The following is a 57,671-nucleotide window of genomic DNA, read 5'->3' on the forward strand; positions in this document are numbered from 1 at the left end:
CCGCGCCCGCCGTGACGCCCGTCTGCGTGCCCGCGCCCGCCGTGACGCCCGTCTGCGTGCCCGCCGTCTCGCTGCCCGCCGCGCTTCCCGCCCGCGTGCCTGCGGTCTTGGCGCCCGCCGCGGGAGCCCCACCGAGCGTACTCTCCACCGCCTGCGGCCCCTGGGTGTAGATGGCCGTAGCCTGACGACTCAGCCGCGACTGCACAGCCGGCCGAGTCTTGCTGGTGGGCCGCAGGATGTACAGATCGGCGGCAGACCCGATGGCCTCAGCCCCGAAGTACCGATTGAAGTCCGGATAAATCGCCTCATAGGCAAGATTGAGCTCGGACAACTCCTGCTGCACCTTGAACGCCAGCAACGGCGTACGCTCACTGGCCCCGTACGCCAGCAGAACCCGCCCCCCATCCTTGAGCCCCTCAAGAGCGCGCGCCACGAACAGCCCCGTGCCCTCAGGCGTGTAGGGCGGGTCGGTGAGGGCGAGGTCGTGGTCGCGGGCCGAGGCGGGCAGGCCGAGGCGCAGGTCGGCCCACCGGGTGCGGACGCCGAGCCGCTGCTCGTCGAGGTAGGCCAGGATGCGCTCGTCCACGTCGACGACGGTCACGTCGGTCGCGGGATGGACGAGTTTGACCGCCAGCGACGTCAGGTCGTGGTCGCCCACGCACAGCAGGCGCGATTCGGGCAGCCAGAAGCGGGCTCCCAGCAGCAGCGCCCTGCGCAGCACCGTCTCGGGCGTGGCCGAGACGTGGTCGAGGACGTGGCGGGCGCGCGGCGCCTTGGCGATGAGCGTGGTGAGCCGGTCGAGGGCGGGGCCGGAGTGGGGCAGGAGGTGGGCGACCGGGTCCTCAGGGGGCGGGGCGACGGCGATGAGGTCCTGGTAGGCGGGGGTGTTGACGAGGGGGACACGGAAGCGGTCGCCGTCGCGTTCCAGCGGCAGCTCGCGCAGCAGGGCCTCGATGGTGCGCCGGGACGTGGCCGTATCCCTGACCAGTTCCGGCAACGTCCACCACTGGCCGTCGCACAGCAGGCTCAGGGCGTGCCTCAGCCGCCTGCTGTCGGCCCCCGCCTCGGTGAGCAGGCGCTCGACCCCGTCACGCTCCATGGCCCAAACCCTATCGGCTCGCGGGGACTCGCTCCCTCTGGCGGAAATCACTGCGCGGGCCGGGAATTTCGGCGGCCACGCCCAGGGTTTGGGATAGGGAGTTCGGATGTCGAGATGGGCGCAAAAGTTCGTAATGCGGACGCGGCGGGCACCATTCCGGCAGGGTGAGGTAACCTCTACCCACGATATGCAGCAGGGCCAACGTCGTCCCCGCCTGTAGAGCAGTTCTAGACAGACGAAGACGACGGGAGGGATTCAATGCCTGCTGCCCACCTCGGGTTCCCCGAGCCCCAGGGCCTGTACCACCCCGCCAACGAGCACGATGCCTGCGGTGTCGCCATGGTTGCCGACGTCGCCGGGCGCCGTGGTCACGGCATCGTGGTCAAGGCGCTGACGGCGCTGTGCAATCTTGATCATCGGGGGGCCAAGGGTAGCGAGCCGGACACCGGCGACGGAGCCGGGATCCTGACGCAGATCCCCGATGGGTTCTACCGGGCGGTCGTGCCGTTCACGCTGCCCGAGGCCGGCGCGTACGCCGCCGGCATCGCCTTCCTGCCGTTCGACGCCGAGGCCAGGAGCGTCGCGACGCGCCTGATCGAGGAGATCGCGGCCGAGGAGGGCCTGACCGTGCTCGGCTGGCGCGAGACGCCGGTCGACCGGGAGCTGCCGGGGCCGAGCGCCCGGGCGGTCATGCCGCACTTCGCCCAGCTCTTCGTGTCCGACCCGGAGGGCCGCACGGGGCTGGAGCTGGACCGGCTCGCGTTCTGCCTGCGCAAGCGGGCCGAGCACGAGGCCGACGTGTACTTCCCCTCGCTGTCGTCCAGGACGATCGTCTACAAGGGCATGCTCACGCCCGACCAGGTCGAGCCGTTCTTCCCCGACCTGAGCGACGAGCGTTACGAGACCGCGATCGCGCTGGTGCACTCGCGCTTCTCCACCAACACGTTCCCGAGCTGGCCGCTGGCTCACCCGTACCGTTACATCGCGCACAACGGCGAGATCAACACGGTCAAGGGCAACCGCAACTGGATGCGGGCCCGCGAGGCGATGCTGGCCTCCGCCCACATTCCGGGCGATATTTCGCGACTTTTCCCCATCTGCGACCCGGATGGCAGCGACACCGCCAGCTTCGACGAGGCCCTGGAGCTGCTGCACATCGGTGGCCGGAGCCTGCCGCACGCCGTCCTCATGATGATCCCCGAGGCGTGGGAGAACCACACCGAGATGGACCCGGCGCGCCGGGCCTTCTACGAGTTCCACTCCACGGTGATGGAGGCCTGGGACGGCCCCGCCTCGATCACCTTCACCGACGGCACCCTGGCCGGCGCCGTGCTCGACCGCAACGGCCTGCGCCCGGGACGCTTCTGGGTGACCGCCGACGGCCTCGTCGTGCTCGCCTCCGAGGCCGGCGTGCTGGACATCAAGCCCGAGGACGTGGTCCGCAAGGGCCGCCTGCAGCCGGGCCGCATGTTCCTCATCGACACCGCCCGCGGCAAGATCATCGAGGACGACGAGATCAAGGCCGAGCTCGCCGCCGAGCTCCCGTACAACGACTGGCTGCACGCCGGTCTCGTCCGCTTCGAGGAGCTGCCGACCCGCCGGCGCGAGATCCCCACCCACGAGGCGCTCGTCAAGCGGCAGCAGACCTTCGGCTACACCGAGGAAGAGCTGCGCATCATCCTGTCGCCGATGGCCAAGGCCGGCCAGGAGCCGATCGGCTCGATGGGCACCGACACGCCCGTGGCCGTGCTGAGCGAGAAGCCGCGGCTGCTGTTCGACTACTTCACGCAGCTGTTCGCGCAGGTCACCAACCCGCCGCTGGACGCCATCCGCGAGGAGCTGGTCACCTCCCTGGCCAGCACCATCGGCCCCGAGGGCAACCTGCTGGACCCGGGGCCCAGCTCCTGTCGCCAGCTCGTGCTGCCGTACCCGGTGATCGACAACGACGAGCTCGCCAAGATCATCCACATCAACGACGAGCACGACCTGCCGGGCTTCCACCCGTACGTCATCAGCGGCCTGTTCGAGGTCGCCGGCGGCGGCGAGGCGCTGCTGCGCCGCCTGGAGGAGATCAGGACCGAGGCGTCCAAGGCGATCGCCGACGGCGCGCGCATCCTCGTGCTGTCCGACCGCGGCTCCTCCGACGCGCTCGCGCCGATCCCGTCGCTGCTGCTCACCGGCGCGGTGCACCACCACCTGATCCAGGAGAAGACCCGCACCAAGATCGGCCTGGTCATCGAGACCGCCGAGGCCCGCGAGTGCCACCACATGGCGCTGCTGATCGGCTACGGCGCCGGCGCGATCAACCCGTACCTGGCGATCGAGACGATCGAGGACCTGGTCGACACCGGCGTCCTCCAGCTCGACAAGCGCAAGGCCGTCCGCAACCTGATCAAGGCGTACGGCAAGGGCGTCATCAAGGTCATGTCCAAGATGGGCGTGTCCACCGTGGCCTCCTACACCGGCTCGCAGATCTTCGAGGCGCTGGGCCTGAGCCAGGAGGTCATCGACTCCTGCTTCATCGGCACCACCTCCCGCCTCGGCGGCGTCGGCTTCGACGTGCTGGCCGAGGAGGTCGCGCAGCGGCACCGCCACGCCTACCCGCGCGCGGAGAACGCCCACCGCAAGCTCCAGGTCGGCGGCGAGTACCAGTGGCGGCGCGAGGGCGAGCCGCACCTGTTCAACCCCGAGACCGTCTTCAAGCTGCAGCACGCCACCAGGACCCGCCGCTACGAGATCTTCAAGGAGTACACGAACCTCGTGGACTCCCAGTCGGAGCGGCTGATGACCCTGCGCGGCCTGTTCAAGCTGCGCAAGGGCAGCCCGATCCCGATCGACGAGGTCGAGCCCGTCGAGAGCATCGTCAAGCGGTTCTCCACCGGCGCGATGTCGTACGGCTCCATCTCGATGGAGGCGCACGAGACGCTCGCCATCGCGATGAACCGGCTCGGCGGCAAGTCCAACACCGGCGAGGGCGGCGAGGACCCCGAGCGCCTGTACGACCCGGCCCGCCGCTCGGCGATCAAGCAGGTGGCCTCCGGCCGGTTCGGCGTCACCTCCGAGTACCTGGTCAACGCCGACGACCTGCAGATCAAGATGGCCCAGGGCGCCAAGCCCGGCGAGGGCGGCCAGCTTCCCGGCCACAAGGTCTACCCGTGGGTCGCCAAGACCCGGCACTCCACGCCCGGCGTCGGCCTCATCTCGCCGCCGCCGCACCACGACATCTACTCGATCGAGGACCTGGCCCAGCTCATCCACGACCTGAAGAACTCCAACCCGGAGTCCAGGGTCCACGTGAAGCTGGTCGCCGAGGTCGGTGTCGGCACGGTCGCGGCGGGTGTGTCCAAGGCGCACGCCGACGTGGTGCTCATCTCCGGGCACGACGGCGGCACCGGCGCCTCCCCGCTCACGTCGCTCAAGCACGCCGGCGCCCCGTGGGAGCTCGGCCTCGCCGAGACCCAGCAGACGCTGCTGCTGAACGACCTGCGCGACCGCATCGTCGTGCAGGTGGACGGCCAGCTCAAGACCGGCCGCGACGTCGTCATCGCCGCGCTGCTCGGCGCCGAGGAGTACGGCTTCGCCACCGCTCCGCTGGTCGTCTCCGGCTGCGTGATGATGCGCGTCTGCCACCTCGACACCTGCCCGGTGGGCGTCGCCACGCAGAACCCCGAGCTGCGCAAGCGCTTCACCGGCAAGCCCGAGTTCGTGGTCAACTTCTTCGAGTTCATCGCGGAGGAGATCCGCGAGTACCTCGCCGAGCTGGGCTTCCGCTCGCTCGACGAGGCCATCGGGCACGTCGAGATGCTCGACATGACGGCGGCCGAGAACCACTGGAAGGCCGGCGGCCTCGACCTGTCGCCGATCCTGCACCAGCCGGAGCTGCCCGCGGGCACCCCGCTGCGCCGCACGGTCGAGCAGGACCACGGGCTCCAGCACGCGCTGGACAACACGCTCATCCAGCTCGCCGAGGGCGCCATCAACGGCGGCACCCCGGTCACGCTGGAGCTGCCCATCCGCAACGTGAACCGCACGGTCGGCACCATGCTCGGCTACCAGGTCACCAAGCGGCACGGTGGCAAGGGCCTGCCCGACAACACGATCGACATCTCGTTCACCGGCTCGGCGGGCAACTCGTTCGGCGCGTTCGTGCCGCGCGGGATCACGCTGCGGCTGAGCGGCGACGCCAACGACTACCTCGGCAAGGGCCTGTCCGGCGGGCGGATCACCGTCCGGCCGCACGACGAGGCCCCGCTCGACGGCCACATCATCGCCGGCAACGTCGCCCTGTACGGCGCCACGTCCGGCGAGGTGTTCGTCAGGGGCGTCGTGGGCGAGCGGTTCTGCGTGCGCAACTCCGGCGCCACCGCGGTCGTCGAGGGCGTGGGCGACCACGGCTGCGAGTACATGACCGGCGGCAAGGTCGTGGTGCTCGGCCAGACCGGGCGCAACTTCGCGGCCGGCATGTCGGGCGGCATCGCGTACCTGCTGGACCTCAGGCCCGAGCGGGTCAACCGCGAGATGGTCGCCATCGAGGCGCTCACCGAGCAGGACGCCGAGTTCCTCAAGGAGACCGTCGAGAAGCACTTCGCGGAGACCGGCTCGCCGGTCGCCAAGGCGCTGCTCGCCGACTGGGACGCGGCGCTCGGCCGGTTCGGCAAGATCATGCCGACCGACTACAAGAGGGTGCTGGAGGCCGCGGAGGCCGCTCGCATCGAAGGCAGGGACATCGACGAGGCGGTCATGGCCGCCGCGGTCAAGGGCTGAGGAGGCGTACCGAATGGCTGACCCGAAGGGTTTTCTCACGCACGACCGGGAGCTGCCGGCGCGCCGCCCCGTGGACGTCCGCATCAGCGACTGGCGCGAGGTCTACCAGGACTTCGGCCAGGAGAAGCTGACCAAGCAGGCGGCCCGGTGCATGGACTGCGGCATCCCGTTCTGCCACAACGGCTGCCCGCTCGGGAACCTCATCCCCGAGTGGAACGACCTGGTCTTCCGCACCGACTGGCGCGAGGCGATCGAGCGGCTGCACGCCACCAACAACTTCCCGGAGTTCACCGGCAGGCTCTGCCCGGCTCCGTGTGAGGCGGCGTGCGTGCTCGGCATCAACTCCGACCCGGTGGCGATCAAGCGGGTCGAGGTCGAGATCATCGACCGCGCGTTCGAAGAGGGCTGGGTCACCCCGCAGCCGCCGGCCGTCAAGACCGGCAAGAGGGTCGCGGTCGTCGGCTCGGGCCCCGCGGGGCTCGCGGCCGCCCAGCAGCTCACCCGCGCCGGGCACGACGTGGTCGTGTTCGAGCGGGCCGACCGCGTCGGCGGGCTGCTGCGCTACGGCATCCCCGAGTTCAAGATGGAGAAGCGGCACATCGAGCGCCGCCTGGAGCAGATGCGGGCGGAGGGCACCGAGTTCCGCACCGGCGTGAACGTCGGCGTCGACATCACGGCCGCCGAGCTGCGCGAGCAGTTCGACGCCGTGGTGCTGTCCGGCGGCGCCACCCAGTGGCGCGACCTGCCGGTGACCGGGCGCGAGCTCAAGGGCGTCTACCAGGCGATGGAGTACCTGCCGCTGTCCAACAAGGTCCAGGAGGGCGACTACGCGGTCTCGCCCGTCTCGGCCGAGGGCAAGCACGTGGTCGTGATCGGCGGCGGCGACACCGGCGCCGACTGCATCGGCACCGCGATCCGGCAGGGCGCCGCGTCCGTCACCCAGCTCGAGATCATGCCGCAGCCGCCCAGGGCCAGGCCCGGCAGCCAGCCGTGGCCGACGTTCCCCATCCTGTTCAAGATGGAGAGCGCCCACGAGGAGCTCGCCGACGGTGGCGGGCAGCGCGTGTACGCGGTGTCCACCACCGAGTTCGTCGGCGACGCCGACGGCAACGTGCGGGCGCTGCGGCTGGTCGAGGTCGAGGGGCCGCAGAACGGGTTCAAGCCGATCCCGGGCACCGAGCGGGAGATCCCGGCCGACCTGGTCACGCTGTCCATGGGCTTCGTCGGGCCGGAGAAGGGCTCGCTGCTGCAGGACCTGGCGGAGGCGGCCGGCGACGGCTTCTACGACGCCAGGGGGAACGTGGCGCGCGACAAGACGTACATGTCCAAGGTGGACGGCGTCTTCGTGGCGGGCGACATGGGGCGCGGGCAGTCGCTCATCGTGTGGGCGATCGCCGAGGGCCGCGCCGCCGCCAGCGGCGTGGACCGCTTCCTGACCGGGGAGACGGCTCTGCCCTACCCGATCCTTCCCACGGCTCGTCCGCTCGTCTGATGTGCTGAACGGCCCGGTCCTGGTGACCGGGCCGTTCGCTTTCCCACCTGTTACGGCACAGCCGACGTCACCGCCACCCGCCGCACGTGGCTGAGGGCCTCCAGGAAGACGCCCGCTGACCCTGCACGTGGCGGGCCGCCGCTACGCGCGCCCTCTTGACCGTCCGCGTGGTCAGGCCGCACAGGAACGCGCGATGGCGTCCAGCACCTCGTACTCCAGGGTGAGTGGCCCCTCGGCGGCGTGCCCAGCCGCTTGGGCGTTGACCCGCACGTCCCGCATGGCCCACAGCCGGGCGAACTCCTCGCTCCCGGAGGTCAGCTCCTCGACCAGGTCCGCCAGGCCCTTGTCGTCGGGATGAGCGGCCCAGGAGGCCACGCAGGTCGGTGGGCTGCGGGTCTCGCCGCTGGCGCTGGGCACGATGACGTTCGGGACCGACTGGGGCTGGGGCTCCGACCGGGACGAGTCGCGCCGCGTCTTCGAGGCGTACGTCGAGCGCGGCGGCAACTTCGTCGACACCGCCAACCAGTACACCGACGGCACGTCCGAGTCGCTGGTCGGCGAGTTCGCGGCGGGGCGGCGCGACCAGCTCGTGCTGGCCACCAAGTACAGCGCGACCAGGCGCCCCCGCGACCCGAACGCCGGCGGCAACCACCGCAAGAGCATGGTGCAGTCGGTGGAGGCCAGCCTGCGCCGCCTGCGCACCGACCACCTCGACCTGCTCTACCTGCACGCCTGGGACTTCACCACCCCCGTGGAGGAGATCCTGTGCGGCCTGGACGACCTCGTCAGGGCCGGCAAGGTGCTCTACGTGGGCATCTCCGACACGCCCGCCTGGCAGGTCTCCCGTATGCAGGCCATCGCCGACCTGCGGGGATGGTCGCCGCTGATCGCCCTGCAGATCGAGTACAGCCTGATCGAGCGGACCGGGAAGCGCGACCTGATCCCCATGGCGCGCGAGATGGGGCTCGGCGTCATCCCGTGGTCGCCGCTGGGCAGCGGCGTGCTCACCGGCAAGTACACCAGGGCCGACCTGGCGCAGGAGGTCTCCGCCGCCCCTTCGGGCACGCGCAAGAACGTGGCGGCGGCCAACGGCTCGCTCACCGAGCGCACGCTCGGCGTCGCCGACGCGGTCAAGCGGGTCGCGGGGGAGCTGGGCGCGACGCCGTCGCAGGTGGCGCTGGCCTGGGCGCTGCTGGAGCAGGGCGTTACGGCGCCCATCGTGGGGGCGCGGACGCTCGCGCAGCTCCAGGACAACCTGGGGGCGCTGGACGTGCGGTTCACCGGCGAGCAGCGCGCCACGCTCGACGAGGTCAGCCGGGTGGACCTGGGGTTCCCGCACGAGTTCCTGCGGCGGCCGATGCCGCGCAGCGTGATCATGGGCGAGGTCACGCTCGAACACACCCGCTGATCATCCCGGCCTGGGACGCGAAGCCGGCCTTGGGGGTCCGCTTCGTCGTCAATCGACCGAAATTTCATCACTAAGTTGCATCAGGGGATTCCTGTCGGGAAGATTCAGGTTCTGCGGCATGTCGGCGGATGGGGGAACAATGCGGCGGGTCGCCTCGGGCTTGACGGCGCTGGCCGCCGTGGTCGCGCTCGGCGCCTGCACGCCGTCCGCGACCCGCGAGCCCGCCACGCCACGGGCCGAGTTCCTGGTCTTCTACGACCACGGCAAGCAGCGGCAGGCCGAGGCCGCCGTGGAGCGCGCCGGCGGCACCGCGGTCTCCGCCGACACCAAGCTCGGTTACCTCATGGCCGCCGGGCCGGGCAGCGGGTTCGAGGAGGCCGTGGGCGCGGACCCGGCCGTCGTGGGAGTCTCCCCGGACCGCCGCATCGGCTACGCCACCTCCCGCCCGGCCACCTCCGCCCGTACGGGCGGGTTCCCCGACGAGAAGTCCTTCACCAAGACCAGGGGCGAGCCGCTGGCGGGCCGCCAGTGGGACATGCGCATGATCGGCGCCGACCGCGCCAACGCCAAGGCCCCCGGCACCAAGCAGGTCCTCGTCGGCGTCATCGACACCGGCGTGGACGGCAAGCACCCCGACATAGCCCCCAACTTCAACCGCGACCTCAGCCGCAACTTCGTCACCGACAAGCCCAAGGACGAGTACGGCGAGACGCTCGACGGCCCCTGCGAGGCGTCCGGCTGCAAGGACGCCGTGGACGTGGACGACGACGGCCACGGCACCCACGTGGCCAGCACCATCGCCTCCCCGGTGAACGGCCTGGGCATCGCCGGCGTCGCGCCGGGCGTGCAGATCGTGAACCTCAGGGCGGGCCAGGACTCCGGCTTCTTCTTCCTCAAGCCCAGCCTCGACGCCCTCACCTACGCCGGCGACATCGGCGTGGACGTGGTCAACATGAGCTACTTCGTCGACCCCTGGCTGTTCAACTGCGCGAACAACAAGTCCGACACCAGGAAGCAGCAGCTCGAACAGCAGGCCATCATCACCGGCATGCAGCGCGCCATCGACTACGCCCGCCAGAAGGGCGTCACGCTGATCTCCGCACTCGGCAACGGCTCCACCGACCTCGGCGACCCCAAGGTGGACAAGCAGAGCCCCGGCTACCCGAAGGGCGACGAGAAGGAGCGCCAGGTCGACAACTCCTGCCTCAACGTGCCCGCCGAGTCCAACGGCGTCATCTCCGTCTCCGCCCTCGGCCCGTCCGGCCGCAAGGCCGTCTACAGCGACTACGGCGACGAGCAGACCGACGTGTCCGCGCCCGGCGGCGACGTGCTCGACGGGCAGGGCACCCAGGCCACCCGGTCGATCCTGGCCGCCGCGCCCGAGCACGTGCTGCGCGCCTCCGGCCGCATCGACGCCAAGGGCGAGCCCAAGGGCGCCGACGTCGTCAAGGACTGCACCGGCGGCACCTGCGCCTACTACCAGTACCTCGAAGGCACCTCGATGGCCTCGCCGCACGCCGCCGGCGTCGCCGCGATCCTCGTCAGCCGCTTCGGCAAGCCCGGCAAGGGCGGGCTCGAACTCGCCCCGGCCACGACGGAGCAGCTCCTGTACAAGACGGCCACGCAGAAGGCGTGCCCCACGCCGCGCCAGTACGTGTACAAGGTTTTCGGGCAGACCGAGACGCACGACTGCGAAGGCGGCACATCGGACAACGGATTCTACGGCCACGGGATCGTGGACGCCTGGAAGGCGGCTACCGTCGAACCATGACGTACCGCCTCCTCGCCGACGCGGCGATGCTGGTGCACTTCGTCTTTCTGCTCTACATGGCCGTGGGCGGGTTCCTCGCGTGGCGCTGGAGGCGTACGATCTGGGCGCACCTCGCCGTCGCCGCCTGGGGCCTGCTCTCGGTCGCGTTCGGCGTCGAGTGCCCCCTCACCCTCGCCGAGGACTGGGCGCGCCGTGGCGCGGGCCAGGAGGGGCTACCCGCAAGCGGCTTCATCGACCACTACATCGAAGGCGTGATCTACCCGGAGGAGTACACGAACTTGGCGCGACTTGGGGTCGCCGTTCTCGTTCTGTTCTCCTACGTCGGGTACGTTCTCCGTCGTCAGTGACTGCCAAGTGGTCTGTACCAATTAAGGTAGGACTCGTGACTCGTCGCGCGAAAATCGTCTGCACTCTAGGCCCCGCCACTTCTTCCAAGGAACGACTCCGCGAGCTGATCGCCGCGGGCATGGACGTGGCACGGTTCAACCTCAGCCATGGCAATCATGACCTGCACAGAGAGGTTTACGACCGGGTCAAGGAGGTGGCGGCCGACCTCGGCCGCGGTGTAGGCGTGCTCGCCGACCTGCAGGGCCCCAAGATCCGTGTCGGCACGTTCGAGGAAGGCCCCGTCAGGCTGGGCTTCGGTGACGTCTTCACCATCACCACCGAAGACGTGCCGGGCGACCGCGAGCAGGTCTCCACCACCTACAAGGGTCTGCCCAAGGACGTCCGTCCCGGTGACACGATCCTCGTCGACGACGGCCGCCTCGTCCTGGAGGCCACCCGCGTCGACGGAGAGCGGATCACCACCCGGGTCGTCATCGGCGGCATGATCTCCGACAACAAGGGCCTCAACCTGCCGGGCGTCAACGTCAGCGCCCCCGCGCTCACCGACAAGGACGAGGCCGACCTGCGCTGGGCGCTGCGCACCGGCTTCGACATGATCGCCCTGTCCTTCGTCCGCCGCCCGTCCGACGCCGACGTGGTGCGCAACATCATGGAGCAGGAGGCCGTCCGCCTCCCGCTGCTCGCCAAGATCGAGAAGCCGCAGGCCGTCGACCGCCTGCCCGACATCGTCGAGGCCTTCGACGGCATCATGGTCGCCCGCGGCGACCTCGGCGTCGAGCTGCCCCTGGAGCAGGTCCCGATCGTGCAGCGGCGGATCATCGAGCTGTGCCGCGAGAAGGCCCGCCCGGTCATCGTCGCCACCCAGATGCTCGACTCCATGATGAACGCCCCGCGCCCCACCCGCGCCGAGGCCTCCGACGTGGCCTACGCGGTCATGGACGGCGCCGACGCGGTCATGCTCTCCGGCGAGACCTCGGTCGGCAACTACCCGATCGAAGCCGTCTCCACGATGGACCGCATCGCCTGCGCCGCGGAGAAGTCCTCCCTGCACGCCACCCACACCCTGGAGCGCATGCCGGAGACCACCGGCGGCGCCATCGCCCGCGCCGCCGCCGAAGTGGGCGCCATCGTGGGCGCCAAGGCACTGGTGGCCTTCACCATGTCGGGCGAGACGGCGCGGCGGCTGGCCCGCTACCGCTCGCCGATCCCGCTGCTCGCCTTCACCTCCGCGCCGCACGTGCGGGGGCAGCTCTCCCTGACGTGGGGGGTGGAGACGTTCCACGTGCCGTTCGTGCACCACACCGATGACATGGTGCGGCAGGTGGAGGCGTCGCTGCTGTCCTTGGGGCGGCTGGAGAAGGGTGACAAGGTGGTCATCGTGGCCGGCTCCCCTCCCGGCACCCCGGGCTCCACCAACGCCCTGCGCGTGCACACGATCGGGTCCGCTGTCTCTCACGCGCACTGATCCTTTTCGTTACGCGCTGCCGTTTTTTTGTTACGCGCTGCCGTGGTCTGCCACCCGCCGCACTCCGGCGGGTGGCCCTCCATGTCACGGCCGCTGACCCATCACCGGCCGGCCGCCGTTACGCGAGCCCAAGTGGGCCGTCAGCGTGCTCGAACACCGGCCGCCGCCCCTTCGCCGCCCTTCGCGCGCGGCCGTGGCCCCGGCCCCCTCACCACCCCTCGCACGCGGCCGTACCTTGGGGGCTCCACCCGTCACCACCGCCAGAAACACCGATGGGGCAGCGTTCCGTACGCTGCCCCATCGCCGCATCTCGCCCGTGACGGCGGCGGCGCTCAGTCGTTGGCGTGCAGGGCCGCGTTGAGCTCGATGCCGCCGCCCTTGCGCGGCAGCGCCTCCACCGCGCCCGACTGCGAGTTGCGCCGCAGCAGGATGCCGTCGGACCCCGACAGCTCGGCCGCCTTGACGACCGCGCCGTCCGGCAGCGTGACCCGCGTGCCCGCCGTGACGTACAGGCCCGCCTCCACCACGCAGTCGTCGCCCAGCGAGATGCCCACGCCCGAGTTGGCGCCCAGCAGGCAGCGCTCGCCGATCGAGATGACCTGCTTGCCGCCGCCCGACAGCGTCCCCATGATCGAGGCGCCGCCGCCCACGTCGGAGCCGTCACCGACGACCACGCCGGCCGAGATCCGGCCCTCGACCATCGAGCTGCCGAGCGTGCCGGCGTTGAAGTTCACGAAGCCCTCGTGCATGACCGTCGTGCCGCTGGCCAGGTGCGCGCCGAGCCGCACCCGGTCGGCGTCGGCGATCCGCACCCCCGAGGGCAGCACGTAGTCCACCATCCGCGGGAACTTGTCCACCCCGTACACCGCCACCGCGCCCCTGGCCCGCAGCCGCAGCCGCGTGCGCTCGAAGTCCGGCACGGGGCACGGGCCGTGGCTCGTCCACACCACGTTGGCCAGATGGCCGAAGATGCCGTCCAGGTTGACGCCGTGCGGCTGGACCAGGCGGGACGAGAGCAGGTGGAGCCGCAGGTAGACGTCGTGCGCGTCCACGGGCGCCTCGGAGAGCTTGGCGATGCCGGTGCGCACGGCCACCACCTCCACGCCCCGCGCCGCGTCGGGGCCGGTCTGCTCGGCCAGCTCCCCGGCCTCTTCGGCGGAGAGCCGCTGGGTGCCCGAGTGAGGCGCGTCGCCCAGCTCGGGGGCGGGGAACCAGGTGTCGAGTACGGTGCCGTCGGCGGCGATGGTGGCGAGGCCGACGCCGAACGCGCCGGTCGAGGTGGGATCGATAGCAGTCACGGGCCCAAAAATACCGTTACCCAGGTCAGCCCACGGCCCCCAGCCCACCGCCCACCCCGGATCAACCACCCTCAGGACGACTGCCGGCCAAGCCCACCTGCCCACTTACGCGCCCGCTCGCTTATGCGCCCGCTCGCTTATGCGCCCGCTCGCTTATGCGCCCGCTCGCTTATGCGCCCGCCCGTTTGCGCCTGCCTGCCTCCGCGCCTGCCCGGGCGTCAACCCAGAGCACCCAAATCAGCCGAGAGCCAGTGATCCGGCCGCATCCTGAAGGTCACCAGCACCTTCAAGTCCGAGCCCTGCACATACCCGGACACCGCGTCCGGCGGCAGATACCGAGCAGAGATGCGGGTCAGATCGTCCAGCGTCGTCGGCCCCGACCGCACCACCGGCCCCTCCACCGACACATACCGATAAGTCGGGCTGTCCCGCTGCACCAGCACAGAGAACCGGCCTGCCTTCGCGATCAGCCTGGCCTTGTGCGAGTCGCCGTCCGTCAGGAACCGGATCTCGCCCCCCGGGCTGTAGTCGTACCAGACCGGCACGACCAGCGGCGCCCGGCCGTCGCCCGCCTCCACCGCCAGGCTGGCGATGTGCGACTCCGCCAGGAACGCCTCCCGCGCCCCCACGCTCAACGGCATCCCGCCCACCCCCGTAGTCATCGATCTTGATGACGGCTATTCCCGGTGGGAGCGATCCCGAAAAGTCGCCACCGCACCCGGAAACCCGGCCGCCACCTCCGCCGCCGTCCGCACGAACTCCGCCAGCGCCCGCGACCGCGCCCCTTCGGGCCAGGCGAGCACCACGGTCGTGGGCGCCGCGTCGAGCACCGGCACGCACACCAGGTCCCGCCGCACCTGGTCCCGCACCGACTCCGGCCCCACCACGACAAGCCGCCCGAGCGCGACGAGCTGCATCAACGTCGCCGGCTCGGTCACCTCCGGCTGGGGCGCGGGCTGACGTGGTCTCGGGCCGGTCGCGTTCGGTTGGGTCGCGGGCCGACGTGGTCTCGGCTCGGTCACCTCCGGCTGGGTCGCGGGCCGACGTGGTCTCGGGCCGGTCGCGTTCGGCTGTGTCGCGGGCCAGCGCGGTGTCGGGCCGGCGTCGAGGTCGGCCAGGCACACGTGCTCGCGGCCCGCCAGCGGATGGGCGGCCGTCATGACGGCCACGCTGCCCTCCACCAGCAGCGGCTCGCTGTCGAACCCCGCCAGGTCCTCGTACGGGCTGTGCAGGAACGCCACGTCGGCGGTGCCGTCGCGGACCAGCCGCGCCCGTTCCGCCACCCCGCACAGCGCCAGCTCCACCGCCACCGCGCCAGGCCGCGCACGGTAGGCGGCCAGCACGCCGGGCAGCAGCCCGCCGTCGCCTCCCGGCTTCAGCGCGACCACCAGCCGCGGCTCGGTCAGCCCGGCCCGGCGCGTGCGGGCCGTCGCCGCCGCCACCGCGTCGAGGACCTTGGCGGCCTCCCTGGCGAGCACCTCGCCGGCCGGGGTGAGCGACACCCCGCGGCTGGTCCGCTCGAACAGCAGGACACCGAGGCGCCGTTCCAGCTTCTGGATCGCCCTCGACAGCGGCGGCTGCGCCATGCCGAGCCGTGCGGCCGCCCGTCCGAAGTGCAGCTCCTCCGCGACGGCCGCGAAGTAGGCCAGCTCGCGCGTCTCCATACCCTCAGGGTATTGCCCAGGACCCATCGGGTGTTGGCTCCGTCGCCGGGCTCGGTGGTGTGCTTCGTGACATGACAGACACCACCGCCGTCGCCCTGGTGACCGGGGCGAACAAGGGCATCGGATACGCGGTCGCCGCCGGGCTCGCGGCTCGGGGCATGACCGTCCTGCTCGGCTCCCGCGACCGCGAGCGCGGCGAACAGGCCGCCGCCCGCCTCCGCGCCGAACCGGGCATGATCAACCAGACCGGCGCTCAGCCGGGCGTCGCCTACCAGGCCGGCGCCGAGCCGGACGTGCGCGTGGTCGTCCTGGACGTCACCGACCCCGCCACCATCGAGGCCGCCGCAGCCTCCCTGGACCGCCTGGACGTGCTGGTCAACAACGCAGGCATCTCCGGCCCCACCGACCTGCCCCCCAGCCGGACCCCCGCGACCACCATCCGCGACGTCTTCGAGACGAACGTCATCGGCGTGCTCATGGTCACCAACGCCATGCTCCCGCTCCTGAGAAACTCACCCGCCCCCCGCATAGTGAACGTCTCCAGCGGCGTCGGCTCCCTGCACCACCACACCGACCCCGCCCACTACATGTCGGCCCTCCCGGCCTCCGCCGCCTACCCGCCGTCCAAGGCCGCGCTGAACGCGCTGACCGTGCAGTACGCCAAGGAGCTGCGTAAGGACGGCATGCTGGTGAACGCCGCCGCCCCCGGCGCCTGTGCCACGGACTTCACCAAGGGCCTGCCGTTCCCGATCACTCGCACGGCAGCGGAGGGGGCGGCCGTGATCATTGAGCTGGCCACGCTGGGCCCGGACGGGCCTACGGGCGGGTTCTTCGACGACGGCGGCCCCGTGCCGTGGTGACCATAATTTCGGTCAACATTTTCGGTCGGAGGTCACGAAGTGCGATATCGTGCATGCGGAGAGTGTCGCACCCCGGTACGACAAAACCGCCGGGCGTGGTGCCCGGCGGTCGGGTGGTGCCCCGGGTGGGATTCGAACCCACACTGAATGGATTTTGAGGCCATCGACTCTGCCGATTGGTCTACCGGGGCGGCATTTGTCCGGTCTGTGATCTCGGAGCGTAGCGCCCCGAGCCGCACCGGCGTGGATCTAATCTACCGGACGTCTGTACTCTTCTGCTCGTGAGTACGCAGCGGCGAGTAGTGATCGCGGAAGACGAGGCCCTGATCCGCCTCGACCTCAAGGAGATGCTCCAGGAGGACGGCTACGTCGTCGTGGGCGAGGCCGGTGACGGCGAGCAGGCGATCAGGCTGGCCGCCGAGCTGAAGCCCGACCTCGTGATCCTCGACGTGAAGATGCCGGTGCTCGACGGCATCTCGGCGGCCGAGCGGATCGTGTCCGAGCGGATCGCCCCGTGCCTGATCCTGACCGCGTTCTCCCAGCGCGACCTGGTCGAGCGGGCCAGGGACGCGGGGGCCATGGCCTACCTGGTCAAGCCGTTCACGAAGGCCGACCTGGTGCCGGCGATCGAGATGGCGGTGAGCAGGCACGAGGAGATGGTGGCGCTCGCGGCCGAGGTGTCGAGCCTGTCGGAGCGGCTGGAGACCAGGAAGCTGGTCGAGCGGGCCAAGGGGCAGTTGATGACGCAGCACGGCTGGACGGAGCCGCAGGCGTTCCGATGGATCCAGAAGGCGTCGATGGACCGGCGGCTGAGCATGCGCGAGGTTGCCCAGATCGTTATCGACGACGCCGCGGAGCGATCCTGAAAAATCCCTTTATCAGGTGATTTGCTGCGGCGGGTTGTGGTGCGGTCACGAGTGAGCATCCAACCGGCTTCGGCCGCTTACCCGGAGGGCGTCCCGGCGCGTAACTGATGGGCGGACGGAAGGTCCGCTCCTCTCGATCGGAGACGCACTCCATGATCCGCATTCTTCGCGCGCCGCTCGCCGTCACCGCGGCGGCTCTGGCGCTGGCGGCGTGCTCGCCGGGCGGCACGACCGCCGGCACCGCCCCCTCGGGCTCCGCGCAGCCGCCGTCGGCGACGGCTCCGCAGGGCGACGGCACGCTGCGCGTCGGCACGGTGCTGCCGCAGACCGGGTCGCTCGCCTATCTCGGGCCACCCATGTTCGGGGGCGTCGATCTGGCGCTCAAGGAGATCAACGAGGCCGGCGGGGTGCTCGGCAAGCCGGTGCAGAAGTCCGACACGGACTCGGGCGACTCGACCACCAACATCGCCTCGCAGTCGGTGGACAAGCTGCTGGCGCAGAAGGCCGACGCCATCATCGGCGCGGCGTCCTCGTCGGTGTCCGAATCGGTCATCGACAAGATCACGCGCGCGGGCGTCGTGCAGTTCTCGCCCGCCAACACCTCCGACAAGTTCACCACGATCGAGGACAAGGGGCTGTACTTCCGTACGGCGCCGCCGGACAAGCTGCAGGGCCGCGTGCTGGGTGACCTGGTGGTCTCCGACGGCAACGACACCATCGGCATCCTGGCCATGCAGGACTCCTATGGCTCCGGCCTGGCCGACCAGGTGACCAAGACGGCCCAGGACGGCGGCGCGGAGGTCGTGGAGCGGGTGGACTACGACCCGAAGGCCGCCGACTTCTCCGCCGACGTCGCCAAGATCAAGGCCAAGAACCCCAAGGGCATCGTGCTCATCGGCTTCGAGGAGACCGCCAAGGTCGTGCAGGAGCTGGTCAAGCAGGGGCTGACCAGCGACAAGTACAAGTGGTACATGGTCGACGGCAACATGTCGAACACCAACTTCGTCAAGACGCCCAAGGGCACGATGGACGGGGTCAAGGGCACGGTGCCGGGGGCCGAGGCGCCCGAGGCGTTCCAGAAGCGGTTGCTGCAGGTCAACCCGAAGCTGACCGAGTACACCTACGCGGCGGAGTCGTACGACGCCGTGACGCTCGTGGCCCTGGCGGCGGAGGCCGCCAAGGCGGACACGGGCACGGCGATCGCGGGCAAGCTGGTGGACGTCAGCAAGGGCGGCACCAAGTGCACGGGCTTCAAGGAGTGCGCCGACCTGCTCAAGGCGGGATCGGACATCGACTACGACGGCGTCAGCGGGCCGGTGGACTTCAACGACGTGGGTGACCCGTCGGTCGCGACGATCGGGGTCTACCAGTACGGGCCGGACAACAAGTTCAACGCCGCCAAGGCGACCGAATATCGCCGGGGAGCCATCGACGGCTGACCATTCCCGCCCTGGCCCCGTTATTTAGGGCCAGGGCACCCCTCTTTTGGGATGTGTCCGTAACTCTGACGAAACAGACCATTACTCAGCGTATTTAAGACATTACGATCCAATATAAAAGTCGGGTAAGAACTCCCCCTCTTCGGGTCCGGCAGGCATGCTGAGCTCGGAAAACCCGGCGAAGGTGATCGTCTCTTCGCCGAGATTGGGGGAGTCTCTTCTATGAACCGCATTGCTCCGATGGGGCGCCTGCTGGCCGTGGCGGCCGCGGCGAGCCTGGCACTGACGGCCTGTGGCGGCGGTGGCGACACGGCCGGGGAGACCGCGGCGTCCACCGCGCCGTCCGCCGCGACGTCCACGGCGGCCTCCTCGGCGCCGGCGGCGAAGGGCGACGGCACGCTGACCCTCGGCACGGTGCTGCCGCAGACCGGTTCGCTGGCGTTCCTCGGCCCGCCCGAGTTCGCCGGTGTGGACCAGGCCGTCAAGGAGATCAACGAGGCGGGCGGCGTCCTCGGCAAGCCGGTCACCAAGGTGCACACCGACTCCGGCGACACCACCACGAACATCGCCTCGCAGTCGGTGGACAAGCTGCTCGGGCAGAAGGCCGACGCCATCATCGGCGCCGCGTCCTCGTCGGTGTCGGAGTCGATCATCGACAAGATCACCGGGGCGGGGGTCGTGCAGTTCTCGCCGGCCAACACCTCCGACAAGTTCACCACGATCGAGGACAACGGGCTCTACTTCCGTACGGCGCCGCCGGACAAGCTGCAGGGCCGCGTGCTGGGTGACCTGATCGCCGCGGACGGCAACGACACCGTCGGCATCCTGGCCATGCAGGACTCCTACGGCTCCGGCCTGGCCGACCAGATCACCAAGACGGCCGAGGCGGCCGGCGCGAGCGTCGTGGAGCGGGTCGACTACGACCCGAAGGCGGCCGAGTTCTCCGCCGACGTGGCCAAGATCAAGGCCAAGAACCCGAAGGCCGTGGTGCTGATCGGGTTCGAGGAGGGCGCCAAGGTCGTGGCCGAGCTGGTCAAGCAGGGCCTGACCGCCGACAAGGTGAAGTGGTACATGGTGGACGGCAACATGTCGAACACCAACTACCTGAAGATGCCCAAGGGCACGCTCACCGGGGTCAAGGGCACCATCCCGGGCGCCGAGGCTCCCGAGGAGTTCAGGGACAAGCTGCGCAAGCTCGACCCCAAGCTCGACGACTTCACCTACGCCGCCGAGTCGTACGACGCGGCGAACCTCATCGCGCTGGCCGCGGAGGCCGCCAAGGACGACAGCGGCGCGTCCATCGCGGGCAAGCTGGCCGAGGTGAGCGGCGGCGGCGAGAAGTGCAAGAGCTTCAAGGAGTGCGTCGACCTGCTCAAGGCCGGTAAGGACATCGACTACGACGGGATCAGCGGCCCCGTCGAGTTCGACGCCAACGGCGACCCGTCCGTGGCGACCATCGGGGTCTACCAGTACGGCGACGACAACAAGTACGCCAGCAAGGCCCTGGAGTACAGGACCGGCAAGATCGAGGGCTGACCGCCGCCCGCCCCTTCCCCTCGTGACGTGCCAGGGGGAGGGGCGGTCGCGTTCTCAGGAGGGCAGGCCGCAGGCGCGCTTGGCGTAGCCGAGGAGGCGGTCCTGGAGCGGCTTGGGCGGGGTGACGATCACCACGCGTTCCTCGCCGCCGTCCAGTGACGCCCGCACCGGGAACAGGAAGGCCTTCTTGGCCTCGGCGAAGGCGTGTCCGGAGCACGCGCCGGGGGTGAGCTGGATCGGCAGCTCCAGGCGCTGCGCCCCCGCGGCCAGCGTGCCCAGCGGCCTGCTGTCGGGGGTGACGATGTAGTGGGTGGTGCCGCCGACGTCGTTGACGGTCACCGCGCCCTGGCCGCGCCGCGTGAGCACCAGGCTGCCGCGCATCGCCGGCTCCGACTTGGGCCCCGTCTCCGTCCACGTGGGGCCGAACGCGATGTCCGCGGCCTGCTTGACGAGGAACGCCGAGCACTCGTCCCGCAGCAGCCTGGTCAGCAGCGGATCCGGGTGCGGCACCTGGAACACCACCTTGCGGGGCTGCTCCGAGCCGGTGCTCACGTGGGCCACGACGGTCGCGGGCCGCACCTCGGGCAGGCCCTGGGGGAGGCAGTTGGCGGCGCCGTACGGGACGGGCAGGTCCGTGCGTTCGGTCTTCCTGATGACGGCGTCGGTCCGCCGCGCCGGAAGCGTCGCGAAGGACGGCGTGACGAGCTGGACATCAGCAAAATAAACAGGTGTTTCACTAGTATTTCGGACAGCCACTTGAAGCGCGTGCACCGCTTCGTCCGAACGATATTGGGCCAGCGAAACGGACACACCGGGCGGCGGCCCCACCGGCGGGGGAGCGGGCGGTGGAGGGGAACCGCAGCCTGCGGCGAACGCGACCGCGAGCAGGAGAGGCGTTTTGCGCTTCACCCGTCGCACATTAAGCGTCCCCGCGCAGCTCTCGTAAGTTGAGGAGTGATTACGACTCCGCATCCAAGTGCCGACAGTTCTCCAGCGGATCTGGTTCGAGTGTGCAGCGATTTTGTACGTTTCCTGCATTCGATCGGGAACGCTCGGCGGTGCTGAGGATCCCGGCCTGGAATCGGAGGAGACACTTCATGATCCGCATTGCTCCCGTGGGACGGGCGCTGGCTGTCGTGGCTGCCACCAGCCTCGCCCTGACAGCCTGCGGTGGTGGCGGCGGTGACACCGCCACACAGGCTTCCCAGAGTGCCGCGCCGGCCTCGTCCGCCCCCGCGGCGAAGGGTGACGGCACCCTGACGCTCGGCACGCTGCTGCCCCAGACCGGTTCGCTGGCGTTCCTCGGCCCGCCCGAGTTCGCGGGCGTCGACCTCGCGCTCAAGGAGATCAACGAGGCCGGCGGCGTCCTCGGCAAGCCGGTGCAGAAGTTCGACACCGACTCGGGCGACACCACCACCAACATCGCCTCGCAGTCGGTGGACAAGCTGCTCGCGCAGAAGGCCGACGCCATCATCGGCGCGGCGTCCTCGTCGGTGTCGGAGTCGGTGATCGACAAGATCACGGGCGCCGGTGTGGTGCACTTCTCCCCGGCCAACACCTCCGACAAGTTCACCACGATCGAGGACAAGGGCCTCTACTTCCGTACGTCCCCTCCGGACAAGCTGCAGGGCCGCGTGCTGGGTGACCTGATCGTCGCCGACGGCAACGACACCGTCGGCATCATGGCCATGCAGGACTCCTACGGCACCGGCCTGGCCGACCAGGTCCAGAAGACGGTGACCGAGGGCGGCGCCGAGGTCGTCGAGCGCGTCGACTACGACCCCAAGGCCGCCGACTTCTCCGCCGACGTCGCCAAGCTGAAGGCCAAGAACCCCAAGGGCATCGTGCTGATCGGCTTCGAGGAGACCGCCAAGGTCGTCCAGGAGCTGGTCAAGCAGGGCCTGCCGGCCGACAAGCACAAGTGGTACATGGTGGACGGCAACACGTCGAACACCAACTACGTCAAGATGCCCAAGGGCACGCTGAACGGCGTCAAGGGCACCATCCCCGGCGCGGCGGCTCCGGAGGAGTTCCAGAAGAAGCTCACCGGGGTCGACCCCGACCTGGAGGACTTCAGCTACGCCCCCGAGTCCTACGACGCGGCGAACCTGATCGCGCTGGCGGCCGAGGCGGCCAAGAGCGACGCGGGCGTGGACATCGCGGCCAAGCTGGCGGAGGTCAGCAAGGGCGGCACGAAGTGCAAGAGCTTCAAGGAGTGCGTCGACCTGCTGAAGGCCGGCACGGACATCGACTACGACGGCGTCAGCGGTCCGGTCGAGTTCAACGAGGCCGGTGACCCGGCCGTCGCCACCATCGGCATCTACCAGTACGGCGACGACAACAAGTACGCCACCAAGGCGCTGGAGTACCGCACCGGCAACATCGCCGGCTGACGACCTCTCCGCGACATCAACAGACAGGGCCCGGTCACACCGACCGGGCCCTGTGCCTTGCACCGGGTACCGCTACTCGCATCCGGCCTCGATCCGATCCGCCGCGGCCCTGTACTGCCTCAGCAGCGCCACCTGCCGTTCCTTCGGCACGCCGTTACGGGACAGCCCCGCGGTCGTCTCCTTGACCGTCCTCACGTCCTCCTGCAGTGACCCTGGCAGCCCGGGGCCGAACTGCAGGGTGATGCCGTGCACCTCCGCCAGGCGGCCGATGAGGGCGTCCTCGAAGTTCTGCCGGTCCTCCTGGCCCTTGGGCTCCAGCATGAGGCCCGCGTAGCCGATGGCGGAGACCACGCGGTCGCAGGGGCTGTCGGTGGGGTCGCCGCCGGTGCTGAACTTCTGCGAGGAGGAGGCGCCCTCCTGGCAGCCGACGAGCAGCGCGGGCAGGATGAGCGCGATTGTCGCTGAACGTTTCACATCGCTCATTTAAAAACGGAGAAGGGGCCCCAGGGGAGCCCCTTCTCCGTTTTTCCGGTACTTACGCCTTGGCCAGCGTCCCGAGGTACAGCTCGATGACCTTGGGGTCGTTGGCGAGCTGCTTGCCGGTGCCGGTGTAGGCGTTGCGGCCCTGGTCGAGCACGTAGCCGCGGTGGCAGATCTGCAGGCAGCGCCGCGCGTTCTGCTCCACCATGATCACGGTCACGCCGGCCTTGTTGATCTGCTGGGCCTGGATGAAGACCAGGTCCTGCAGCTTGGGCGACAGGCCCGCCGAGGGCTCGTCGAGCAGCAGCACGGAGGGCTCGGTCATCAGGGCCCTGGCCATCGCCACCATCTGCCGCTCACCGCCCGACAGGGAGCCGGCGCGCTGCTTGCGCCGCTCCTTGAGCGCGGGGAACAGCTCGGCCACGAACTCGAAGCGCTCCTTGAACTTCCCCGGCACCTGGAAGGCGCCCATCTCGAGGTTCTCCTCGATGGTGAGGCTGGGGAAGACGTTGTTGGTCTGCGGCACGTAGCCGACGCCGCGGGAGACCAGCGAGTGCGCCTTCATGTTCGTGATGTTCTCACCCTTGAGCACGACCGTGCCGCTGCGGATGTTGACCAGGCCGAACATGGCCTTGAGCAGGGTCGACTTACCGGCGCCGTTGGGGCCGATGATGCCGATCAGCTCGCCGTCCTTCACGTACAGGTCGGAGCCGTTGAGGATGTTGACGCCCGGGAGGTAGCCCGCGATCAGCTCGTCGCAGCGCAGCACCGCGTCCTCGGCGCCCGCCAGGTGGGCGGTGCGGTCGGTGACGGCGGCCTTTGACTGGACGGACTGGACGGGCGCTTCATCGGCGCTCACTTCTGCCTCTCCTCTGCGGTCTCGGGTTCGGGGGCGGTGACGCCGGCGCTGTCGCCGGTGTCGTGGATCTCCGCCTCCAGGGCCGCCTCGGCCTCGTGGAGCTGAGCCTCCAGCTCGTCCTCCGACAGCGGCGCGTCGTGGTGGGCGCCCAGGTAGGCGTCGATCACGCGCTCGTCGGACATGATCGTCGAGGGCGGCCCCTCGGCGATCACGGCGCCCTGGGCCATGACGATCACCCAGTCGCTGATGTCGCGGACCATGTCCATGTCGTGCTCCACGAACAGCACGGTCATGCCCTGCTCGCGCAGGTCCTTCACGTGGCCGAGCAGCGACTGCGTCAGGGCCGGGTTCACGCCGGCCATCGGCTCGTCGAGCATGACCAGCTCGGGGTTGACCATGAGCGCGCGGGCCATCTCCAGCAGCTTGCGCTGGCCGCCCGAGAGCGAGCCGGCGAAGTCGTCGCGCTTGGCGTCGAGCTTGAAGCGCACCAGCAGGTCCTCGGCCCGCTCGGTGATCTCCTGCTCCTGCCCGCGCCAGATGCCGGGGAACAGGGCCCGCCAGAAGTTCTCGCCCTTCTGCTGCTGGGCGCCCAGGCGCATGTTCTCCATCACCGTCAGCCGCGACAGCGCCTTGGTGAGCTGGAACGTGCGCACCATGCCGGCCCGCGCCACCTTGTGCGCGGGCACGCCGTTCATGGTCCGCCCGTTGAACGTCCACGCGCCGGAGTCGGCCGTGTCGAAGCCGGTGAGCTGGTTGAAGAAGGTGGTCTTGCCCGCCCCGTTGGGGCCGATCAGCGCCGTGATCGAGCCGCGCTGCACCTCGACGTGGTTCACCTCGACGGCGGTCAGGCCGCCGAAGCGGCGCACCACGTTGTCCGCCACGAGGATCGGGTCGGGCTTGGGCACGCCGGGGTCGCGGGCCAGGTCCTTGAAGGCGGCCAGGGCGGCCGCCTTGCGCTCGTTGGCCCCGGGGGCCTGGCCGCCGGTCACAGTCGTCTTAGCGTCGCGCATCGATCGCTATCTCCCTCTTGTCCCCCAAAATGCCCTGCGGCCGATAGATGAGCAACAGGATCAGACCGAGGCCGACCAGGATCCAGCGCATGGCGCCCACCTGGTTGGTGTCCAGGAACGTGATGTACCCGGCGGCGACCGCCTCGGTCATCACGTTGTAGAACAGGACCAGCAGCACCCAGAAGATCATCGAGCCGAGCACGGGGCCGAGCACGCGCGCGGCGCCGCCCAGGATGAGCATCGTGTACATGTAGAACGTGGTCTCGGTGCCGAACACGTCAGGTTGCACCGAGGCGTAGCCGAGCCCGTAGATGAAGCCGCCGAAGCAGCCGATGACGCCGCCCAGGACGAGCGCCTGCATCTTGTACGAGAACACGCTCTTGCCGAGGCTGCGCACCGCGTCCTCGTCCTCGCGGATGGCCTTGAGCACGCGGCCCCAGGGGCTCTTCATCAGCAGGTAGACGATGAAGCTGAAGACGGCGATCAGCACCCAGCCCACGGTCAGCACCCACATCGTGCGGTGGCCGAACAGCAGCGGGACGGGCCCGAGGTTGAAACCGTACTCCCCATCGGGGTACGGGTTGAGCGCGTAGAAGCCGTCGGAGAAGCCGCGCTGGCCGTCGGAGCCGCCGAAGACGCTCTTGAACTGCACGGAGCGGAAGATGAGGCGGACGATCTCGGCCGCCGCGATGGTGACGATGGCCAGGTAGTCGGCGCGCAGCTTCAGCGTCGGTATGCCGAGCAGGATCGCCAGAATCACGGCGGCGATCAGGCCGACGAAGATGCCGACCCAGAACGGCAGGCCCATGACGGTGACCGTGACGGCCAGCCCGTAGCCGGCCACGCCCATGAACGCGGCCTGGCCGAAGTTGAGCAGGCCGGTGTAGCCGAAGTGCACGTTCAGGCCGATGGCGCCGATGGCGTACAGCACCGTCTCGACGCCGATGGCGGCCTTGATGGTGGTACTGAAGATCGTGATCCAGTCCATTCTGATCCTCCCCCGATCAGCCGATCCGCTCGCGGCGGCCGAGAATGCCCTGCGGCCGGACGAGGAGCACGATGATGAGCACCGCCAGCGCGCCGACGCTCTTGAGCTCCGGCGGCACCCACAGGGTCGAGACCTGGATGAACAGGCCGACCACGAGGGAGCCCACCAGGGCGCCGAACGCGGTGCCGAGCCCGCCGAGCGTGACGCCGGCGAAGATGAGCAGCAGGATGTCCTGGCCCATCGTGAACTTCAGGTTCTGCGACAGGCCGAGCATGATGCCGGCCAGCGCCGCGATGGCGCCGCCCACGGTCCAGATGATCCTGATGACCCGGTCGACGTTGATGCCGGACGAGGCCGCCAGCGCGGGGTTGTCGGCCACGGCGCGGGCCGCCTTGCCGGTGCGGGTGCGCAGCAGCGCGATGCCGACGATGATCAGGACCGCCAGCTCGATGCCCATGGCGACGAAGTTCTTGGGCGCGGCCGAGATCGGGCCGATCTGCACGCCGGGCTGGGCGGTGTACTGCGCGAACGCCTCGGTCTGGCCGCCGAAGAAGATCAGGTACACGTACCGGAGGAAGAGCGCCACACCGATCGAGATGATCATCATGGCGATCGTGCCGGTGCCGCGTTTGCGCAGTTGCCCCCAGAACAAGCGGTCCTGGAGGTAGCCGAGCATTCCGGCGACGATGACGGCGATCACGGCCGCCGGGATGAGATGCAGCCCGAACCCGATGTTGAACGCGTAGGCGAGGATCGCGCCGAGCGTGACCAGCTCGCCGTGGGCGAAGTTGGTCAGGCCGGTGGTGCCGTAGATGAGCGACAGGCCGAGCGCGGCGAGCGCGATGATCAGGCCGAGGTTCAGGCCCTCGAACGTGAGCTGCGCCGCCTGCGCCCAGAACGAGCTGGTGCCGCCGCCGTCCTGCTGCTGGTTCGCGGCCCCCTTGGGCTGCAGGGCGTACAGGACCGTGGAGCAGTTGCCCTCGTAGACGGTGGGCGTGCGCACATTGTTGCCGCCGCGCACCTCCGCGTTCTGCGGAAGGCTGCTGGCATCCAGCGTGACCTTGTACTTACCCGGTTCGTCGACCTGGACGTCCCACGTGCCTTCCGCGTTTGTCGTGACCGTCTCGACGGGTTGTCCGCCCTCTGTGGTCACAGCGATTTTGGCGCCGTTCACTGGCTGGCCTTGGAGTTTGAGTGTTCCCCTCAATCCCTGGCAGTCGGCGGGACCCGCGTGGGCGGGCCCGGCCAGCAGGAAGATGAGTCCACCCAGGAAGGCCGTGAACGCGATCACGGCTCTGCGCAATGGTGCTCCCTCAAAAGTAGGTCAAGGCGGGGTTGTGCCCCTCCATCTCGACACGCGCGCATCGCAGGCACAACTGGGATGCAATGGCGGGAGCTTATTCCGGCCACGCCCGGTTCAGTATCGTTCGTCACCAATTAGTGACAACTGCGTGTCACTGATGTGAGGAATCAACAAGCCTGGTCAGGGGCTAAATGAGGGGAGACGCCTGGCGCTTCGAGGAAACGAGTCGGTAACGATGAGGGTGAAACGTGGACGAGCCCGCGGGGCGACCTTTGGGGCCATGTAAGGACCCCTGGGCGATCGCGAGAGCACCCTCGCAGTCGTTCGGGGCCGAACACGTTTTCTACTGGGCCTCCCCGCGGGCTCTGTTGCGACCACGGTAGCGACCCCCGGGGGCCATGCGCAAAGGGTCGGCCAAAGTGACGGACGTGACCGAAGGGCGTTCAGCGGTCGCGCAGCATGCAGGTGAGCCGCGCCGTGCAGACGCGGCGGTCCTGCTCGTCGGTGATCACGATGTCGTACGTCGCCAGAGTGCGGCCGCCGTGCAACCGGGTCGCGACCCCTGTGACGTACCCAGAGGTGGCCGAGCGATGGTGCGTGGCGTTCAGCTCGATGCCCACGGCGATGCGGTCGGGCCCCGCGTGCACGGCGGCTCCCACGGAGCCCAGCGTCTCGGCGAGCACCGCCGACGCCCCGCCGTGCAGCAGCCCGTACGGCTGCGTGTTCCCCTCGACCGGCATCCGGCCCACCACCCGCTCTGGCGTGGCCTCCAGGAACTCGATGCCCATCCTGTCGGCGAGCGTGCCCTGGTGCAGGTCGCCGAAGATCGAGACGTCTATGGGGTCGGTCTGCGTCAAGGTGACGCCTCCACTCTTCCGAGCTCGGGTTTTCTGTCGGAGACGCAGACTAGGCTGCGTACGTGCCGAAGAGTGAAGTGACCCCCAGCCGCCCGTGCCTGCTGCTGCTTGACGGGCATTCCCTGGCCTATCGCGCGTTCTACGCGCTCAAGGACGCCAACCTGATGACCACCGACGGTCAGCACACCGAGGCGGTCTACGGGTTCACCTCGATGCTGACCAACATCCTGCGTGATGAGCAGCCCACGCACGTCGCGGTGGCCTTCGACCGCTCCGAGCCGACGTTCCGGCACGAGGAGTACGCGGAGTACAAGGCCAACAGGAGCGAGACCCCGGAAGACTTCCGCGGTCAGATGCAGCTCATCTTCGAGCTGCTCGACACGATGCGCATCCCGCGGCTGTCCAAGGCGGGCTTCGAGGCCGACGACCTCATCGCCACCCTGGCCACCCGCGCCGCCGCCGACGACATGAGCGTCCTGATCGTCACCGGCGACCGCGACGCGCTGCAACTGGTCAACGAGCACGTCACCGTCCTGATGACGCGGCGCGGCATCAGCGACATGACCAGGTTCACCCCCGAGGCGGTCGAGGAGAAGTACGGCCTGACCCCCGCCCAGTACCCGGACTTCGCCGCGCTGCGCGGCGACCCCAGCGACAACCTGCTGAGCATCCCCAGCGTGGGGGAGAAGACCGCCGCCAAGTGGGTGCGCGAGTTCGGCTCGCTGACCGCGCTGGTCGACCGGGTCGACGAGGTCAAGGGCAAGGTCGGCGACAAGCTGCGCGAGCACGTCGCCCAGGTGCTGATGAACCGCCGGCTCACCGAGCTGCTGCGCGACGTCCCCCTGGAGGTCGAGATCGGCGACCTCCAGCAGGGCACCTGGGAGCGCGAGGAGATCAACAAGCTGTTCGACACCCTGCAGATCCGCGGCGAGCTGCGCGAGCGGGTGTTCAAGGTGCTCGGCACCGGCGAGCAGGAGCCCGAGCAGGGCTTCGAGGTCGAGACCGTGCTGCTCGGCCCCGACCGGGTGGCCGGCTGGCTGTCGGCGCTGCCCGAGGGCCGCGCGGGGCTGGCCTTCAAGGGCGCCTACGGCAGCGGCACCGGCCGCATCGACGCCATCGCCGTGGCCTCGCCCGACGGCACCGCCGCGCACATCGACCCCGTCAAGCTCACCGAGAGCGACGAGGCGGCGCTGCGGGCCTGGCTGGGCGACGACACCAAGCCCAAGGCCGTGCACGACGCCAAGGGGCCCATCCTGGCCCTCTGGGCGCAGGGCATGGAGCTGCGCGGCCTGAGCTGCGACACCGCGCTGGCCGCCTACCTCGCCATGCCGGGGCAGCGCACGTTCGCCCTGGAGGACCTGGCCAGGCGCTACCTGCACCGCGACCTGCGGGCCGAGGAGGAGCCGAGCGGGCAGGCCGCGCTGTTCGGCGACGACGAGGACGCGCCCGCCAAGGACCTCGCGCTGCGCGCCCACGCCGTGCGCGAGCTGGCCGAGGCCCTGGAGGCGTTCCTGGCCGGGCGCGGCGGCACCCAGCTCCTGGCCGACGTGGAGCTGCCGCTGCTGTCGGTGCTGGCCGAGATGGAGCGCGCCGGCATCGCCGTCGACAGCGAGTACTTCGCCGGTCTGGAGGCGGAGTTCGGCGCCGCGGTCAAGCACGCCGTCGAGGAGGCCCACCGCGCGGTCGGCGAGCAGTTCAACCTGGGCTCGCCCAAGCAGCTCCAGGAGATCCTGTTCACCAAGCTCAGCCTGCCCAAGACCAAGAAGATCAAGACCGGCTACAGCACCGACGCCGACCAGCTCGCCTGGCTCGCCACCCAGACCGAGCACGAGCTGCCCACGATCATGCTGCGACACCGCGACCAGCAGAAGCTGCGCACCACGGTGGAGGGCCTGATCAAGGAGATCTCCGACGACGGGCGCATCCACACCACGTTCAACCAGATCATCGCCGCCACCGGCCGGCTGTCGTCGGAGAAGCCCAACCTGCAGAACATCCCGATCCGCACCGCCGAGGGCCGCCGCATCCGGCAGGGCTTCACGGTCGGCGAGGGCTACGAGACGCTGCTGACCGCCGACTACAGCCAGATCGAGCTGCGCATCATGGCGCACCTGTCGGGCGACGAGTCGCTGATCGAGGCGTTCGAGTCGGGGCACGACTTCCACCAGGCCACCGCGGCCAGGGTCTTCGACCTGCCGCCCGAGCAGATCGACGGCGAGCTGCGGGCCCGCATCAAGGCGATGAACTACGGCCTGGCCTACGGCCTGTCCGACTTCGGGCTCTCCACTCAGCTCAACATCGCGGTCTCGGAGGCGCGGGCGCTGAAGGAGGAGTACTTCCAGGAGTTCGGCGGCGTGCGCGACTTCCTCAACGCCATCGTCTCCCAGGCCCGCACCGACGGCTACACCGAGACGATCATGGGCCGCCGCCGCTACCTGCCCGACCTCACCAGCGACAACCGCCAGCGCCGCGAGATGGCCGAGCGGATGGCGCTCAACGCCCCCATCCAGGGCTCGGCCGCCGACATCATCAAGGTCGCCATGCTCCACACCCACCAGGCGCTGCGCGAGGAGGGGCTGGGCTCGCGGATGCTGCTGCAGGTCCACGACGAGCTGGTGTTCGAGGTGGCGCCGGGCGAGCTGGAGCAGCTCAAGCAGCTCGTGTGCGACCAGATGAACGCCGCCTACCACCTGCGGGTGCCGCTGGAGGTCTCCGTGGGCGTGGGCCGCACCTGGGAGGACGCGGGCCACTGAGCCGTCCCCGGGGGCCTGAAGAGCCGCTTGTGTCATGGATTCTCCATTAGCCTGGAAAGCCGGCTTCACCGAGCGGCTCGGGGGTTTCGTGCGGGCACCAGGGGCACTACCGCGCATCATCGGCGTCACGAACGTCGTGGTGATCACGGTGGCCGTCGTCGGCCTGAGCCTCTTACCGGGCGAGCCGCCGCCGCAGGCCGGGCCCAAGGGCGTCGCCAAGGTCCAGGGGAGCACCGCGCAGCCCGGCTCCCCGGGCCCGTCCGGCGCCCCGGAGCCGTCCACCAGCCCGGTGGGGCAGCCGCCGGGGGTGGTGGCCACGCCCGACTTCGCCAGGCAGGTGCGGGCCAACGAGGCGGGGCTGGTGCCGGTCCTGATGTACCACCGCATCCTGGCCGAACGGCACGCCTCGCTCGACCGCACGCCCGACCAGCTCAGGAAGGAGCTGGAGAAGCTCGCGGAGCGGGGCTACGTGCCGATCACCGCCAGGGAGTTCGCCGCCGGAGACATCCGGGTGCCGGCCGGGAAGTACCCCGTCGTGCTCACCTTCGACGACGGGCACCCCAGCCACTTCGGGCTCGACGCGAACGGCGCCCCGCTGCCCGGCACCGCCGTGGCCGTGATCCAGGAGGTGGCGAGCCGGCACCCCGGCTTCCGGCCCACGGCCACGTTCTGGATCAACAGGGAGCCGTTCGGGCTGCGTGACAGGGCCGCGCAGGAGGCCGCCGTGCGGTGGCTGGTCGATCACGGCTACGAGGTCGCCAACCACACCTGGGGCCATCCGAACCTGAGGATGCTCAAGCGCAAGAAGGTCAGCGAGCAGATCGTGCGAATCGAACGCCTGCTCAAGAAGCTCGGCGCGCCGCCGTCGCAGACCATGGCTTTGCCGTACGGGTCGATGCCCAGGAACAAGGGGGCCGCGCGGAGCGGATCATGGGACGGCACGCGGTATGATTTCGCGGGCGTGTTCCTCGCCGGGGCCGAGCCGTCGCTTTCGCCCTACGCGAAAAAGTTCGACCGCGGGGCGATCCAGCGCATCCAGAGCAACGGCAAGAAGGGCGAGTGCCGCAAATGGTGCTCGGAATACTGGCTCGGCTGGCTGGACAAGCACCCTGGTGAGCGCTATGTCAGCGATGGCGACCCGGAGCGGATCTCCCTGCCGGAGAGACTCCGAGGTAATATCGTGGCCAAGCGAGGGCTTGAGGTCATCGCCTACTGATGTCTCCCCGGATTGACCCAGTGGCGAAGGTCTCATATGCTGATCGCTGCGCTGTGGGCTCGCGCGCGCCTCAGACGGAGCGGGCTCGCGCTCGGTCACGTCGATGTCGTAATTCCTCGGCTTGATGCGGAAGAGGGCCTGCCGCGCATCCGCCACATCGACATCCTGTCCGCGTTCGGAGCAATTCCACACATGACGTCCAGCACTGAGGCCACCTCGAGCACCCCGCAGGTAGCGGTCAACGACATCGGGTCCGAGGAAGCCTTCCTCGCGGCGATCGACGAGACCATCAAGTACTTCAACGACGGCGACATCGTCGAGGGCACCGTCGTCAAGGTCGATCGAGACGAGGTTCTTCTCGATATCGGCTACAAGACCGAGGGTGTCATCCCCTCGCGTGAGCTTTCGATCAAGCACGATGTCGACCCAGCTGACGTCGTGGAGGTCGGGGAGCACGTCGAAGCCCTGGTTCTCCAGAAGGAGGACAAGGAAGGGCGCCTGATCCTGTCCAAGAAGCGGGCTCAGTACGAGCGCGCCTGGGGCACGATCGAGAAGATCAAGGACGAGGACGGCATCGTCACCGGCACCGTCATCGAGGTCGTCAAGGGTGGTCTCATCCTCGACATCGGCCTCCGTGGCTTCCTCCCGGCGTCCCTGGTCGAGATGCGCCGTGTCCGCGATCTGCAGCCGTACGTCGGCCGTGAGCTCGAGGCGAAGATCATCGAGCTCGACAAGAACCGCAACAACGTGGTTCTGTCGCGCCGCGCCTGGCTCGAGCAGACGCAGTCCGAGGTTCGCCAGACGTTCCTCAACACCCTCCAGAAGGGTCAGGTCCGCAAGGGCGTCGTCTCCTCGATCGTCAACTTCGGTGCGTTCGTGGACCTCGGCGGCGTCGACGGTTTGGTCCACGTGTCCGAGCTGTCCTGGAAGCACATCGACCACCCGTCCGAGGTGGTCGAGGTCGGCCAGGAGGTCACGGTCGAGGTCCTCGACGTCGACATGGAGCGCGAGCGCGTCTCCCTGTCGCTCAAGGCCACCCAGGAAGACCCGTGGCAGCAGTTCGCCCGCACCCACCAGATCGGCCAGGTCGTGCCGGGCCGCGTCACCAAGCTGGTGCCGTTCGGCGCGTTCGTCCGGGTCGAGGAGGGCATCGAGGGCCTGGTCCACATCTCCGAGCTGGCCGAGCGCCACGTGGAGATCCCGGAGCAGGTCGTCCAGGTCGGCGACGAGATCTTCGTGAAGATCATCGACATCGACCTCGACCGTCGCCGCATCAGCCTCTCGCTGAAGCAGGCCAACGAGGGTGTCGGCACCGAGGTCGAGTTCGACCCGACCCTCTACGGCATGGCGGCCACGTACGACGACCAGGGCAACTACATCTACCCCGAGGGCTTCGACTCGGAGACCGGTGAGTGGCTCGAGGGCTTCGACAAGCAGCGTGAGGAGTGGGAGCGGCAGTACGCCGAGGCCCAGACCCGCTTCGAGGCGCACAGGAAGCAGATCGAGGAGGCCCGCAAGGCCGAGGCGGAGGCCGGCGAGGCCGCTCCCTCGTCCTACCAGGGCGAGACCCCGGCTCAGTCGGGTAGCTCTTCCTCGTCGGCTCCGGCCAGTGGCGCGCTCGCCTCTGACGAGGCGCTCGCGGCTCTGCGCGAGAAGCTCGCGGGCGGCCAGAGCTGAAGTCCTCCTCGCTTTCGCTGAGGACTTCGGCCGCCTGAGGCACAGGTAGTCCGGAAGGCCCCGCACGGTTCGCCGTGCGGGGCCTTCCGTGTTTGCGGTGGTGCCGCGCGGTTGGCCGCGTGAGGCCTTCCGCGTTTGCGGTGGGTTCGAATGCGGAACGATCCTTGCCGCGTTGAGGTCTACCTTCGGGGTCATGGACGACATCAAGCCCTTCCAGATCGACATCCCGCAGGCCGACCTCGACGACCTCCGAGCCCGGCTGCGGCGCACCAGGTGGGCGGCACAACTGCCCGGCGGCTGGACCAGGGGCGTGCCGGTCCGGTACGTGCGTGAACTCGCCGAACACTGGGCCGGCGACTTCGACTGGCGCGCCCAGGAGGCCAGGCTCAACGCCTTCCCGCAGTACACCACCGTGATCGACGGCCAGCCCATCCACTTCCTGCACGTGCGCTCGCCCGAGCCGGACGCCCTGCCGCTGATCATGACGCACAGCTGGCCCAGCTCCGTGGCCGAGTACCTGGAGATGATCGGGCCGCTCACCGACCCGCGCGGCCACGGGCTCGACCCCGGCCTCGCCTTCCACGTCGTGGCGCCGTCGCTGCCCGGGTTCGCGTTCTCGCCGTTCCCCGAGCCCGCCGACGAGCGGCCGTGGAGCGTCGAGCGGGTGGCGCGCACCTGGGCCGAGCTGATGCGCCGGCTCGGGTACGAGCGTTACGGCGCGCACGGCAACGACGCAGGCGCGCTCGTCACGCCGCAACTGGCCGCGCTGGACAGCTCGCACGTGGTGGGCTCGCTCATCACCGCCGGGCTCGGCATCCCCACGGGGCAGCCCGGCGAGCTCGACGGGCTGGGGGAGAAGGAGCTCGCCGAGCTGGAGGAGATGTCCGCGTGGATGACCGGGGGCAGCGGGTACGGCCCCTACCTGGCGGCCAGGCCCCAGACGCTCGCCCACGGGTTCGCCGACTCGCCGGTGGCGCAGCTCGCGTACCTGGTGGAGAGGTTCAAGGAGTTCGACGGGTGGGGGTCGGGGGAGGAGCCCATCGGGCGGGACCTGGTGCTCACCAACGCCAGCCTGTACTGGTTCACGGCGACCGGCGGCTCCTCCTCCTGGACGTACTACGAGGGGGCGGCCGGGCTGCCGATCTCCCAGCGGGCCGTGCCCACCGGGGTGACGCACGGAGGGCCCGAGGTGATGCGGCGGGTCGCCGAGCGGGGGAACGATCTCGTGTACTGGGGGCGGGCGCAGAGTCCGAGTCACATGGTGGGGATGGCGGCGCCCGACACGCTGGTGACCGGCATACGCGAATTTTTCGGGATGCTTGGCTGTGGGGGCAAAGATTTTACCCAAGGGGCTTTGCCAAGGCTCTGACCTGCTGGGTTGGGCGCTGGGAGACTGAGCGGCGGCTGGTGGTCGCGACTCTCTTCAGGGGTGACGCAGTGGGCATGGTTCAGCGGGTGATCCAGGCGGCGGCCGTGCTGGCGGCGGCGCTCGCCGCCTCCGTCCCGGCCACCCCGGCGGGGCTCGCCGCTCCCAAAGTGGACGTCCCAGGTGAGCTCGACGCTCCAAGGACGGGCGTCTTGGGCGGGCTGGCCGCTCCGGAGGCGGGCGTCCCGGGCGGGCTGGCCGCTCCGGAGGCGGGCGTCCTCGGTGGGCCGGCCGCTCCGAGAGCGGGCGTCCCGGGTGGGCCGGCCGGTTCGGTTCCGGTCGTCCCGGTGTGGCGGGGGTGCGGGCACGGGCTGGAGTGCGCGAAGTTGTCCGTGCCCGTCGACTGGGCCAGGCCGCGCGGGCGGCGTACCGAGATCGACCTGGCCAGGATGCCCGCGCGGGACCCGTACGGCAGCCTCGGCCCCCTCGTCGTCAGCACCGGCTCCGGCCCCGTGATCCAGGGCGTGCGCGCACGGCCCGACGCCGTGAGCGAGCTGGCGCGCTGGTTCGACGTGGTGTTCGTCGAGACGCGCGGCATCGGCGATCACGGAAGCGCCGCCACCGTACGCTGCTCGGTGCCCCAGCCCGACCCCCGCCGCCTCCAGCTCACCCCTGGAGCGGCCACATGGCGCGCCTACGCCCGCGACAACGCCGCCTACGACCGGAGCTGCCGGATCGCCGCCGGGCCCGCCTACGCGGGCCTGACGTCCTGGCAGGTGGCCCACGACCTCGACGCCGTGCGCGCCGCCCTCGGGCAGCCGCGGCTGCGGTACTTCGGCAACGCCTACGGGTCCGTGTACGGGCAGGCGTACCTGGAGCTGTACCCACGGCGGGTGGAGCGGATGTACCTGGAAGGCGTGCCCGACCACGGCCAGACCAGCGTCGGGCGGCGGCTCATCGCGCACGCCAGGGCGGCCGAGCGGCAGCTCGCCGCCTTCCGGGCCTGGTGCGCGGGGCGGATGGGCTGCCCGCTCGGGGGTGACGACGCCGTGAAGGTGCTCGACGGGCTGCTCGAACGGGCGCCCCTGGCCGCCGGTCCCGGCCGCAGGGTGGACGGGCGGGAGGTCGTGGTGGCCGTGCTCGCCGGGCTCGTCCCGCAGCGCTGGCCCGAGCTGGCCGGGGCTCTCGCGGCGGCCGAGGCGGGCGACGCGAGCGGGCTGGCGGCCATGGCGGCGCCGGGGCAGCCTGTGGCGCCGGCGATGGTGACGCGGGCTTTGCACTGTCATGACTTCATGCCTGTCGTGCCCGGGTATCGGCGGTTCCTGGCGATGGAGTCGCGGTTGCGGACGATCGCGCCCCGGGTGGGGTGGTTGACGGGACGGCATGAGGTGGGGCGCTGTCTGGGCATCGGCGGGCGTCCTGGCTGGCCGCCCCGGACGGGGGCACTCGGCGTTGACGGCCTCGTCACGGCGGGGCGTGGCGGCGACGGTCCTTCCGCTGCGGCTCGACGCTGCGAAGGTGCTCCTGCTGCGGCGCGCGGCGGTGCGGCCTCGCCCGGGGCGGCGCGTGGAGGGGCCGACGCCGGTTGTCGTTCCGCCTCGCGGGCAGGGAAGGGTCCCGCGGTGCTGGTCGGGATCGGGCGGCTGGACACGGAGAGCCCCGCCTCCGGGGCCGCGCGGGTGGCCGGGCGGATCCCCGGCGCGGCGGTGCTCTGGCACGGCGACGGTCACGGCGCGTACCTGCAGCAGGGCGCCGCGAAGCTGCGCGCCACCTGCCTGCGCTCCCGCGTGCACGACTTCCTCGTCAACGGCACCCCGCCCCGGGCGCGCACCCGCTGCCCGGGGGAGCTGACGGTCCCCCTGAGATAAGCTGCCGAGGGTGGTGATCGAACGAGCGGAGCCCGCCGACGCGGGCGAGATCCTCACCCTGCAACGCGCGGCCTACCTCACCGAGGCCCAGCTCTACGGCGACCCGTACATCCCGCCTCTGGTCGAGTCGCTGGAGCAGGTCCGCAAGGTCATCGAAGGCGCGCTGGTCCTCAAGGCGCTCGACGGCACGCGGATCGTCGGCGCCGTACGCGGCCGGCTCTCCGGCACCGCCTGCCTGGTGGGCCGCCTGGTCGTCGCGCCCGACCGGCAGGGTCAGGGCCTGGGCACGGCGCTGCTGCGCGCCCTGCACGAACAGGTGCCGGAGGCGGAGGCGTTCGACCTGTTCACGGGCCACCTGTCGGAGGGGAACCTGCGGCTCTACCGCCGGCTGGGCTACCGGGAGACGAGCCGTGAGCGGATGGACGATCACCTGACGGTGGTGTACCTGCGCAGGACGCCAGATCGATCCCCTCCTCCGCGATGATCATGGCGCGGCCCAGGTCGTCGTCCACCCAGTTCCAGCCCCACCGCCACTCGGAGCCAGCCGGATGCTCGGCGTTCAGCCGGTCGAGCACGGCCTGCAGCCCGGCGGCGGGCACCACGATCTGATGGCGGCCCCGCCACGGCACGTGCTCGGGCGCGTCCAGCGGCGGCACCCGCACCCCGTGGCGCCGCAGCCCCGCCAGCACCTCCTCAGGCCGCAGCCCGAACGGTTGCAGCGGCGTCGCGCCCCGCTCCACCTCGGCGTCGTGGGCCAGCGCGATCAGCCAGTGCTCCGGCGACGGCGCCCGCTCGCCCTCGGCCAGGGCCAGGCCGGTCGCGATGCCGTCCAGCTTGTGGAAGGCCGGGCCGGCGAAGCCACCGCCCCGGTGGTGCCCCGGCCGCCCATGGCGGGGCAGCAGCTCCAGGGCGCGCTCGTGGTCGAGCCCCGCCTCGTTCAGCACCCGCGCGGCGAGGCAGTCGCCGCTCAGCAGGGCGAGCACCACGTGCCACGGCCCCACCCAGTCGTCGCCGGCGGCCGCCGCCTGCTCGTGGGCGGCCCGTACGATCCAGCTCACCATGCTCTCACCATGCTCTCATCATGCTCCGCTGACGCGCCTTGGATAGGCTGCTGGGGTGCTGAAGATCGGACTGACCGGCGGCATCGGCTCCGGCAAGAGCGAGGTGGCCAGGCGGCTCTCGGCCAAGGGCGCCATGGTGATCGACGCCGACAGGATCGCGCGTGAGGTGGTGGAGCCCGGCACCCCCGGCCTGGCCAGGGTGGTGGCCACGTTCGGGGAGGAGGTGCTCCGGGCGGACGGCTCGCTCAACAGGGAGAAGCTGGGCTCGTTCGTGTTCGCCGACTCCGAGAAGCTGGCGGCGCTGAACGCGATCGTGCACCCCCTGGTGGGGGAGCGGGTCGCGGAGCTGCAGCGGGCCGCCGCCGACGACACGATCCTGGTGTACGACGTGCCGCTGCTGGTGGAGAACAACCTGGCCCCCATGTACGACGTCGTCATCGTCGTGGACGCACCGGACGACCTGCGCATCAGGCGGCTGTCCGAGCACCGCGGCATGCCGGAGGCCGACGCCAAGGCGCGCATCGCGGCGCAGGCGACCCGGGAGGAGCGGCTGGCGGCGGCCGACATCGTGATCCCGAACGACGGCTCGCTGGAGGAGCTGGACGGGCGGGTGGACGAGGTCTGGCGGGAACTCCTCGCCCGCGCCGCCCGCGGCTGACCCCAGAGCCGTGAGCTGATCCCGGCTCGGCCACGTCCCCAGGAACGAGCGGTTGACGGCCTGACCGGTATCCGTGACGATCGGAAAGATCGCCCGACAGGACACCCCGGAAGGACCGCCGATGCCGCGTCCCTGGCGTGCCACCCTGGCCGCACTGATCGTCGCCCTGACCACGCAGGCCCCGGCCGGGCAGGCGAGCGCGGCGACGCAGTCGTTCCGCAACCCGGTGAACCCGTCCGCCGACCCCAGCCTCATCCACCACAACGGCGCCTACTACGTGGCCACCACGCGGGGCGACCGCATCGGCGTCTGGCGCTCACCCAGCCTGGCCACCCTCCTGGCCGCCCCCGAGCAGGTCGTCTGGCGCGACAGCGACAACAGCCGCAACAAGCAGATGTGGGCGCCCGCCTTCCGCCACGTCGGCTCCCGCTGGTACCTGTACTACACGGCCTCCGACGGCGTGGACGCCAACCACCGCATGTACGTCCTGGAGTCGGCGGCCGACGACCCGATGGGCCCGTACACGTTCAAGGCGAAGATCGCCGACTTCGGCGAGTACGCCATCGACGGCGAGCCGATCACCCACAACGGCCAGTCCTACTTCGTCTGGAGCGGCCCGGGGCGCGGCCTCGGCGGCCCCGCCCAGCTCTACATCGCCAGGATGAGCAACCCGTGGACGGTCACCGGCGGCCGGGTCGCGATCCCCGCCGGCGGCGGCTGCACCGAGGTGCGGGAGGGCCCGACGCCGCTCTACCGGGGCGGCAGGACGTTCCTGACCTACTCCTCCTGCGACACCGGCAAGCCCGACTACCAGCTCTGGATGAAGAGCATCGCGAACGGCGCCAACCCCATGGTGGCCGCGAACTGGACGCAGCACCCGGGCCCGGTGTTCTCGCGCGACGACGCGACCGGCGTGTGGGGCCCGGGGCACCACTCGTTCTTCCGCTCGCCCGACGGCGCCGAGGACTGGATCGCCTACCACGGCAAGAACACCAGCACCTACACCTACGACTTCCGCACCACGCGGGTGCAGAGGTTCACCTGGAACGCCGACGGCACCCCGGACTTCGGCCGCCCCCTGGCCGCGGGCGCCACCCAGCGACTCCCGTCAGGCGACCCCGGCGCGGCCACGTCGGTGATCAACGACTTCGACGCGCAGGTCACGTACGCGGGCGCCTGGCAGTCCGGCTCGGGCTGCGGCAACCAGTGCTTCTGGGGCAACGACCACTGGAGCGGCCAGGCCGGCGCGACCGCGACGGTCACCTTCAACGGCAGCCGGGTGGCCCTGCTCAGCGTGCGCGACCGGGGCAACGGCATCGCCGCGATCTCCATCGACGGCGGGGCCGAGCAGCGGGTCGACTACTACAGCGGCATCCGGGTGGGGGAGCAGCTCAACTACCTGAGCCCGGTGCTGCCGCGCGGGCAGCACACGTTGCGGGTGCGGGTGACGGGCGAGCGCAACCCGGCGTCGGGCAGCACGGTGATCAGCATGGACCGGATCGAGGTGTTCTAGCCGGCGGTGTAGAGCTTGGCGATGCGCGCTCCGAGGTCGGCGCCGTAGTTCTCGTGGTAGACCTGGGCGGAGCAGTAGACGGCGCCGCCCGTGCGGGCCAGGGCGGGCGTCCAGACGGCGGCGTTCTCGGCACCGGGGTCGCTCATCGTCATTCCGGTGAGCGCGATGTCGTCCACGCTGACGTCGATGAAGTAGTCGCTCACGCCCTTGCGCTCGTACAGGCGCCACTGCAGCGTCGCGCTCGTCGCCCCGTTCAGCTTGGCCGTGAGGTCGACCGTCGCCCGCACCCAGGTGTCCGCCGCGTCGGCGGTGACGTCGCGCTCCCAGACCACCTTGCCGTTGAGCAGGAGCTGCTTGGCGTGGTATCCGGCCGGGTGCGACGGCCCGCGGGCGTCGCGGTGCCAGAAGCTCACCACCCGCCTGGCCGCCCCCGAGACCAGGACCGCCTTCCGCGTCGCGCCGCACGACATGCCCGCCTTGGTGGCGGTCTGCTGCTGGACGACGAAGCTCAGCCGCCCGTCGCCCGTGCGGGCCAGGTTGTCGGCCGCGGGGCGCGTCCACGCCTGGTCGCGGGAGACGAACGGCAGCTTGTACTGCAGGACCCCGGCCAGCTCACCGCCGCGGACGTGCTCGACCGCCTTCTTGGTGACCGCCTCGACGTAGGACACCGTCGGCTTCTGGGCGGCGTGGCTCAGCGGGTACGCGTACGGCATCAGGTAGATCTCGGTGCCGGGCAGCCGCTTGCTCAGCTCCCGCACCTGGTACGACAGGCTCCACGGCCAGGAGGTGTCCCGGTACGGCTCGTCGCGGAAGGGGAAGACCACGCCGTCCACCAGCGGGATCTGCTCGGCCACGAACGCGTCGGTGAACTGGGCGTAGTAGACGGTCGGGACGAACCTGAGCGCGGGGGCGATCGCCTTGGCCGCCGACCGCATCTGCCCGACGTAGGCGGGGGTGAACGTCTTGAGGTCGTAGGCGTAGTCGTCCACCGTCCAGCCGGCCAGGTTCGGGTGGGCCTTGGCGAGGGTGGCGATCTCGCGGGACCAGGCGACGTAGTCGTGCTTGTACGGCCGGGACACGCAGCAGCCTTGCTGGCTGGGCGAGTACACCAGCACCCAGACGTCGATCCCGGCGGCGGCCGCGGCGGGCAGGAACTCGTCCCGCAGGTCGGTCCAGTGCACGTTGTCGCCGGCCATCGGATAGACGTAGGTGTTCGCGTTGAGCGCCTTCAGCCCCGCGATGATCGCCTTGGTGTCCACGTGCCTGATCCCGTCGGCGCGCGGCTGCTCCTCACGCATGAGGTTGCCCGCCGTCCCCAGCGCGCCGCCCGGAACCTCGGCGTGGGACACGCCGGGGAGCATCGGCAGCAGCACGGCCAAGACGATCACGAGTGCGAGACGGATCACGGGAGTTCCTTCAGAGCATGATCGGATACAGGCCCGTCAGCATAGAGAGCGCCGGTATGTCGCCGGTATGCCGCTCAGAACGGCGAGTCGAGCGGCACCTGCCGCACCCCCGGCAGGTACGGATCCAGCTCCCCGAGCTCGAACCGCGACATCCCCACCACGTGCCAGAACTGCCCGCCGGGATCCCCCTGCACCTTGTACCGCCCGTCGGGCGCCAGCGCCGCCCACCCCTCGGGCAGCCCGAGCAGGGTGGCCCGGCGCTCGCCGCCCGCCCAGAGGATCACCGTGCCGTCGTCGCCGGCGCTGGCCAGCAGGTCCTCGGCGGGGCTGAAGGCGACCGACCAGACCCTGCGGGCGTGCCCGGCCAGGGTGTGCAGCAGCCGCCCGCCGGCGGTGTCCCAGACGCGGACGAGCGTGTCGTCGCCGCCGGTGGCCAGGCGCTCGCCCGAGGCGTCGAAGGCGAGGCTCCACAGCCGTCCCTCGTGCAGGTCGAGCGTGTGCACCAGTCGGCCGGGGCGCCGCTCCCACACCAGGGCCAGGCCGTCGTTGCCGGCGCTGGCCAGGTAGCGGCCGTCGGGGGAGAAGGCGACGGAGTAGACGCGGTCGTGGTGCCCCTCCAGCCTGGCGACGCGCAGGCCGGTGCTCGCGTCCCACACGCGCACGCCGTGGTCGTCGCAGCCGGTGGCCACGTACGCGCCGTCGGGGCTGAAGGCGATGGAGCGCACCCGGCCGCGGTGGCCGATCAGCTCGCCCGCCAGCCGGCCCGTCGGGCGGTACCAGATGCGTACGCTGTCGTCGTCGTTGGCGGTGGCCAGCAGGGTGCCGTCGGGGCTGAACGCCTCGGCCCACACGTGGTCGGTCTCGGCGTTCAGCTCGCGCTCGTAGTCGCCGGTGGCGGCGTTCCAGAAGTGCACGCCGCCGTCGTTGCTGGAGGTGGCCAGCAGCGGCCCGGCGGGGGAGAAGGAGGCGGAGACGAGCCGGTCGGCGGTGCCGGTGAACTCGCGCAGCCGCCGTCCGGTGCGCGGCTCCCACACGCGTACGAGGCCGTCGTTGCCGCTGGTCGCCAGCATGGTGCCGTCGGCGCTGAAGCGGACGGAGGAGATGCGCCGGCCGTGGCCGCGCAGCACCCGCTGGCACTGGCCGGTGTCGGGGTCCCACAGCCGCACGGTGCCGTCGTTGCTGCTGGTGGCGAGCTGCTGCCCGTCGGGGCTGAAGGCGAACGGCCACACCGAGCTGCGGTGCCCCGTCAGCTCGACCCGCTGGCCGGAGCCGAGGCGCTGCAGCCGGACCACGCCGTTGGCGTCGCCGGTGGCCAGGACCTGCCCGTCGGGGCCGAACGCCACCTGGTAGACGGCGGCGGCGTGCGTGGTGTGCACGCCGCGCGCCTCGCCCGAGGTCTCCCACACGCGGACGCTGCCCGCCGTGTCGCCGGTGGCCAGCAGCGAGCCGTCGGGCGAGAACGTCACGCAGTAGACGCTGCCCAGGTGCCCCGTCAGCTCGTGGGCGAGCCGCCAGGTGCGGGTGTCCCACAGCCGGACGGTGCCCGCCTCGTCGCCGGTGGCCAGCAGCCGCCCGTCGGGGCTGTGCACGGCGCGGTAGACGCTGCCGCGGTGCTCGCCGAGCGTCTCCTTCACCTGGCCCGAACCGAGGTCCCAGACCCGCACCACGCCCGCGGAGTCGCCGGTCACCAGGGCCGAGGCGCCGAAGGAGGCGGTGTAGACGGGCTCCCGGTGCCCGGCCAGCTCGTGCACGAGCCGCCCGGTGGCCGTCTCCCACACGCGGACCACGCCGTCGGCGCCGCCCGCCGCCACCAGCTCGCCGGAGGGGTCGAGCCGCACCGGCCAGACGCCGCCGGGGTGGCACTCCAGCCTGCGCAGCAGCTCGCCGCTCAGGGCGTCCCACAGCAGCACGAAGCCGTCGCTCGCGCCCGTGGCCAGCAGGCCGCCGGCGAACGTGACCGCGTACACGCGGCCCCGGTGGCCCTGCAGCGTGCGCACCGGCGCGCCGCCGACGCACAGCAGCACGCCGCCGTCCTCGTTGCCGACCGCGATCGTGGCCCCGTCGGGGCTGTAGGCGATCGGCTCCGGCAGGCGGCTGGTCTGGAAGTGGTAGCCGTACGGGACGCCGATGCCCGCCGGCGCGAACTCCACCTCGACCGGCTGGCCCGGCACCACGGCGGCGCCGGGCAGGTGCGGCAGCGTGCCGGTCACGTCGATGAGCGAGGCGCGGTGCCAGCGGGCGCCCTCCAGCGCGGCGTCGCTCAGGTCCACCTGCGCCAGCCGCGCCCCGGACAGGTCGGCGCCGCGCAGGTCGGCGCCGGTGAGCTGGGCGCCGTCGAGCCGCGCGCCGATCAGCCTGGCATCGCGCAGGACGGCCCTGGACAGGTTCGTGCCGGCCAGCGTGGCCTCCGACAGGTCGGCGCCGGTGAGATCGACCTCGCGCAGGTCCCTGGCCGACAGGTCCTCGCCCTTGAGGTTGGCGCCGCGCAGGTCGGCGTGGGCGGGCGTGCGCAGCCTGGCGGAGATCTTGACCGCGTTCGCCCTGGGCACGTCGTCGGGCGGCGGGTCGTTCACCCAGGCCCGCAGCGCCCGCACGTCGGCCAGGTCGCACAGGAACTCCACGGTCAGTGCCGACAGCGGCCTGCGCGACAGCAGGACAGGGTGGTCCAGCGTCATCGCGATGCGCCGGGCGACCAGCCACTCCATCACCGAGGCGTGGATGAACCCGAACATGCCCTCATCGGTGCGCACCAGCAGGCTGCCCGAGCCCATCCGGAACGCGGCGTGCGCGGCCGTGAGCTGCCCGTCGGCCAGGTCGGTCAGCGTCTCGCCGACCTCGGTCAGCTCGTCGAGCGCCAGCAGCGCCTCGCCGGACTCCCACAGCCGCACCGCCAGCGCCGTCACCGCCCGCCACAGATCGTCGACGGTCAGCCCGGAGGGGGAGCCGGGGATCCTGGCCCGCCGCTCCTCGAAGACCAGCCAGGAGGTGAGGATCTCCTCGTACAGCAGGGCGGGGCTGACCGCGCGCCTGGCCCCGGCCACCGTACGCAGGCGGTCGGCGTCGAGGTCGGTGATGAAGCTGAGCATGCGCGGGTTCTGGGCCAGCGCCAGCAGGTCCTCGATCTCCCCCATCAGCGACATGCGGGCGCCGGCCTCCTCGCCGGCGCCGAACCGGTTGGCCAGGTAGGCGCGGATCTGGTCGGGCGTGAAGTCCTCGACGCTGAGCACCCGCCGCTGCGGCAGCACCCCGACCATCTCGCCGAGCGAGGTGAGCACCTGGCTGGTCGACTTGAAGTGCTGGGTGCGGCTGGCCACCACGATCTTCGCCTTGTCCTCGGCCGCCGCCAGCAGTGTGGCCAGGTGGTCGGCCGCCCGGTCGTAGGTCAGCCGGGTGACCAGCTCGTCGAACCCGTCGAACAGCAGCACGATCCGCCCCTGCCGCAGCAGGTAGCGGAACGCCTTGAGGTCGATGACCTCCTCGCCGTGGCCGGCCAGGTGCGCGGCCACCAGCGCGTCCACCGAGTGCGCCTTGTCCAGGGCGCGCAGCTCGATGAGGATCGGCGTCAGGTGCGGCAGCTCGGCGGGGATGCGGCGGGCCAGCTCGCGCAGCGCGAACGTCTTGCCGTGGCCGAAGTCGCCCAGCAACAGCAGGAACCGGCCGTGGTCGGCGGCCAGCAGCCGCATCAGCTCGTCGGTCAGGCCCTGCCGGGTCTGGCCGCCGGGACGGTCGAGCTCGCGGTAGCGCTGCGGGACGTACAGGCCGGGCGGGTAGCGCCGGTCGGAGGTCAGCCTGGCGGTCTGCTCGGCCACGTAGCCGCTCAGGTCGAGCAGGCCCTGGAACTCGGTGAAGCTGCGCAGCCGCACGCCCATGCGCATCAGGTCGTCGCGCAGCGCGCGCGGCGCGGGCGGGCCCTGGTAGACCAGCTCGGCGGCCAGGCCGCCGGCGTGCGCCTGCCGGACGAACCCGGCCGCGGCCTCCTCGTCCAGCGCGCCCACGTGCGCGCCGATCATCGTCTGCCGGACGAAGCCGTCCTCGGCCTGGGTGACCACCAGGTGCGTGCCGAACCTGCGGATCTTGGTGTGCTCGTGCCTGGCCTCGCACACCTCGGTGATCCGGTCGAGCAGCAGCTCCACCGGGCTCGGCTCGCGCTCCTCAGGCTTGGCGGCGGGCGGCTGGGCGGGCGGGCTCTCGCCGGTGAACGTGGCCCGCGCGGCCCGCCAGCGGGCGCGTACCGGCTCGGGACGCTCTCCGTCGGGCACCCACGTGCGCAGCCCGTCGGGGCCGATCTCCACCACGTGGTGCCGCCCGGAGCGCGGCGCGGCGATGCGCCCCTCCGCCGCCTGGCCGGAGCCGCCGTGGAAGAGCAGGTTGACGCGGTGGCCCAGCAGCCGCTCGTAGGCGGGCGCGTCCCTCAGCTCCTCCGGGGGATGCCCCATCGCGCCCAGGCGCAGCCACTCGCGCTCCTCGTAGGGCCGCAGCCGCTCGGCGAACCAGGCCGCCTGCGCCTCGCCGAGCATCGCGAACGCGTCGCGCTCCAGGTGGCTCATCGCCATCGTCGAGTTCAGCCCGGCCACCACCACCTTCAGGTCGGGCACCTCGAACAGCGTCCACGGCTGCCCGCCGTCGAACACCCGGTCGTCCAGCCCCTGGTACAGCTCACCGAACAGGGTGGCGAAGTGCCGCCACTTGGGCCAGTAGGGCGGCTGCGGGCTGACGTCGTCGGCCTCGCAGGTCAGGAAGTAAGCGCTGGCGGCGGCCTTGGTGACGTCGCGCGGGCCGGGCAGCAGCACCAGCCGGTGCGGCTCCAGGCCGAGCAGCAGCCGCAGGTCGGTGACGAACCGCGTCGCCTGCGCGTACTGCCCCAGGCTGCCGGACTCGGTCAGGTCGCCGCTGACGACCATCAGGTCGGGGCGGGGCATGCCGCGGTCGTACAGGGCGGTCAGGTCGGCCCAGATGCGGGCCTGCATGTCCTCGGGCGTGAACGGGTCGCCGGGGTCGGGCAGCGCCCGGCCGAAGCGGGGGCCGCCGATGTGCAGCACGCTGATCGAGTCGCGGGCCCTGCCCGGCCCGGCCACCGGCGGGAACGTGGGCGGCGTGACGGGCGCGCGCCGGGCGCTGGCGCGTTCGGCGGGCGGCGGCAGGGTCGGCGCGGGCGGCGGAACCAGGGTGCCGTCGGGGAAGGCGGGCGCGGCCTCCGGCTTGGCCCGGCCCGCCAGCGCCTCCCTGACCCGGCCCAGCAGCAGCGCCCTGGCCTGGCCAGGGTCGGTGACGCCCAGCAGGTCGACCCAGGTGATGGTGGACAGCAGCCCCTCCAGGGGCACGTCCTCCAGCCTGATCGTGACGAGCTTGTTGGACGGGTTGCCGGGGTCGGCGCGCAGCGCCGCCTGCCACTCCATCCGGCCGTAGCGGGAGCCCAGGTAGTTGCGCGAGAGCACCGCCACGACGAGCTGGGCCTCGCTGACGCCGCGGTCCATGAAGTCGATGAAGTTCGTGCCGGGCACGAAGTCCCACGCCTGGATCATGGTGCGGTATCCCGCCGCCTCCAGCTCCCAGGCGATCCAGGTCGCCCAGGCTGTGTCGGCCGGGGAGTAGCTGACGAAGATGTCGGTCGGCCTGCCGTCACGTGCCATTCGCCCAGTATCCCTTGCCCCGCCGGCGGTGTGCGATCATCTTCGGGTGTGGCGGCGTCTTGGCGTACTCGACTGGATCAGGGTCGGGCTGCTGGTCCTGGGGCTGGTCTTCGTGGCGACCGGCCTGCTGCCGTGGGACGACGCGGTCACCAGCCTGCTTGAGATCGGCCCGCTGCTGATCTTCCTGGTGGCGGTCATCGTGCTGGCCGAGCTGACCAAGGAGGCTCAGGTCTTCGACGCCATCGCGGCGCGGATGGCGGTGCTCGGCCGCGGCAACTACGCGGCCCTCTTCTTTCTTTGTGTCATTTTTGCGTCATTTGTTACGATATTTCTGAATTTGGATACGACGGCGGTGCTGCTCACCCCCGTCATGCTCGCCCTGGCCCCCCGCGCCCGCATCGCCGCTCTTCCCCTCGCCATGACCACCATCTGGCTGGCCAACACCGCGAGCCTGCTGCTGCCGGTCTCCAACCTGACGAACCTGCTCGGCATGCGGAAGATCGGCCTGAGCGCTCAGGAGTTCGCCGCCCGCATGTGGGCGCCCCAGCTCGCCGCCATCGCGGTGACGATGGTGTTCCTGTGGGCGTTCTACTGGCGGCGCGGCGAGCGGCGCGACCTGCGTTACACCCCGCCGGTGCTCGAACCGATCGCCGACCGGGCGCTGTTCTCCGCCGCGTCGGCCGCGTGCGTGCTGTTCATCGCGCTGCTGCTGGTGGAGACGCACGTGGCGATCGCCGCCACGGCCGCGGCCGTCATCGTGGTGGCCGCGTTCGCGCTGCGCTCCCGCGAGCGCCTGACGTGGAGCCTGATCCCCTGGCAGCTCGTCATCTTCGTGACCGGCCTGTTCCTGGTCGTGCCCACGCTCAGCCTGCACGGCCTGTCCGCCGTGATGACCTGGATGATCGGCACCGAGGGCGACCCCTACCGCACCGCCGCCGTCGGCGCCGGGCTGTCCAACGTGATCAACAACCTGCCCGCCTACAAGGCCGTCGAGACCGTCATCCCGGCCACCGACCAGGACCTCCTGCTGGCCCTGCTGGTGGGCACCAACGTCGGGCCGGTCATCACCCCGTGGGCGTCGCTGGCCACGCTGCTGTGGTTCGAGTCGTGCCGCCGCCACGACGTCCGGGTGCCGATGCGCCGCTTCCTGCTCACCGGGGCCGGGCTGGCCGTCGTGGGGGTGCCGGTGACCGTCTGGGCGCTGGTCACCTTCGGGTGAGCTCCCGGGCTTTGAGTGCGGCCGGGCTTTCAGGCGGCGGCGAGGGCGTAGGCGCCGGCGACCGCGTCCAGGGCCCAGCGCATCCGCCGCACGTACGTCTCGGGGTGGTCGCCGGCCTCCTGCGCCACGAGCGCCGCGCACCAGGACGGGTCGCCGCCGCACGCGCACAGCCGCTCGTCCACGGCCTCGCGGATCTGGTACGGGGACAGCTCCTCGGACGGCTGGAGCGCGGTGACGAAGAGCACCTGCGCCAGCTCGGTCGTGGTCATCATGTCGGGCTCCATCCACCGTGGTGCCGTTGTCCGGCACCCTCTAAATAGACGTCGAACGGCGGCGGAACTCATCGACAAAGGACACACATCATCTGTGGACTTTTTCTCACTCCAGCAGCGAGAGCAGCCCGGGCAGGGCCAGCGGATGGGCGGCCACGAAGCTGCGCTCGTCGCCGGGGCCGTCCACGCACTCCTCGTAGGGCCCGCCGTCCAGCCGCCGGATCTCGATGCCCGCCTCCTGCGCCAGCAGCGCCCCCGCCGGCAGGTCCACCACCCCGGCCCGGTAGCCCACGATGCCGTCGATGTCGCCGCGCGCCAGCATCGCCCAGGCCAGCAGCGGCGCCCAGAGCTGCAGCACCCGGCGGGCGTTGAGGTCGAGCGCCGTCTTCAGCCGCCGCACGGTCGCGTCGTCCCTGGCGATGCCGTACCCCTGGGTCCAGGCCAGCAGCGGCCCGTGCGGGCTCGGCGCGTACGGCGGCGCCAGGCGCAGCCCCGAGGAGGTGCCTGAGGAGGCGAACGACCCCCTGCCGCGCACCGCCGACCACGTCTGACGGGAGACGGGGTCGTGCACCACGCCCAGCAGCGGCCGCCCGCCCCGGCACAGCGCCACGCCCACCACGTACGTCGGCAGCCCGATGGCCACGTTGTTGGTGCCGTCGAGCGGGTCGACCAGCCACGTCCACTCACCGCCCGCCGCCCCGACCAGCCCCGACTCCTCGGCGATCACCGTGTGCGACGGGTACGCCGTCAGGATCCGCTCCAGCAGCAGCTTCTCCGAGGCCAGGTCCAGGTCCGTCACCACGTCGCCGGCCTCGCCCTTGGCCCTGGTGCCGAGCGCGCCCCTGGTGCCCTCCAGGAGCAGCGCGCCCGCGGCCTCGGCGGCTTCGACGGCGACCGTACGAGCGTGATCCAGGTCCATCGGGTGCCTCTCAGGTCAGGTGCGCGGTGATCATGCGGATGGCCAGGGCCGTCTCCGTGGCGTCCAGCGGCTGCCTGGACACGTGGTGCGGGCCGCCGGCCAGCGGGCCGAGCGACAGGTCGTGGCTGCCGGGCCGGCCGCGGCCGAGCGCGATCGTGGCCGCCTCGCCGCCCTCGGGCACCACGCTGCTGTGGAAGCGGCCGGCGGTGAGCGTGTAGGTGTCGCCGGGGCCGAAGATCTCCACCAGGCCGGTGGCGTGCCGCACGGTGCGGGCGGTGGGCGAGATGCGGTCGCCGTCGGCGGCGCTGACCACCTCGTACACCCGGTGCGTGGCCTCGGCGAGCGCGTCGGAGACCACCGCGTGCACGTTGCGCACCTGGCCGTAGAGCACGTGGCTGACCAGGTCCCAGCTGTGGCAGTGGATCTGCGAGGTGGTGCTCTCGGCGTGCGCGAGCGAGTCGGTCCACAGGTGGAGGCATACCCCTTCGCCGCCTTGGCGCTCCAGCGGCAGGCAGACGAACCCGAGCGGATGGCGTACGGCCGTCAGACCCGGCCGCGACAGCTCCGCAAGCGCCCACGCCCGCGCCTCACCGGCTCGCAGGACCGCGCGCACGCTGCTCAGGCTCATGCGTACGGATCCAGCGCGCGCAGGGCCTTACGGGCGATGTCGACGACGTCGCGGCCGTTGTAGGACCTGGGCAGGGGCGTCCCGATCCGCTCGAACAGCTCCTGCACCTCCTCGATGGTGGGCTCGTCGCCGAGCGGCACCTTCTTGTACATCTCCAGCGGCACCCGCCGCGCCTGCTCCATGCTGAGCCGCAGCTCGGTGTCGCAGTTCTCGTAGTAGAACGTGTCGGCCAGCGCGGTCATCGCCATGTTCGGGTCCTCGACCGTCATGATCAGGCGGGTCGAGGACAGGTCCCAGCGGAACGTGGTCATCGTCGAGGACAGGCCCACCTCGATGTCGAGCAGGCCGTAGCGCTGGCGGTGCCAGAAGGCCGCCAGGATGGTCGCGTACGACTCCTTCCTGGCCCGGTCGGTCGTCCACGTCTCGCCGGTGCCGTCGGGGGCGTCGGACAGCGAGCGGCGGTAGTGGGCGTAGGTCTCGCACACCTCCGCGTTGGCCGGGTCGATGATCTCGACGCTGACCCTGAGGTGCCGCTTGTCCTTGCGCGCGGCGGCCACGCACTCGGGCAGCGTGACGGCGCGCAGGTAGGTGCCGGTGCCGCCCTTGAAGCTCCACCGGGTGGTGTCCCTGCGGGCCTCGGCGTGCGACTGGGCGATCTCCTGCCTGCTGCCGAGCACCCTGACGAGCTGCAGGGAGTCGAGGGCCCTGCGGGTGCTGTGGGCCAGCGTCTCGATCTCCTCCAGGCGGGCCAGCCGCACGGGCAGCTCGGCCAGCGCCCCTGAGGTGATCGTCTTCTCGACGGGCGCCTGGCGGGCGCGGTCGCGCAGCAGCGCCGTGGCCACCAGCGCGAGGATGACCAGGGTCGCGGCGGTGACGAGCTGGCGCTGGATCTCGTCGCCCTGCGTGCCGAAGATCTCGTCGGGCATGATGCCGAGCACGCCCACGATGATCGCCAGGCCGAGCGCGATGGCGCCGTCCGCGTTGCGCGCCGCCCATGGGGCGGACCTCTTCAACGCCGCCATGAACCGTGCCATCGTTCGCCCCGCCGTTCGACGATCAGTTCCCGAGGTCTGCCGACGTCATGGTAACGAGAGCGCCAGGGGACTGTCAGCACACGATCTACTGGCCAAAGATGCCCCGGGATATTGCCTCGCGTCCGGATCGACGGCCGCCGTAGGATCCAAGGGCATGATCTTGGATCCGGCCGTCATGGGCTACTACGAGCGCGGCGGCGAGCTGACGAGGCTGCGGCAGGGCCGCGGCCGGCTGGAGTACTGGCGCACCCGCGACGTGCTGCGCCGCACGCTCCCGCCCGCCCCCGCGCGGGTGCTGGACGTGGGCGGCGGTACGGGCGTGCACGCCGAGTGGCTGGCGGCCGAGGGGTACGACGTCGAACTCGTCGACCCGGTGCCGCTGCACGTCGAGGAGGCCGGCAAGCTGCCGGGCGTGCGCGCGGTGCAGGGCGACGCCCGCTCGCTGCCGGTACCCGGCGGGCAGGCCGACGCCGTGCTGCTGCTCGGCCCGCTCTACCACCTGCCCGAACGCGCCGACCGCGTGCGCGCCCTGACCGAGGCCCGCCGCGCCGCCCGCCCCGGCGGGCTGGTGGCCGCGGCCTGCATCACCCGCTACGCGGCCCTGCACGACAGCGTCTACCACGGCTACTTCGCGCGGGAGGAGCTGCGGGCGAACGACTACCGCGCCCTGGAGACGGGCGCGATCGTCTCGCCCAGGGAGGGCGGGTTTCGCGGCTACGGCCACGACCCGGAGGAGATCCTGGGCGAGTTCGCCGACGCCGGCCTGCCGGAGCCGCGCCGCTACGGCCTGGAGGGCGCCTTCTGGCTCTACGGCGACGTCGGCGACTGGCTGGACGACGACGAGCGGCGCGAGCTGTTGCTCGACGCCGCCCGCCGGCTGGAGTGCGAGCCGTCGCTGCTGGGCGTCAGCGGCCACCTGCTCGCCGTGTCGTCCGCTTGAGGTCCACGACCTGGGCGCCGCGCCCGGGATAGACCTGGACCAGCACGTGCTGCGGGGTCCACGCCGCCCAGCCGGGCTCGCGGTGGTGCACCCGCACGCGGTAGTGGCCCGCGCCCGCCACCGCCAGGCCGGGCAGCACGGGCCATCCCGGCGTCAGAACCAGCCGCGGTGGCGGGCCATCTGCTCCAGCCCGCGCTGCAGGGCCGCGTCCGCCTCGTGCGGCGACTGGTCGTAGCGGACCGTGAAGCGGTTGTAGGCGTCGTGGCTGGAGCTCAGGAAGCCGCCCCGCTTGTCGGCCTCCAGGATGACGTCCATCTGCCGCGGCCCGGCGATGAACGTCAGCTCCAGCTCGTTGAAGTAGCGCCGCCACTGGCCGCCCGCGTAGTACTCGATCTCCTGGAAGAACGGCATGGTCGAGCCGTACAGGGTGCCCCGCTCCAGGTCGGCCTTCTTGAACTGGAAGCCCAGCCGGTCGAGCGCGCCGATCACGTGCTCCTGGGCGGGCAGCGGGCTGACGAACAGCGGGTCGAGGTCGCCCTTGTCGAGCGCCCCCGCCAGCGCCAGCTCCGTCTGGACGCCCAGCTTCATGCCGTGCAGCGGGTGCCCGGCGATCGCGCTGATCGGCGTCTCCCACGGGATCGGGATCTCGAACTGCTGCTGGTGCTGGGCACCCTTCGCGAGCTGGAAGGTCCCGGCCACCTGCTGGCGCAGGAAGCTGTAGGACGTCTTGTACTCGTTGTCACCTGACTCGACCTCGACCACGGCGGTGAGGTCGATGTAGATGCCCTCGACCTTGTAGTCGGAGTTGCCGCCACGGAAGTGCACGACGCCGCGCAGCGGCTCGCCCGGGCGCACGCCCGTGTTGGTCAGCACCGTGTCAACCTCGACGCCCGCGCCGAAGGCGGCCATCAACTTGCGGAACACCATGGGGTTCTCCTAAGCGGAAGGTGTGTGACCGTTCAGTTGGCCTGAACCCGAGATGCGGGGGAGCAACTGGGCCAGGAGAAGGGTGGAGAGCGCGGAGTCCGACTGTCCCTGCTGGGTGCGTACGACCAGCGGCTGGGGTGCGTTCTCCGCCAGTTTGGCACCCACGTCGAGGCGCCTGCGAGCCAGCTCGTACTGCAGCACGGCCCGGTTGTCCCGGTACGACTCGGCCAGCCGGCGCAGCGCCTTGGCCTCGTTCTCGGCGGCGGTCAGCTCGGCCCGGCCGCGCGCCTCGATCTCCCACGTCACCCGCTGCGCCTCGGTCTCCTGCTCCTCCAGCATGCGCGCCACGTCCTTGCGCGCCGTGTTGTGGGCGGCCTTGACCTCCACGACGCGGGCGTCACGGGTCTTCTTGGAGCGTTCGATCTCCATCAGCAGCGTGTCGATGCGGCGCTTGCGGGTCAGCTCCCACTCGCGCTCGTAGGCCGACAGCTCCTTGGCCACCTTCTCGCGGGTGGCCAGGTGCTGCTGGTACTGGTCGGGGAGCTGCACGTCGGGGATGTTGGCGCCGGTGATGCGCACCCCGTAGCGGCCGAGCTGGCGGTTGAGCGCGTCCTGCATGTCGCCGACGTCGGAGCCGCGCAGGTCGTAGGCCCGCTCGGTGTTGACCCTGCGGCTGCGCTGCCTTATCGCGTCCTGCACCGCGCTGGACAGCACGAGGTCGAAGTTGCCCGCGCCGATCGTGCGGACGAACGCGACGGGGTCCACGATCCGGAACTTGAGGAAGAACTCGATCGACTTCAGCGGCACGTTCTCGGCGGTGGGGCAGGCCACGATCGGCGCCGAGTACGGGATCTCGGTGGAGGTGTCGACGACCGCGTCCACCCGGTCCCACGGCAGCCAGAGGTAGTGCCGGCCCGGCGGCAGGGTGCTCGTGATGGCGCCCCAGCGGCTGCGCACGCCGGTGGTGCCCTCCTCGATCTCGATGATGGCCTTGCGCCAGACCGTCAGCAGCGCCAGCAGCACGAACAGCAGCGCCCCGAACGTCCCGATGAGCCGATAGCCGGTCAGCGCGGCCATGCCGGCGAAGTAGAGCGCGAGGAACACCAGGGTCATCCAGGCGAAGCCGCGCCGGTCCTTGGGGATGACGACGGGCACGAGCTGGCCCTGCTCGCCGCCGCGCAGGAGCTGGCGGATCTCTCCCCAGGAGGCCAGTGATTCCTTGATCTTCGAGAACTCACGGCTCATCTCAGATCTCCCCCTTCCCGGGCAGCAGGCGCTCGACGGTGCGTTCCAGCAGGTTGTCCGGCTCGGTCGCCGCGGCAGGCACCTGCGGCGGCTCCTCCACGTCGGCGGCGGCCTTCTGCAGCAGCGCGGCGATCTCGTTCTCGCGCCCGCGCACGCGGGTGGCGATCTCGTCGAGCCTGCCGCGGATGGCGGCCATGTCCTCGGCGGAGAACAGCACCGCGTCCTTTCCGCCCACGAGCTGCTGGGCCAGGGCCAGGAAGTCGATGTCGGTCTGCTCGCCCACCTGCACCACCTGCGGCAGCCTGGTGGCGACGGACTCCAGCTTGGCCAGGAGGTCCTGCTGGAAGCGGTAGTCGAGGATCTCGGGCGCCTCGGCGGCGGACAGCGCCCTGATGTCCAGCGCCTGCGCCTCCAGGAGTGCGGCGTTGGCGTTGGCCGTGGACTCGGCCTCGACCAGGCGCTGCCTGGCCTGCGCGGTGGCCTGGTGGCTGGCCCGTTCGAGCGCGGTGTCCATGCGGGCCTGGTAGCCGGCGATCTCGGCCTGGATGGCGCTCAGCGTCTCCTGGAGGCCGGCCAGCTCCTTGACCAGGTCGCCCTCGTTCTGCTCCTTGCGGAGCTGCAGCTCGTACTCGTAGGTGTAGGCCTCCTTGGCGACCCTGACCATCTCGGGGGCGGCCAGGTCCATGCGGTATTCCTGGCTGGACGGCTCGGCGTGGGTGATGTTCACGTCGGTGAGCCGTACGGCGGGCAGGAACTGCTGGTTGAGGCTCTCCAGCATGCCGAGCGTGCTCTCGCCCACCAGGTCGTAGATCTCCTCGGCCCGCTGGGCGTAGATGAGCGAGCGGGTGACCTCGCTGATGGCGTTCTGCAGCTTGGACTGGAAGCCGCTGACCGAGCCGAGCACGAAGATGAACTCCGCCGGGTTCTCGATCCTGAACTGCAGGAACAGGTCGACGCTGGCCTTGACGCCCTGCTGGGTGGGTGCCTCGCTGATCGGCGCGTTGAACGGGTACTCGCGGGTGGTGTTGACGATGTAGCTGACCCGCTTCCACGGGTTGAACAGCGTCACCCGGCCCGGGTCCGCGATGTGCACCAGCTTGCCGAACTGGGTGATGAGCGCCTTGCAGCCCTCGGGCACCATCACCACGCTGCGCCGCCACCACAGGAACCCGGCGGCCAGCACCAGCACGATCCAGTAGTGCGGGCCGAAGATCACCTCGGCGTTCGGCACGATGTTGCCGAGCGCGCCGATGAGGCCGAGCACCACGAGGATGCCCAGCGGCACGATCACCTTGGCGGTGCTGCCCTTGGGGATCACCACAGGCGAGATGACGTGCATGCCGTTCTCGGCGAAGCTGCGGTTGACGATCTCGCCGGCCTCGTTCAGCGACGCGGACTTCGCCTCGATGAGGGTGCCGACGGAGGCGCCGCCGTCACGGGCCGCCGCGAAGTCGTGCGGGTTGAGCCTGAAGCCCGGTGCCTGGCCGGCCAGTTGCCCGGCCTGGTCGAGGACCTGCCCGGCGGCCTGCCCCATGGCCTGCCTCACGTCACCCCCTTGGGCCACCGCTTGGGCCATGCCCCGTCCTGCCTGGATCAGTGCCTCTCTGGGTCGTGACATCGAACCTTCCTTTTCCGCTACAGGCGATTCCGACCGTATCGGGTACGACTTACTGTTCGCTTGCAATGTGGTGTCATATATGTATTGCCTCCTGTAGTAGGTATGCTATGAATGTAGTAGTCCTACTACTTGGAGGGTTGATGGGAGCGGTAAAAGAGCTCGCAGGCGGCCCCGACCTCGGGAAGGACGCCGCCGCCGTCGAGGTCGCCGGGCTGCGGATGGCGTACGGCGACAAGGAGGTCCTGCGGGACGTCGCGTTCACCATCAGCCCCGGCGAGGTGATCGCCCTGCTCGGGCCCAACGGCGCGGGCAAGACCACGACGATCGAGATCCTGGAGGGGTTCAGGAAGCCCTCCGCCGGTCACGTACGGGTGCTGGGGGTGGAGCCCGCCCGCGGCGACGAGCGGTGGCGCGCCAGGCTCGGCGTCGTGCTGCAGTCGTGGCGCGACCACGGCCGCTGGCGGGTGCACCAGCTCCTGCACCACCTCGGCCGCTACTACGAGCCCTACGCCGAGCCGCACCGGCCGCCGTTCGACACCGGCGAGCTGATCGAGGCGGTCGGGCTCGCAGGGCAGGCCGGGCAGCGGATCAAGCAGCTCTCCGGAGGCCAGCGGCGCAGGCTCGACGTCGCCATCGGCATCGTCGGCAGGCCCGAGGTGCTCTTCCTCGACGAGCCGACCGCCGGCTTCGACCCGCAGGCCAGGCGTGACTTCCACGACCTGGTGCACCGCCTGTCCGACCTGGACGACACCACGATCCTGCTCACCACGCACGACCTCGACGAGGCGGAGAAGCTCGCCGACCGCATCCTCATCCTGTCCGGCGGCCGGATCGTCGCCGACGGCAGCCCCGACAGCCTCACCCGCGAGTACTCCCGCGACGCCCAGGTGCGCTGGAGCCGCGACGGCGAGCACTTCGTGCACGCCACCCACGACGCCACGGAGTTCGTGCGCGAGCTGTTCGAGCAGCACGGCGCCGCGATCGGCGACCTGGAGGTGCGCCGCGCCTCGCTGGAGGACACCTACATGGCCATCGTCAGGAGGGAGGAGACGTGAACCCCACGCTGCACGCCGCCCGGCTCGGCGCCCACCGCGGGTGGACCGAGTTCAAGCAGCAGCTCACCAGCGCCCAGGACATGGGCTTCGCCGTGGTGAGCACCGCGGCCTTCGTCGTCGTGCTGTACTTCCAGCGCGACGCGACGCTGCCCGGCACCGACCTCTCGCTGGCGGCGGCCACGCTGCCCGGCCTGGTGGCCCTGATGATCCCGCTCAACGGGCTCATGGGCGCGGTGGGCGCGCTGTCCGTCGAGCGCGAGGACGGCACCCTGCTCAGGGCCAAGGCCGTGCCGCAGGGCATGGTCGGCTATCTCGTCGGCAGGATCGTCATGCTGTCCATCACCACGATCTGCTCCGTGGTGGTGATGCTGGCCGCCGGGCTGTTCTTCGTGCCCGAGCTGGCCGGCATCGGGGTGGGCGGCTGGCTCACCCTCGCCTGGGTCGCCCTGCTGGGGCTGCTGTCCTCGCTCCCGCTCGGAGCGATCATCGGCTCCCTGGCCAAGAGCCCTCAATCCGCGGCCGGGCTGTCTATGCTGGCCGTCGGCGCGCTCACCTCGGTCTCCGGCATCTTCTACCCGATCTCGGCGCTGGCCGGCTGGCTGCAGGTCGTCGCCCAGGCCTTCCCGCTCTACTGGCTCGGCCTGGGCATGCGCTCCGCGCTGCTGCCCGACGCGGCCGCCGCCGCGGAGATCGGCGGCTCCTGGCGGCCGGTGGAGACCACTCTGGTGCTGCTCGCCTGGGCGGTGGCCGGGCTGCTGCTGGCGCC

The 57,671-nt window shown here is 70.7% G+C and carries 45 protein-coding genes, 1 tRNA gene and 1 pseudogene (1 of these 47 running past the window's edge); 23 read left to right on the forward strand and 24 right to left on the reverse strand.

The window, feature by feature from the left end:
• On the reverse strand, positions 1 to 1,099 hold a 1,099-nt coding region (locus FXF51_RS48140), incomplete at its 3' end, for a bis-aminopropyl spermidine synthase family protein (protein ID WP_148441542.1).
• Positions 1,100 to 1,357: 258 nt separating this feature from the next.
• Here FXF51_RS48140 and gltB point away from each other — a divergent pair.
• Positions 1,358 to 5,863 (forward strand): glutamate synthase large subunit, encoded by a 4,506-nt coding sequence (gltB, locus tag FXF51_RS48145; RefSeq protein WP_187414983.1) that lies wholly within the window; start codon positions 1,358 to 1,360, stop codon positions 5,861 to 5,863.
• A gap of 13 nt (positions 5,864 to 5,876) precedes the next feature.
• The gene (locus tag FXF51_RS48150) at positions 5,877 to 7,355 is read left to right on the forward strand and encodes a glutamate synthase subunit beta (RefSeq protein WP_148441543.1); all 1,479 of its coding nucleotides are present in this window, start codon (positions 5,877 to 5,879) and stop codon (positions 7,353 to 7,355) included.
• A gap of 171 nt (positions 7,356 to 7,526) precedes the next feature.
• Here the strand turns inward: FXF51_RS48150 and FXF51_RS48155 are convergent, their stop codons facing one another.
• On the reverse strand, positions 7,527 to 7,772 hold the full coding sequence (locus tag FXF51_RS48155) for a hypothetical protein (protein ID WP_148441544.1): 246 nt from the start codon (positions 7,770 to 7,772) through the stop codon (positions 7,527 to 7,529).
• 1 nt (position 7,773) lies between these two features.
• On the opposite strand from FXF51_RS48155, the gene FXF51_RS48160 reads away from it, so the two are divergent.
• The 4 genes from FXF51_RS48160 (at position 7,774) to pyk (ending at position 12,347) form a co-directional block, all read left to right on the forward strand.
• Complete coding sequence (locus FXF51_RS48160; RefSeq protein WP_148441545.1) at positions 7,774 to 8,763, forward strand: aldo/keto reductase; 990 nt, start codon at positions 7,774 to 7,776, stop codon at positions 8,761 to 8,763.
• Positions 8,764 to 8,902: 139 nt separating this feature from the next.
• A complete protein-coding gene (locus FXF51_RS48165; RefSeq protein WP_187414984.1) occupies positions 8,903 to 10,534 on the forward strand; it encodes a S8 family peptidase in 1,632 nt (543 codons plus the stop codon).
• A complete protein-coding gene (locus FXF51_RS48170; protein WP_148441546.1) occupies positions 10,531 to 10,881 on the forward strand; it encodes a DUF2784 domain-containing protein in 351 nt (116 codons plus the stop codon). Before FXF51_RS48165 ends, FXF51_RS48170 begins: the two co-directional genes overlap by 4 nt.
• A gap of 35 nt (positions 10,882 to 10,916) precedes the next feature.
• Positions 10,917 to 12,347: a pyruvate kinase gene (gene pyk / locus FXF51_RS48175; RefSeq protein ID WP_148441547.1), complete on the forward strand. Its 1,431-nt coding sequence runs from the start codon at positions 10,917 to 10,919 to the stop codon at positions 12,345 to 12,347.
• A gap of 332 nt (positions 12,348 to 12,679) precedes the next feature.
• On the opposite strand, the gene dapD is transcribed toward pyk, so the two are convergent.
• From dapD to FXF51_RS48190, 3 genes are all read right to left on the reverse strand, one after another.
• On the reverse strand, positions 12,680 to 13,645 hold the full coding sequence (gene dapD / locus FXF51_RS48180) for a 2,3,4,5-tetrahydropyridine-2,6-dicarboxylate N-succinyltransferase (RefSeq protein ID WP_148441548.1): 966 nt from the start codon (positions 13,643 to 13,645) through the stop codon (positions 12,680 to 12,682).
• A 218-nt stretch (positions 13,646 to 13,863) separates the two neighbouring features.
• Entirely contained in the window at positions 13,864 to 14,307 is a 444-nt protein-coding gene (locus FXF51_RS48185; RefSeq protein ID WP_262380333.1) for a pyridoxamine 5'-phosphate oxidase family protein, read from the reverse strand.
• A gap of 15 nt (positions 14,308 to 14,322) precedes the next feature.
• Complete coding sequence (locus tag FXF51_RS48190) at positions 14,323 to 15,309, reverse strand: LysR family transcriptional regulator (RefSeq protein WP_148441549.1); 987 nt, start codon at positions 15,307 to 15,309, stop codon at positions 14,323 to 14,325.
• Positions 15,310 to 15,380: 71 nt separating this feature from the next.
• On the opposite strand from FXF51_RS48190, the gene FXF51_RS48195 reads away from it, so the two are divergent.
• Entirely contained in the window at positions 15,381 to 16,169 is a 789-nt protein-coding gene (locus FXF51_RS48195; protein WP_148441550.1) for an SDR family oxidoreductase, read from the forward strand.
• A gap of 114 nt (positions 16,170 to 16,283) precedes the next feature.
• Here the strand turns inward: FXF51_RS48195 and FXF51_RS48200 are convergent.
• Positions 16,284 to 16,360, reverse strand: a tRNA-Leu gene (locus FXF51_RS48200).
• A gap of 90 nt (positions 16,361 to 16,450) precedes the next feature.
• On the opposite strand from FXF51_RS48200, the gene FXF51_RS48205 reads away from it, so the two are divergent.
• From FXF51_RS48205 to FXF51_RS48215, 3 genes are all read left to right on the forward strand, one after another.
• A complete protein-coding gene (locus FXF51_RS48205; protein ID WP_262380334.1) occupies positions 16,451 to 17,035 on the forward strand; it encodes an ANTAR domain-containing response regulator in 585 nt (194 codons plus the stop codon).
• Positions 17,036 to 17,187: 152 nt separating this feature from the next.
• Positions 17,188 to 18,474: an ABC transporter substrate-binding protein gene (locus FXF51_RS48210; RefSeq protein ID WP_148441551.1), complete on the forward strand. Its 1,287-nt coding sequence runs from the start codon at positions 17,188 to 17,190 to the stop codon at positions 18,472 to 18,474.
• A 222-nt stretch (positions 18,475 to 18,696) separates the two neighbouring features.
• A complete protein-coding gene (locus FXF51_RS48215) occupies positions 18,697 to 20,010 on the forward strand; it encodes an ABC transporter substrate-binding protein (RefSeq protein WP_148441552.1) in 1,314 nt (437 codons plus the stop codon).
• A gap of 54 nt (positions 20,011 to 20,064) precedes the next feature.
• On the opposite strand, the gene FXF51_RS48220 is transcribed toward FXF51_RS48215, so the two are convergent.
• Positions 20,065 to 20,766 (reverse strand): hypothetical protein, encoded by a 702-nt coding sequence (locus tag FXF51_RS48220; RefSeq protein ID WP_187414985.1) that lies wholly within the window; start codon positions 20,764 to 20,766, stop codon positions 20,065 to 20,067.
• Between the two features lie 341 nt (positions 20,767 to 21,107).
• On the opposite strand from FXF51_RS48220, the gene FXF51_RS48225 reads away from it, so the two are divergent.
• Complete coding sequence (locus tag FXF51_RS48225) at positions 21,108 to 22,403, forward strand: ABC transporter substrate-binding protein (RefSeq protein ID WP_148441554.1); 1,296 nt, start codon at positions 21,108 to 21,110, stop codon at positions 22,401 to 22,403.
• A gap of 72 nt (positions 22,404 to 22,475) precedes the next feature.
• On the opposite strand, the gene FXF51_RS48230 is transcribed toward FXF51_RS48225, so the two are convergent.
• From FXF51_RS48230 to FXF51_RS48255, 6 genes are all read right to left on the reverse strand, one after another.
• A complete protein-coding gene (locus FXF51_RS48230) occupies positions 22,476 to 22,877 on the reverse strand; it encodes a hypothetical protein (RefSeq protein WP_148441555.1) in 402 nt (133 codons plus the stop codon).
• 61 nt (positions 22,878 to 22,938) lie between these two features.
• Complete coding sequence (locus FXF51_RS48235; RefSeq protein WP_222871806.1) at positions 22,939 to 23,742, reverse strand: ABC transporter ATP-binding protein; 804 nt, start codon at positions 23,740 to 23,742, stop codon at positions 22,939 to 22,941.
• Positions 23,739 to 24,752, reverse strand: a complete 1,014-nt coding sequence (locus FXF51_RS48240; protein ID WP_262380335.1) for an ABC transporter ATP-binding protein — start codon at positions 24,750 to 24,752, stop codon at positions 23,739 to 23,741. Before FXF51_RS48240 ends, FXF51_RS48235 begins: the two co-directional genes overlap by 4 nt.
• On the reverse strand, positions 24,739 to 25,740 hold the full coding sequence (locus FXF51_RS48245) for a branched-chain amino acid ABC transporter permease (protein ID WP_148441556.1): 1,002 nt from the start codon (positions 25,738 to 25,740) through the stop codon (positions 24,739 to 24,741). The genes FXF51_RS48240 and FXF51_RS48245 overlap by 14 nt, the downstream gene beginning before the upstream one ends.
• 16 nt (positions 25,741 to 25,756) lie before the next feature.
• Positions 25,757 to 26,893, reverse strand: a complete 1,137-nt coding sequence (locus FXF51_RS48250; RefSeq protein ID WP_262380336.1) for a branched-chain amino acid ABC transporter permease — start codon at positions 26,891 to 26,893, stop codon at positions 25,757 to 25,759.
• 593 nt (positions 26,894 to 27,486) lie between these two features.
• On the reverse strand, positions 27,487 to 27,900 hold the full coding sequence (locus FXF51_RS48255; protein WP_411268433.1) for a PaaI family thioesterase: 414 nt from the start codon (positions 27,898 to 27,900) through the stop codon (positions 27,487 to 27,489).
• A gap of 62 nt (positions 27,901 to 27,962) precedes the next feature.
• On the opposite strand from FXF51_RS48255, the gene polA reads away from it, so the two are divergent.
• From polA to FXF51_RS48285, 6 genes are all read left to right on the forward strand, one after another.
• Positions 27,963 to 30,653 carry a DNA polymerase I gene (gene polA / locus FXF51_RS48260; protein WP_148441557.1) on the forward strand — a complete coding sequence of 897 codons (2,691 nt, stop codon included), beginning with the start codon at positions 27,963 to 27,965 and terminating at the stop codon, positions 30,651 to 30,653.
• A 34-nt stretch (positions 30,654 to 30,687) separates the two neighbouring features.
• The gene (locus tag FXF51_RS48265) at positions 30,688 to 31,869 is read left to right on the forward strand and encodes a polysaccharide deacetylase family protein (RefSeq protein WP_187414986.1); all 1,182 of its coding nucleotides are present in this window, start codon (positions 30,688 to 30,690) and stop codon (positions 31,867 to 31,869) included.
• Positions 31,870 to 32,061: 192 nt separating this feature from the next.
• A complete protein-coding gene (gene rpsA, locus FXF51_RS48270; protein WP_148441558.1) occupies positions 32,062 to 33,546 on the forward strand; it encodes a 30S ribosomal protein S1 in 1,485 nt (494 codons plus the stop codon).
• Between the two features lie 193 nt (positions 33,547 to 33,739).
• Positions 33,740 to 34,915: an epoxide hydrolase family protein gene (locus FXF51_RS48275; RefSeq protein ID WP_148441559.1), complete on the forward strand. Its 1,176-nt coding sequence runs from the start codon at positions 33,740 to 33,742 to the stop codon at positions 34,913 to 34,915.
• 74 nt (positions 34,916 to 34,989) lie between these two features.
• On the forward strand, positions 34,990 to 36,780 hold the full coding sequence (locus FXF51_RS48280) for an alpha/beta hydrolase (RefSeq protein WP_262380352.1): 1,791 nt from the start codon (positions 34,990 to 34,992) through the stop codon (positions 36,778 to 36,780).
• A gap of 13 nt (positions 36,781 to 36,793) precedes the next feature.
• Entirely contained in the window at positions 36,794 to 37,264 is a 471-nt protein-coding gene (locus tag FXF51_RS48285) for a GNAT family N-acetyltransferase (protein ID WP_148441632.1), read from the forward strand.
• Between the two features lie 424 nt (positions 37,265 to 37,688).
• On the opposite strand, the pseudogene FXF51_RS63195 reads toward FXF51_RS48285, so the two are convergent.
• Positions 37,689 to 37,841, reverse strand: a pseudogene (locus FXF51_RS63195) (Clp protease N-terminal domain-containing protein); the annotation flags it as partial.
• 55 nt (positions 37,842 to 37,896) lie between these two features.
• Here FXF51_RS63195 and coaE point away from each other — a divergent pair.
• Positions 37,897 to 38,499: a dephospho-CoA kinase gene (gene coaE / locus FXF51_RS48295; RefSeq protein WP_148441562.1), complete on the forward strand. Its 603-nt coding sequence runs from the start codon at positions 37,897 to 37,899 to the stop codon at positions 38,497 to 38,499.
• Positions 38,500 to 38,620: 121 nt separating this feature from the next.
• Positions 38,621 to 40,012 (forward strand): glycoside hydrolase family 43 protein, encoded by a 1,392-nt coding sequence (locus FXF51_RS48300; protein WP_148441563.1) that lies wholly within the window; start codon positions 38,621 to 38,623, stop codon positions 40,010 to 40,012.
• Here FXF51_RS48300 and FXF51_RS48305 read toward each other — a convergent pair.
• Both FXF51_RS48305 and FXF51_RS48310 read right to left on the reverse strand, forming a co-directional pair.
• Positions 40,009 to 41,418 (reverse strand): hypothetical protein, encoded by a 1,410-nt coding sequence (locus tag FXF51_RS48305; RefSeq protein ID WP_148441564.1) that lies wholly within the window; start codon positions 41,416 to 41,418, stop codon positions 40,009 to 40,011. The genes FXF51_RS48300 and FXF51_RS48305 overlap by 4 nt on opposite strands.
• A gap of 74 nt (positions 41,419 to 41,492) precedes the next feature.
• On the reverse strand, positions 41,493 to 47,048 hold the full coding sequence (locus tag FXF51_RS48310; RefSeq protein ID WP_148441565.1) for a TIR domain-containing protein: 5,556 nt from the start codon (positions 47,046 to 47,048) through the stop codon (positions 41,493 to 41,495).
• A 46-nt stretch (positions 47,049 to 47,094) separates the two neighbouring features.
• On the opposite strand from FXF51_RS48310, the gene FXF51_RS48315 reads away from it, so the two are divergent.
• The gene (locus FXF51_RS48315; protein WP_262380337.1) at positions 47,095 to 48,267 is read left to right on the forward strand and encodes an SLC13 family permease; all 1,173 of its coding nucleotides are present in this window, start codon (positions 47,095 to 47,097) and stop codon (positions 48,265 to 48,267) included.
• 29 nt (positions 48,268 to 48,296) lie between these two features.
• Here FXF51_RS48315 and FXF51_RS48320 read toward each other — a convergent pair whose 3' ends face one another.
• The 4 genes from FXF51_RS48320 to FXF51_RS48335 form a co-directional block, all read right to left on the reverse strand.
• Complete coding sequence (locus FXF51_RS48320) at positions 48,297 to 48,539, reverse strand: hypothetical protein (RefSeq protein WP_148441567.1); 243 nt, start codon at positions 48,537 to 48,539, stop codon at positions 48,297 to 48,299.
• Positions 48,540 to 48,645: 106 nt separating this feature from the next.
• On the reverse strand, positions 48,646 to 49,458 hold the full coding sequence (locus tag FXF51_RS48325; RefSeq protein WP_148441568.1) for an inositol monophosphatase family protein: 813 nt from the start codon (positions 49,456 to 49,458) through the stop codon (positions 48,646 to 48,648).
• A gap of 10 nt (positions 49,459 to 49,468) precedes the next feature.
• Complete coding sequence (locus FXF51_RS48330) at positions 49,469 to 50,086, reverse strand: hypothetical protein (RefSeq protein WP_148441569.1); 618 nt, start codon at positions 50,084 to 50,086, stop codon at positions 49,469 to 49,471.
• Positions 50,083 to 51,120, reverse strand: coding sequence for a hypothetical protein (locus tag FXF51_RS48335; protein ID WP_262380339.1), 1,038 nt, complete (start codon positions 51,118 to 51,120; stop codon positions 50,083 to 50,085). Before FXF51_RS48335 ends, FXF51_RS48330 begins: the two co-directional genes overlap by 4 nt.
• Before the next feature lie 154 nt (positions 51,121 to 51,274).
• Here FXF51_RS48335 and FXF51_RS48340 point away from each other — a divergent pair, with 154 nt between their 5' ends.
• Positions 51,275 to 52,060 (forward strand): class I SAM-dependent methyltransferase, encoded by a 786-nt coding sequence (locus FXF51_RS48340; RefSeq protein WP_148441570.1) that lies wholly within the window; start codon positions 51,275 to 51,277, stop codon positions 52,058 to 52,060.
• Here FXF51_RS48340 and FXF51_RS61370 read toward each other — a convergent pair.
• The 4 genes from FXF51_RS61370 to FXF51_RS48355 are packed head-to-tail and all read right to left on the reverse strand — an operon-like array spanning position 52,026 to position 55,850.
• Complete coding sequence (locus FXF51_RS61370; protein WP_187414987.1) at positions 52,026 to 52,199, reverse strand: hypothetical protein; 174 nt, start codon at positions 52,197 to 52,199, stop codon at positions 52,026 to 52,028. The two genes, FXF51_RS48340 and FXF51_RS61370, sit on opposite strands and share 35 nt — an antisense overlap.
• A gap of 14 nt (positions 52,200 to 52,213) precedes the next feature.
• Positions 52,214 to 52,987, reverse strand: coding sequence for a sporulation protein (locus FXF51_RS48345; protein WP_148441571.1), 774 nt, complete (start codon positions 52,985 to 52,987; stop codon positions 52,214 to 52,216).
• Positions 52,988 to 52,996: 9 nt separating this feature from the next.
• Positions 52,997 to 54,232 carry an SPFH domain-containing protein gene (locus FXF51_RS48350; RefSeq protein ID WP_148441572.1) on the reverse strand — a complete coding sequence of 412 codons (1,236 nt, stop codon included), beginning with the start codon at positions 54,230 to 54,232 and terminating at the stop codon, positions 52,997 to 52,999.
• 1 nt (position 54,233) lies between these two features.
• Positions 54,234 to 55,850: an SPFH domain-containing protein gene (locus FXF51_RS48355; RefSeq protein ID WP_148441573.1), complete on the reverse strand. Its 1,617-nt coding sequence runs from the start codon at positions 55,848 to 55,850 to the stop codon at positions 54,234 to 54,236.
• A 140-nt stretch (positions 55,851 to 55,990) separates the two neighbouring features.
• Here FXF51_RS48355 and FXF51_RS48360 point away from each other — a divergent pair, with 140 nt between their 5' ends.
• Together FXF51_RS48360 and FXF51_RS48365 are read left to right on the forward strand one after the other, a co-directional pair.
• Positions 55,991 to 56,905 carry an ABC transporter ATP-binding protein gene (locus FXF51_RS48360; RefSeq protein WP_222871807.1) on the forward strand — a complete coding sequence of 305 codons (915 nt, stop codon included), beginning with the start codon at positions 55,991 to 55,993 and terminating at the stop codon, positions 56,903 to 56,905.
• Positions 56,902 to 57,671, forward strand: partial view of an ABC transporter permease gene (locus tag FXF51_RS48365; protein ID WP_148441574.1) — the 5' portion only. It continues 85 nt past the right edge of the window; 770 of the gene's 855 nt are visible here — the first part of the coding sequence; its start codon is at positions 56,902 to 56,904; the stop codon falls past the right edge of the window. The genes FXF51_RS48360 and FXF51_RS48365 overlap by 4 nt, the downstream gene beginning before the upstream one ends.

It is taken from the genome of Nonomuraea sp. PA05 (assembly GCF_008086045.1).
Lineage (GTDB): Bacteria > Actinomycetota > Actinomycetes > Streptosporangiales > Streptosporangiaceae > Nonomuraea > Nonomuraea monospora.

Bases quoted from the DNA above. Each gene is read 5' to 3' on its own strand.
- FXF51_RS48190 (WP_148441549.1), bottom strand. From the start codon at position 15,309: ATGGAGACGCGCGAGCTGGCCTACTTCGCGGCCGTCGCGGAGGAGCTG.
- FXF51_RS48275 (WP_148441559.1), top strand. From the start codon at position 33,740: ATGGACGACATCAAGCCCTTCCAGATCGACATCCCGCAGGCCGACCTC.
- FXF51_RS48335 (WP_262380339.1), bottom strand. From the start codon at position 51,120: ATGGCACGGTTCATGGCGGCGTTGAAGAGGTCCGCCCCATGGGCGGCG.
- FXF51_RS48310 (WP_148441565.1), bottom strand. From the start codon at position 47,048: ATGGCACGTGACGGCAGGCCGACCGACATCTTCGTCAGCTACTCCCCG.
- FXF51_RS48245 (WP_148441556.1), bottom strand. From the start codon at position 25,740: ATGGACTGGATCACGATCTTCAGTACCACCATCAAGGCCGCCATCGGC.
- FXF51_RS48150 (WP_148441543.1), top strand. From the start codon at position 5,877: ATGGCTGACCCGAAGGGTTTTCTCACGCACGACCGGGAGCTGCCGGCG.
- FXF51_RS48355 (WP_148441573.1), bottom strand. From the start codon at position 55,850: ATGTCACGACCCAGAGAGGCACTGATCCAGGCAGGACGGGGCATGGCC.
- FXF51_RS48185 (WP_262380333.1), bottom strand. From the start codon at position 14,307: ATGACTACGGGGGTGGGCGGGATGCCGTTGAGCGTGGGGGCGCGGGAG.
- FXF51_RS48345 (WP_148441571.1), bottom strand. From the start codon at position 52,987: ATGGTGTTCCGCAAGTTGATGGCCGCCTTCGGCGCGGGCGTCGAGGTT.
- FXF51_RS48350 (WP_148441572.1), bottom strand. From the start codon at position 54,232: ATGAGCCGTGAGTTCTCGAAGATCAAGGAATCACTGGCCTCCTGGGGA.
- FXF51_RS48195 (WP_148441550.1), top strand. From the start codon at position 15,381: ATGACAGACACCACCGCCGTCGCCCTGGTGACCGGGGCGAACAAGGGC.
- FXF51_RS48325 (WP_148441568.1), bottom strand. From the start codon at position 49,458: ATGGACCTGGATCACGCTCGTACGGTCGCCGTCGAAGCCGCCGAGGCC.
- FXF51_RS48215 (WP_148441552.1), top strand. From the start codon at position 18,697: ATGAACCGCATTGCTCCGATGGGGCGCCTGCTGGCCGTGGCGGCCGCG.
- FXF51_RS48340 (WP_148441570.1), top strand. From the start codon at position 51,275: ATGATCTTGGATCCGGCCGTCATGGGCTACTACGAGCGCGGCGGCGAG.
- FXF51_RS48225 (WP_148441554.1), top strand. From the start codon at position 21,108: ATGATCCGCATTGCTCCCGTGGGACGGGCGCTGGCTGTCGTGGCTGCC.
- FXF51_RS48210 (WP_148441551.1), top strand. From the start codon at position 17,188: ATGATCCGCATTCTTCGCGCGCCGCTCGCCGTCACCGCGGCGGCTCTG.
- FXF51_RS48360 (WP_222871807.1), top strand. From the start codon at position 55,991: ATGGGAGCGGTAAAAGAGCTCGCAGGCGGCCCCGACCTCGGGAAGGAC.
- FXF51_RS48240 (WP_262380335.1), bottom strand. From the start codon at position 24,752: ATGCGCGACGCTAAGACGACTGTGACCGGCGGCCAGGCCCCCGGGGCC.
- gltB (WP_187414983.1), top strand. From the start codon at position 1,358: ATGCCTGCTGCCCACCTCGGGTTCCCCGAGCCCCAGGGCCTGTACCAC.
- FXF51_RS48170 (WP_148441546.1), top strand. From the start codon at position 10,531: ATGACGTACCGCCTCCTCGCCGACGCGGCGATGCTGGTGCACTTCGTC.
- FXF51_RS48320 (WP_148441567.1), bottom strand. From the start codon at position 48,539: ATGATGACCACGACCGAGCTGGCGCAGGTGCTCTTCGTCACCGCGCTC.
- FXF51_RS48280 (WP_262380352.1), top strand. From the start codon at position 34,990: ATGGTTCAGCGGGTGATCCAGGCGGCGGCCGTGCTGGCGGCGGCGCTC.
- FXF51_RS48330 (WP_148441569.1), bottom strand. From the start codon at position 50,086: ATGAGCCTGAGCAGCGTGCGCGCGGTCCTGCGAGCCGGTGAGGCGCGG.
- FXF51_RS48165 (WP_187414984.1), top strand. From the start codon at position 8,903: ATGCGGCGGGTCGCCTCGGGCTTGACGGCGCTGGCCGCCGTGGTCGCG.
- FXF51_RS48300 (WP_148441563.1), top strand. From the start codon at position 38,621: ATGCCGCGTCCCTGGCGTGCCACCCTGGCCGCACTGATCGTCGCCCTG.
- rpsA (WP_148441558.1), top strand. From the start codon at position 32,062: ATGACGTCCAGCACTGAGGCCACCTCGAGCACCCCGCAGGTAGCGGTC.
- FXF51_RS48265 (WP_187414986.1), top strand. From the start codon at position 30,688: ATGGATTCTCCATTAGCCTGGAAAGCCGGCTTCACCGAGCGGCTCGGG.
- FXF51_RS48160 (WP_148441545.1), top strand. From the start codon at position 7,774: ATGACGTTCGGGACCGACTGGGGCTGGGGCTCCGACCGGGACGAGTCG.